At 72.5% G+C, this 56,556-nt stretch carries 52 protein-coding genes and 2 pseudogenes (1 of these 54 only partly in view); 16 read left to right on the forward strand and 38 right to left on the reverse strand.

Translation table 11 applies throughout. From position 1 onward, the window contains the following. From JFN87_RS01430 to rimP, 4 genes are all read right to left on the reverse strand, one after another. Positions 1-356, reverse strand: a 356-nt coding sequence (locus JFN87_RS01430) for a translation initiation factor IF-2 N-terminal domain-containing protein (protein ID WP_209337948.1), incomplete at its 3' end; no start/stop codon positions are given. A 147-nt stretch (positions 357-503) separates the two neighbouring features. After that, positions 504-800, reverse strand: coding sequence for a YlxR family protein (locus JFN87_RS01435; RefSeq protein WP_209337949.1), 297 nt, complete (start codon positions 798-800; stop codon positions 504-506). A gap of 83 nt (positions 801-883) precedes the next feature. Next, positions 884-1,912, reverse strand: a complete 1,029-nt coding sequence (gene nusA / locus JFN87_RS01440; RefSeq protein ID WP_209337950.1) for a transcription termination factor NusA — start codon at positions 1,910-1,912, stop codon at positions 884-886. 2 nt (positions 1,913-1,914) lie between these two features. Next, on the reverse strand, positions 1,915-2,412 hold the full coding sequence (rimP, locus tag JFN87_RS01445; protein ID WP_209337951.1) for a ribosome maturation factor RimP: 498 nt from the start codon (positions 2,410-2,412) through the stop codon (positions 1,915-1,917). A 207-nt stretch (positions 2,413-2,619) separates the two neighbouring features. On the opposite strand from rimP, the gene JFN87_RS01450 reads away from it, so the two are divergent. From JFN87_RS01450 to JFN87_RS01460, 3 genes are all read left to right on the forward strand, one after another. Continuing rightward, the gene (locus JFN87_RS01450; protein ID WP_209337952.1) at positions 2,620-3,204 is read left to right on the forward strand and encodes a hypothetical protein; all 585 of its coding nucleotides are present in this window, start codon (positions 2,620-2,622) and stop codon (positions 3,202-3,204) included. Further along, complete coding sequence (locus tag JFN87_RS01455) at positions 3,201-3,629, forward strand: DUF4439 domain-containing protein (RefSeq protein WP_209337953.1); 429 nt, start codon at positions 3,201-3,203, stop codon at positions 3,627-3,629. The genes JFN87_RS01450 and JFN87_RS01455 overlap by 4 nt, the downstream gene beginning before the upstream one ends. Positions 3,630-3,834: 205 nt before the next feature. Beyond that, positions 3,835-4,752: an aminoglycoside phosphotransferase family protein gene (locus JFN87_RS01460; RefSeq protein WP_209337954.1), complete on the forward strand. Its 918-nt coding sequence runs from the start codon at positions 3,835-3,837 to the stop codon at positions 4,750-4,752. Positions 4,753-4,881: 129 nt separating this feature from the next. Here the strand turns inward: JFN87_RS01460 and JFN87_RS01465 are convergent, their stop codons facing one another. The 9 genes from JFN87_RS01465 to JFN87_RS01505 all read right to left on the reverse strand — a co-directional run bounded on the left by JFN87_RS01465 (position 4,882) and on the right by JFN87_RS01505 (position 14,891). Then, positions 4,882-6,579, reverse strand: a complete 1,698-nt coding sequence (locus JFN87_RS01465; protein ID WP_209337955.1) for a proline--tRNA ligase — start codon at positions 6,577-6,579, stop codon at positions 4,882-4,884. A gap of 92 nt (positions 6,580-6,671) precedes the next feature. Beyond that, positions 6,672-7,262: a GNAT family N-acetyltransferase gene (locus JFN87_RS01470; RefSeq protein WP_209337956.1), complete on the reverse strand. Its 591-nt coding sequence runs from the start codon at positions 7,260-7,262 to the stop codon at positions 6,672-6,674. Between the two features lie 15 nt (positions 7,263-7,277). Continuing rightward, positions 7,278-8,123 (reverse strand): GNAT family N-acetyltransferase, encoded by an 846-nt coding sequence (locus tag JFN87_RS01475; protein WP_209337957.1) that lies wholly within the window; start codon positions 8,121-8,123, stop codon positions 7,278-7,280. 198 nt (positions 8,124-8,321) lie between these two features. Further along, positions 8,322-9,476 (reverse strand): flavodoxin-dependent (E)-4-hydroxy-3-methylbut-2-enyl-diphosphate synthase, encoded by a 1,155-nt coding sequence (gene ispG / locus JFN87_RS01480; RefSeq protein ID WP_209337958.1) that lies wholly within the window; start codon positions 9,474-9,476, stop codon positions 8,322-8,324. 192 nt (positions 9,477-9,668) lie between these two features. Further along, positions 9,669-10,970, reverse strand: a complete 1,302-nt coding sequence (locus tag JFN87_RS01485) for a M50 family metallopeptidase (RefSeq protein ID WP_209337959.1) — start codon at positions 10,968-10,970, stop codon at positions 9,669-9,671. Next, positions 10,967-12,229, reverse strand: a complete 1,263-nt coding sequence (gene dxr / locus JFN87_RS01490) for a 1-deoxy-D-xylulose-5-phosphate reductoisomerase (protein ID WP_209337960.1) — start codon at positions 12,227-12,229, stop codon at positions 10,967-10,969. Before dxr ends, JFN87_RS01485 begins: the two co-directional genes overlap by 4 nt. A gap of 86 nt (positions 12,230-12,315) precedes the next feature. Then, positions 12,316-12,558 (reverse strand): nucleotidyltransferase domain-containing protein, encoded by a 243-nt coding sequence (locus JFN87_RS01495; RefSeq protein WP_209337961.1) that lies wholly within the window; start codon positions 12,556-12,558, stop codon positions 12,316-12,318. Positions 12,559-12,619: 61 nt separating this feature from the next. Continuing rightward, a complete protein-coding gene (locus JFN87_RS01500; protein WP_209337962.1) occupies positions 12,620-14,068 on the reverse strand; it encodes an aldehyde dehydrogenase family protein in 1,449 nt (482 codons plus the stop codon). A 130-nt stretch (positions 14,069-14,198) separates the two neighbouring features. Beyond that, positions 14,199-14,891, reverse strand: a complete 693-nt coding sequence (locus tag JFN87_RS01505; RefSeq protein WP_307865252.1) for a TetR/AcrR family transcriptional regulator — start codon at positions 14,889-14,891, stop codon at positions 14,199-14,201. A gap of 96 nt (positions 14,892-14,987) precedes the next feature. Between JFN87_RS01505 and JFN87_RS01510 the strand changes: the two genes are divergently transcribed. Further along, positions 14,988-16,238: a cytochrome P450 family protein gene (locus JFN87_RS01510; RefSeq protein WP_307865253.1), complete on the forward strand. Its 1,251-nt coding sequence runs from the start codon at positions 14,988-14,990 to the stop codon at positions 16,236-16,238. A 72-nt stretch (positions 16,239-16,310) separates the two neighbouring features. Here JFN87_RS01510 and JFN87_RS01515 read toward each other — a convergent pair whose 3' ends face one another. The 3 genes from JFN87_RS01515 to gabT all read right to left on the reverse strand — a co-directional run bounded on the left by JFN87_RS01515 (position 16,311) and on the right by gabT (position 20,319). After that, positions 16,311-17,945, reverse strand: a complete 1,635-nt coding sequence (locus JFN87_RS01515) for a PucR family transcriptional regulator (protein ID WP_209337964.1) — start codon at positions 17,943-17,945, stop codon at positions 16,311-16,313. A gap of 84 nt (positions 17,946-18,029) precedes the next feature. After that, positions 18,030-18,584, reverse strand: a complete 555-nt coding sequence (locus tag JFN87_RS34235) for a phosphatase PAP2 family protein (RefSeq protein WP_307865254.1) — start codon at positions 18,582-18,584, stop codon at positions 18,030-18,032. Positions 18,585-18,984: 400 nt separating this feature from the next. Then, positions 18,985-20,319 carry a 4-aminobutyrate--2-oxoglutarate transaminase gene (gene gabT, locus JFN87_RS01525; RefSeq protein WP_209337966.1) on the reverse strand — a complete coding sequence of 445 codons (1,335 nt, stop codon included), beginning with the start codon at positions 20,317-20,319 and terminating at the stop codon, positions 18,985-18,987. A 309-nt stretch (positions 20,320-20,628) separates the two neighbouring features. Between gabT and JFN87_RS01530 the strand changes: the two genes are divergently transcribed. After that, entirely contained in the window at positions 20,629-22,794 is a 2,166-nt protein-coding gene (locus JFN87_RS01530; RefSeq protein ID WP_209337967.1) for a type IV secretory system conjugative DNA transfer family protein, read from the forward strand. Positions 22,795-22,852: 58 nt separating this feature from the next. Here the strand turns inward: JFN87_RS01530 and JFN87_RS01535 are convergent. From JFN87_RS01535 to JFN87_RS01570, 8 genes and pseudogenes are all read right to left on the reverse strand, one after another. Further along, positions 22,853-23,875, reverse strand: a pseudogene (locus JFN87_RS01535) (chitinase); the annotation flags it as partial. Between the two features lie 294 nt (positions 23,876-24,169). Beyond that, a complete protein-coding gene (locus JFN87_RS01540; RefSeq protein WP_245178570.1) occupies positions 24,170-24,724 on the reverse strand; it encodes a hypothetical protein in 555 nt (184 codons plus the stop codon). A 150-nt stretch (positions 24,725-24,874) separates the two neighbouring features. Further along, the gene (locus JFN87_RS01545; RefSeq protein ID WP_245178571.1) at positions 24,875-26,320 is read right to left on the reverse strand and encodes an NAD(P)/FAD-dependent oxidoreductase; all 1,446 of its coding nucleotides are present in this window, start codon (positions 26,318-26,320) and stop codon (positions 24,875-24,877) included. Positions 26,321-26,351: 31 nt separating this feature from the next. Then, a complete protein-coding gene (locus JFN87_RS01550; protein ID WP_209337968.1) occupies positions 26,352-27,158 on the reverse strand; it encodes an ABC transporter permease in 807 nt (268 codons plus the stop codon). After that, positions 27,158-28,093: an ABC transporter permease gene (locus tag JFN87_RS01555; protein ID WP_209337969.1), complete on the reverse strand. Its 936-nt coding sequence runs from the start codon at positions 28,091-28,093 to the stop codon at positions 27,158-27,160. Before JFN87_RS01555 ends, JFN87_RS01550 begins: the two co-directional genes overlap by 1 nt. After that, entirely contained in the window at positions 28,090-29,247 is a 1,158-nt protein-coding gene (locus JFN87_RS01560) for an ABC transporter ATP-binding protein (protein WP_209337970.1), read from the reverse strand. The genes JFN87_RS01555 and JFN87_RS01560 overlap by 4 nt, the downstream gene beginning before the upstream one ends. A gap of 46 nt (positions 29,248-29,293) precedes the next feature. Continuing rightward, on the reverse strand, positions 29,294-30,544 hold the full coding sequence (locus JFN87_RS01565; protein ID WP_209338070.1) for an ABC transporter substrate-binding protein: 1,251 nt from the start codon (positions 30,542-30,544) through the stop codon (positions 29,294-29,296). Positions 30,545-30,570: 26 nt separating this feature from the next. Then, positions 30,571-32,088, reverse strand: a complete 1,518-nt coding sequence (locus tag JFN87_RS01570) for a gamma-aminobutyraldehyde dehydrogenase (RefSeq protein WP_209337971.1) — start codon at positions 32,086-32,088, stop codon at positions 30,571-30,573. A 194-nt stretch (positions 32,089-32,282) separates the two neighbouring features. On the opposite strand from JFN87_RS01570, the gene ybiA reads away from it, so the two are divergent. Beyond that, positions 32,283-32,852: a riboflavin biosynthesis intermediates N-glycosidase gene (gene ybiA, locus JFN87_RS01575; protein ID WP_209338071.1), complete on the forward strand. Its 570-nt coding sequence runs from the start codon at positions 32,283-32,285 to the stop codon at positions 32,850-32,852. A gap of 48 nt (positions 32,853-32,900) precedes the next feature. Here the strand turns inward: ybiA and JFN87_RS01580 are convergent, their stop codons facing one another. Continuing rightward, a complete protein-coding gene (locus JFN87_RS01580; RefSeq protein WP_209337972.1) occupies positions 32,901-33,644 on the reverse strand; it encodes a DUF4190 domain-containing protein in 744 nt (247 codons plus the stop codon). Positions 33,645-34,013: 369 nt separating this feature from the next. Here JFN87_RS01580 and JFN87_RS01585 point away from each other — a divergent pair, with 369 nt between their 5' ends. From JFN87_RS01585 to JFN87_RS01595, 3 genes are read left to right on the forward strand one after another with little or no spacing between them, the layout of a single operon-like run. Continuing rightward, positions 34,014-35,039 (forward strand): adenosine deaminase, encoded by a 1,026-nt coding sequence (locus JFN87_RS01585; RefSeq protein ID WP_209337973.1) that lies wholly within the window; start codon positions 34,014-34,016, stop codon positions 35,037-35,039. Continuing rightward, complete coding sequence (locus JFN87_RS01590) at positions 35,036-35,758, forward strand: glycerophosphodiester phosphodiesterase (protein WP_209337974.1); 723 nt, start codon at positions 35,036-35,038, stop codon at positions 35,756-35,758. The genes JFN87_RS01585 and JFN87_RS01590 overlap by 4 nt, the downstream gene beginning before the upstream one ends. Positions 35,759-35,766: 8 nt before the next feature. Then, the gene (locus tag JFN87_RS01595; RefSeq protein ID WP_209338072.1) at positions 35,767-36,585 is read left to right on the forward strand and encodes an SAM-dependent methyltransferase; all 819 of its coding nucleotides are present in this window, start codon (positions 35,767-35,769) and stop codon (positions 36,583-36,585) included. A gap of 79 nt (positions 36,586-36,664) precedes the next feature. Here the strand turns inward: JFN87_RS01595 and JFN87_RS01600 are convergent, their stop codons facing one another. Further along, positions 36,665-38,104 carry a gamma-aminobutyraldehyde dehydrogenase gene (locus tag JFN87_RS01600; RefSeq protein ID WP_209337975.1) on the reverse strand — a complete coding sequence of 480 codons (1,440 nt, stop codon included), beginning with the start codon at positions 38,102-38,104 and terminating at the stop codon, positions 36,665-36,667. Between the two features lie 181 nt (positions 38,105-38,285). Here JFN87_RS01600 and JFN87_RS01605 point away from each other — a divergent pair, with 181 nt between their 5' ends. The 6 genes from JFN87_RS01605 (at position 38,286) to JFN87_RS01630 (ending at position 43,944) form a co-directional block, all read left to right on the forward strand. Then, positions 38,286-38,777, forward strand: a complete 492-nt coding sequence (locus JFN87_RS01605; RefSeq protein WP_209337976.1) for an Lrp/AsnC family transcriptional regulator — start codon at positions 38,286-38,288, stop codon at positions 38,775-38,777. Next, positions 38,762-40,141 carry an aspartate aminotransferase family protein gene (locus JFN87_RS01610; protein ID WP_209337977.1) on the forward strand — a complete coding sequence of 460 codons (1,380 nt, stop codon included), beginning with the start codon at positions 38,762-38,764 and terminating at the stop codon, positions 40,139-40,141. The genes JFN87_RS01605 and JFN87_RS01610 overlap by 16 nt, the downstream gene beginning before the upstream one ends. 228 nt (positions 40,142-40,369) lie before the next feature. Further along, positions 40,370-41,095: an ABC transporter ATP-binding protein gene (locus tag JFN87_RS01615; RefSeq protein ID WP_209337978.1), complete on the forward strand. Its 726-nt coding sequence runs from the start codon at positions 40,370-40,372 to the stop codon at positions 41,093-41,095. Next, positions 41,077-42,219: a hypothetical protein gene (locus JFN87_RS01620; protein WP_209337979.1), complete on the forward strand. Its 1,143-nt coding sequence runs from the start codon at positions 41,077-41,079 to the stop codon at positions 42,217-42,219. The genes JFN87_RS01615 and JFN87_RS01620 overlap by 19 nt, the downstream gene beginning before the upstream one ends. 52 nt (positions 42,220-42,271) lie before the next feature. Continuing rightward, on the forward strand, positions 42,272-43,432 hold the full coding sequence (locus JFN87_RS01625) for an LOG family protein (RefSeq protein WP_307865255.1): 1,161 nt from the start codon (positions 42,272-42,274) through the stop codon (positions 43,430-43,432). Next, positions 43,432-43,944 (forward strand): GNAT family N-acetyltransferase, encoded by a 513-nt coding sequence (locus tag JFN87_RS01630; RefSeq protein ID WP_209337980.1) that lies wholly within the window; start codon positions 43,432-43,434, stop codon positions 43,942-43,944. Before JFN87_RS01625 ends, JFN87_RS01630 begins: the two co-directional genes overlap by 1 nt. On the opposite strand, the gene JFN87_RS01635 is transcribed toward JFN87_RS01630, so the two are convergent. The 9 genes from JFN87_RS01635 to rpsB all read right to left on the reverse strand — a co-directional run bounded on the left by JFN87_RS01635 (position 43,919) and on the right by rpsB (position 54,084). Next, positions 43,919-45,025: an ABC transporter ATP-binding protein gene (locus JFN87_RS01635; protein WP_209337981.1), complete on the reverse strand. Its 1,107-nt coding sequence runs from the start codon at positions 45,023-45,025 to the stop codon at positions 43,919-43,921. The two genes, JFN87_RS01630 and JFN87_RS01635, sit on opposite strands and share 26 nt — an antisense overlap. Then, positions 45,025-46,635 (reverse strand): ABC transporter permease, encoded by a 1,611-nt coding sequence (locus JFN87_RS01640; RefSeq protein WP_209338074.1) that lies wholly within the window; start codon positions 46,633-46,635, stop codon positions 45,025-45,027. The genes JFN87_RS01635 and JFN87_RS01640 overlap by 1 nt, the downstream gene beginning before the upstream one ends. Before the next feature lie 89 nt (positions 46,636-46,724). After that, the gene (locus tag JFN87_RS01645; RefSeq protein ID WP_209337982.1) at positions 46,725-47,834 is read right to left on the reverse strand and encodes a thiamine ABC transporter substrate-binding protein; all 1,110 of its coding nucleotides are present in this window, start codon (positions 47,832-47,834) and stop codon (positions 46,725-46,727) included. Between the two features lie 337 nt (positions 47,835-48,171). Further along, complete coding sequence (gene rlmN / locus JFN87_RS01650; RefSeq protein ID WP_209337983.1) at positions 48,172-49,284, reverse strand: dual-specificity RNA methyltransferase RlmN; 1,113 nt, start codon at positions 49,282-49,284, stop codon at positions 48,172-48,174. A gap of 193 nt (positions 49,285-49,477) precedes the next feature. Further along, positions 49,478-50,572 carry a phosphatidate cytidylyltransferase gene (locus JFN87_RS01655; RefSeq protein ID WP_209337984.1) on the reverse strand — a complete coding sequence of 365 codons (1,095 nt, stop codon included), beginning with the start codon at positions 50,570-50,572 and terminating at the stop codon, positions 49,478-49,480. Further along, a complete protein-coding gene (gene frr, locus JFN87_RS01660; protein WP_209337985.1) occupies positions 50,572-51,129 on the reverse strand; it encodes a ribosome recycling factor in 558 nt (185 codons plus the stop codon). Before frr ends, JFN87_RS01655 begins: the two co-directional genes overlap by 1 nt. 85 nt (positions 51,130-51,214) lie before the next feature. Further along, entirely contained in the window at positions 51,215-51,994 is a 780-nt protein-coding gene (gene pyrH, locus JFN87_RS01665; protein ID WP_209337986.1) for a UMP kinase, read from the reverse strand. Between the two features lie 188 nt (positions 51,995-52,182). Next, complete coding sequence (gene tsf, locus JFN87_RS01670; protein ID WP_209337987.1) at positions 52,183-53,025, reverse strand: translation elongation factor Ts; 843 nt, start codon at positions 53,023-53,025, stop codon at positions 52,183-52,185. An 84-nt stretch (positions 53,026-53,109) separates the two neighbouring features. Continuing rightward, positions 53,110-54,084, reverse strand: coding sequence for a 30S ribosomal protein S2 (rpsB, locus tag JFN87_RS01675; RefSeq protein WP_209337988.1), 975 nt, complete (start codon positions 54,082-54,084; stop codon positions 53,110-53,112). A gap of 273 nt (positions 54,085-54,357) precedes the next feature. Here rpsB and JFN87_RS01680 point away from each other — a divergent pair. Then, a pseudogene (locus tag JFN87_RS01680) lies at positions 54,358-54,816 on the forward strand (peptidoglycan DD-metalloendopeptidase family protein); the annotation flags it as partial. Between the two features lie 122 nt (positions 54,817-54,938). Here the strand turns inward: JFN87_RS01680 and JFN87_RS01685 are convergent. From JFN87_RS01685 to dprA, 3 genes are all read right to left on the reverse strand, one after another. After that, entirely contained in the window at positions 54,939-55,502 is a 564-nt protein-coding gene (locus JFN87_RS01685) for a TetR/AcrR family transcriptional regulator (protein ID WP_209338075.1), read from the reverse strand. Positions 55,503-55,535: 33 nt separating this feature from the next. Then, complete coding sequence (gene whiG, locus JFN87_RS01690; protein WP_209337989.1) at positions 55,536-56,375, reverse strand: RNA polymerase sigma factor WhiG; 840 nt, start codon at positions 56,373-56,375, stop codon at positions 55,536-55,538. A gap of 167 nt (positions 56,376-56,542) precedes the next feature. Continuing rightward, positions 56,543-56,556: the end of a DNA-processing protein DprA gene (gene dprA, locus JFN87_RS01695; protein ID WP_209337990.1), read on the reverse strand. It continues 1,153 nt past the right edge of the window; only the last 14 of its 1,167 coding nucleotides appear in the window; its start codon lies beyond the right edge, outside the window; the stop codon is at positions 56,543-56,545.

The following is a 56,556-nucleotide window of genomic DNA, read 5'->3' on the forward strand; positions in this document are numbered from 1 at the left end:
GGGGTGCTGGTGCGGGGCGCCTCCGCGGCGGCCGGCTTGGGGGCCGGCGCACCGGGCTTCGGGGCAGCGGGACGCTCCCCCGGGGCCTTGGCGGCGCGGGAGGTGCCGCCGGCCGGTGACGGCGCGGCGGGACGTGCGGGCGAGGCCTTGCGGGGGGCGGGCTTGGCGGCGGACTTGCCACCGTTGCCACTGCCCGCGGGGCCCTGCAACGCGTCGGTCAGCTTGCGTACTACGGGCGCCTCGATCGTCGACGACGCCGAACGGACGAATTCACCGAGTTCTTGGAGCTTGGCCATGACGACCTTGCTCTCCACGCCGAACTCCTTGGCGAGTTCGTATACCCGGACCTTAGCCACTTCGCTCCTTTTAGGTCCGGGTTACCGCCGGACCGTCGCTACTTCATGGGCGTACTCATCGCGTACTCATCGAGTGCTCATCGCAATCTCGACCTACTTCCGACTCGCGAGGTACCTGAACCGCACGGGGTTCCGTGCCGTACTCCTTCATTCCTGCGGCGCCTTCCCTGCCGTGATCGCGTCGACGGCCGCGCGCAGTCGCGCGGTGTCGAGCGGTCCCTGGGTCCGGAAGGCCCGTGGCAGGGCCCGGCGGCGAACCGCCAGATCCAGACAGCCCACGGCGGGGTGCACGTACGCACCCCGGCCGGGCAGCGTACCGCTTCGATCAGGGACACAGTGTCCCCCGACCACCACGATGCGCAGCAGATCCTTCTTGGCCGCTCGCTCCCGGCACCCCACGCAGGTTCGCTCAGGGCAGGCTCGGGCGCTCGTCCGGCCAGACATCAACAAGTCTACCTCTCCACACCGATCTCATCCCTGCGGGGCAAGATTCCGGACGGCCGGTCGCCAGGGTCGGCCGAAAGCCGTCAGTCCCGGTCGGCGGGCACCTCGTCGTGCGGCGCGCCGGCCTCGCCCGGCTGCTCCGTGTCGGGGCGGATGTCGATGCGCCAGCCGGTGAGCCGGGCGGCCAGGCGGGCGTTCTGCCCCTCCTTGCCGATCGCCAGCGACAGCTGGTAGTCGGGCACGGTCACCCGGGCGCTGCGCGCGGCGAGGTCGACGATCTCCACCTTGGTCACCCGCGCGGGGGACAGCGCGTTCGCCACCATCTCGGCCGGGTCGTCCGACCAGTCCACGATGTCGATCTTCTCGCCGTGCAGCTCGGCCATCACGTTGCGCACCCGCGCACCCATGGGGCCGATGCACGCGCCCTTCGCGTTCAGGCCCGACCGCATCGACCGCACCGCGATCTTGGAGCGGTGACCGGCCTCGCGGGCGATCGCGGTGATGTCGACGGACCCGTCGGCGATCTCCGGCACCTCGAGCGCGAACAGCTTCTTGACCAGGTTGGGGTGCGTCCTGGAGAGCGTCACGGAGGGGCCGCGCACGCCCTTGGCGACGCGCACCACGTACGTGCGCAGGCGCAGGCCGTGGGTGTACTCCTCGTCCGGCACCTGCTCCTGGACGGGGAGGATGGCCTCCAGCTTGTCGTCCAGCTTGACCAGGACGTTCTTCGGGTCCTTGCCCTGCTGGACCTGGCCGGCGACGACGTCTCCCTCGCGGCGCGCGTACTCGCCGAAGGTCACGTCGTTCTCCGCGTCCTTCAGCCGCTGCTGGATGACCTGGCGCGCGGTGGTGGCGGCGATCCTGCCGAAGTCGGACGGGGTGTCGTCGAACTCCTTGGGCTCCTGCCTCTCCTCCAGGTCCGCCGGGTCCTCCGTGGCCCACACGGTGACGTGGCCGGATTCCCTGCTGAGCTCGGCACGCGCGTGCCTGCGGCTTCCCTCGGTGCGGTGGTACGCGATGAGGAGGGCCGACTCGATCGCCTCGACCAGCAGCTCGAAGGGGATCTCCTTCTCATGTGCCAAGCCCCTCAGGAGCTTCACATCGATGTCCACGGCTACGCCTCCTCTTTGCTCTTGTCCTTGCGGTTGAACTCGACCTCGACGCGCGCCTTCGCGATCTCGGAAAACCCGAGGCGGCGCGCGGTGGGCTTGCGGCCCTTCACGCCCGGCACCTCGACGTCGAGTCCTTCGTCGTCCACCGAGAGGATCCTGGCCACGACCTCGCCGCCCTCGTGGAGCCTGATCCTGGCGAGCCTGCCGACGGCGCGCGCGTAGTGGCGGCGCTCGGTCAGCGGGCGCTCGGCGCCCGGGGAGGTCACTTCGAGCTGGTACTGCTCGTCGCCCATGGCGTCCGTCTCGTCGAGCTCCGCGGAAACGGTGCGGGTCAGCTCGGCGACGGTGTCCAAGTCCACGCCCTCCTCGGCGTCGACCACGACCCGCAGCACGCGGTACCTGCCCGCTCTCGTGAGCTCGACCTCTTCCAGATCGAGGCCCTGCGCGCCGGCGAGCGGTTCCAGCAGCCCGCGCAGCCTGTCGCTCTGGGTGGTGCTCATCCGGGTGACTCCTCGGCCGCGTGTGCTGTTGTCGTGACGTCGTCCGGCCGGAACGGTGCCGACCTGCCAGTCCCAAAGGGTATCCGGTCCGCAGGGGTGTTGCCGCCCACCGGCCGGGTACCGCGGGTACGCTCGCCAGCGAAGATCACCGCACAGCTCTGCCCGGCGGCCTGAGCAGCAGTGCGAGCAACGTCCGAGGAGGCGCACGTGGGGCGAGACGGGACGACGCGCAGACGCGCCCTCACGGGCGCAGGGGCGACCGCGGCGGCCGCCCTGCTGGCGGGCTGCACCTCCTCGGGCGGGGGCGAGCCTTCGGCGGACGCACGGCGGGAACGGGTGTCGGCGGCGGCGCTCCGCGCGCTGCGCACCCGCACGGCGGCCACGAGCACGACCCTGCTCGGCCGGTACGACGCCGTCATCGCCCGCCATCCCGAGCAGCGGGCGCGGCTGGCGCCGCTGCGGTCCGCGGTGGCCGAGCACGTGAAGGCGCTCGCCCCGGCGGGCGCCGCGCCCAGCGCGTCGGCGTCGGTGCCGGCGTCCGCGTCCTCGTCGGCCTCCGCGCCGGCGTCGGCGTCCTCGGGGCCCGCCGCGGAGGCGGGCTCCCGCGGCGGCGCGGTCCCCGCGGACGCGGCCGAGGCCGTGAGGTCGCTCGTCTCCGCGGAGCGGAACTCGGGCAAGGCGCAGACCGCCGCCCTGATGGACGCGCCCCCGGAGCTGGCGCGGCTGCTCGCCTCGGTCGCGGCCGCCAACGCGGTCCATGCCTACCTGCTGTCGAGGGGAGCCTCCTCATGACGAAGGACAAGGGGCTGCTCGACGCCACCCAGGCGGCGCTCGCGGCCGAGCACGCGGCGGTGTACGGGTACGGCGTGGTCGGCGGGCGCGTCGGCAGCGCAGGGCGCGCCGAGGCGAACGCGGCGTACACCGCGCACCTGGCGAGGCGTGACGCGCTGCGGCGGGCCGTCCGCGCCCTCGGCGGCACGCCGAAGGCGGCGGCCGCCGCGTACGACCTGCCGTTCCCGGTGACGGACCCGGACTCGGCCGGGCGGCTCGCGGCGCAGCTCGAGGACAAGGTCGCGGACGTCTACTCGGACCTGGTGCGTGCGGCCACGGGCGACGCGCGGGGCGACGCGGCGGCGGCGCTGAGCGACGCGGCGGTGCGGGCGGCCCGCTGGCGGGGGTCCGGCGTAGCCTTTCCTGGGCTCGCCGAGCGGGCCTGAGGAGCTGTTGTCTCGCCCGGTGTGGGATCAGGTCGAGGGGGCTGGTGCTGTCAGATCCAAGGCGGAGGAGGGAGTCGACGCGGAGCGTCGGCGACCGACGACAACGCCGGAGATGGCTGTGCCAGGCGACTCGGGCCCCGCAGGGGGCAAGACAACAGCTCCTAAAGGCGCGGAGGACCGCACGGCGGAAGGACTGCAAGGACGTATGGCTTTCGAACCGCCTCGGCGGCTGGCGCGCGCGCTCGGCGAGGAGAACGCCGCCCCCGGGGCGGGCGCGTGGCTCGCCCGGCTGCCCGAGATCGTGGCGGACGTGGTGGCGCGGCGGGGGCTCGACGTCGAGCGGGTGGTGGCGCCCGGCGGCCGGAACAGCCTGGTGCTGCTGGTGCGCACGGACGGCGCGGCGGCACCGGCCGCGCTGAAGGTCGCGCCGCCGTTCGCCGAGCCGGCCGCCGAGCGGGCGGCGCTCGCCCACTGGAAGGGCTGGGGCGCGGTCGAGACGTACGAGACGGGCGCCGATGACGTCGACGGCGGCGACGGCGACGGCGCGCTGCTGCTCGAACGGCTGCGCCCGGAGGTCTCGCTGCGCTCACTGCCGGACGCGAAGGCTCTGCTCGAGGCCGCGGGCACGATCCGCAGGCTGTGGGTCCAGCCGCCGGCGGGCCACGCGTTCGAGACCGTCGAGGATCGCACGGGCCGCGAGGCGCGGGCGATGCAGGGCGGGGACGGTCCCGAGGCGCTGGTGGACGCGGCGCTGCGGGCGCGCGAGGCGATGCTCGCGACGGCGGACGAGTCCCTGCTGCTGCACGGCGCCTTCCGGCAGGGGAAGGTCCTGGCGGGCGAGCGGTCCCCATGGCTGGCGGTGGGCCCCGAGCCGGTCGTGGGCGAGCGCGCGTACGACCTGGCGCGGCTGGCCCGCGACCGCGTCGAGGACCTGATCGCCTCGGACACGGGCGCGTCGACCGCGAGGCGACGCATGCGGCGGCTGGCCGACTCGCTCGACGTGGACGGGGACAGGCTGCGGTCGTGGACGCTGTTCCGCGCGGTCGAGTCCGGCACCCGCGCGGCACGCGCGGGCCGGGACTCGACGGCGGAGGTACTGCTGGAGTACGCGAGCTGGCTGTAGTCCGTGCCACGCGGCCGTCCCGGGCCCCCCACGGCACCGGGAAGCCCCTGGGAGCAGGGCGCTGAACGCGCACGGCGGCGACGCGTCCCGGGCTCGCGTGCGGCAGCGACGCGCAGACGCCGGGCGACCCTACGCCGTGAGGGCCCTCACGGCGTCCGTGAGGGAGAGCTCCTCGCGCTTGCCGGTGCGGCGGTCCTTCAGTTCCACCACGTCCTCGGCCGCGCGGCGGCCCGCCACCAGGATCGTCGGCACGCCGATCAGCTCCGCGTCCGTGAACTTCACGCCGGGTGACACGCCCGGGCGCTCGTCGACGAGTACGCGCAGGCCCGCTGCCGCGAGCTGCTCGGCCGCCCGCAGGGCCAGCTCCGTCTGGGCCGTCTTGCCCGCCGCGACCACGTGGACGTCCGCGGGGGCGATCTCGCGCGGCCAGCACAGGCCCTGGCCGTCCGCGGTCTGCTCGGCGAGCGCGGCGACGACGCGGGAGATGCCGAGGCCGTAGGAGCCCATGGTGACCCGAGCCGGCTTGCCGTCACGGCCGAGGACGTCGAGCTGGAAGACGTCCGCGTACTTGCGGCCGAGCTGGAAGATGTGGCCGACCTCGATCGCGCGGTCGAGCCTGAGGCCCGCGCCGCACGCCGGGCACGGGTCGCCCTCCTCGACCACGACGACGTCCAGGTAGTCGTCCACCTCGAAGTCCCGCCCCGCGACGACGCCGCGCGCGTGCGTGTCCGGCTTGTTGGCGCCCGTCACCCACGCCGTGCCGGGCGCGACGCGCGGGTCCGCGATGTAGCGGATGTCCAGGCCCTGCGGGCCGACGTAACCGCGTACCAGGTCGGGCCTGCCCTCGAAGTCCTGCGCCGTGACCAGTTCGACCTCCGCGGGCGCCAGGTGCTCCCCCAGCTTGCCGAGGTCCACCTCGCGGTCGCCTGGCACGCCCACGGCGACGATCTCGCCGTCCACCTTGACCAGCAGGTTCTTCAGCGTCGCCGAGGCCGGGACGCCGAGGTGCGCGGCGAGCGCCTCGATCGTCGGCGTGTCCGGGGTGTCGAGCTCCTCGACGGGTCCTGGCGCTGCGGCCGCGGGGACCGCAGCCTTGAACGCGACCGCCTCGGTGTTCGCCGCGTACTCGCAGGCCGGGCAGTCCGCGAAGGTGTCCTCCCCGGCCGCGGCGGGCGCGAGGAACTCCTCCGACGCCGACCCGCCCATCGCGCCCGACACCGCCGAGACGATCCGGTAGTCGACGCCGAGGCGCGCGAAGATCGCCCGGTACGCCTCTCGGTGCAGGGCGTACGACTCGGCGAGGCCCTCGTCCGTCGTGTCGAACGAGTACGAGTCCTTCATCAGGAACTCGCGTCCGCGCAGGACGCCGGAGCGGGGGCGTGCCTCGTCGCGGTACTTGGTCTGGATCTGGTAGAGGATCACCGGCAGGTCCTTGTAGGACGTGCACTGGTCCTTGACGACCTGGGTGAAGATCTCCTCGTGCGTCGGCGCGAGCAGGTAGTCGGCGCCCTTGCGGTCCTTGAGCCGGAAGAGCAGGTCGCCGTACTCCTCGTACCGGCCGCTCTCCTCGTAGGCGTCCTTGGGCAGCAGCGCGGGCAGCAGGACCTCCTGCGCGCCGAACGCGTCCATCTCCTCGCGCACCACGCGCGCGACGTTGTCCAGGACCTTCTTGCCGAGCGGCAGCCACGTCCAGATGCCGGCCGACGTGCGCCGCACGTATCCGGCGCGCACGAGGAGCTGGTGGCTGAGCGTCTCCGCGTCCGCCGGCTCCTCGCGCAGTGTCTTGGCCATGAGACGGGACATGCGCTGGATCCGGGTCCGTGACATGGGGTGCACTCCTGCGTTGCGTCGGTTGCCTCGGTCGCCTGCGGCGGGGCCGGGCGTGTGGCAGGAGGGTAACCGGGGGCCGCCGCCCGGCGTTAATCCGTCGCGGGCGCCGGGGAGGGCCTGTGCGGCAGGGGCAGGGGCGCGCCCATCACCGCGTACGGCCGGGGGGCGCTGGGGAAGTGCACCTGGCGGGCGAGGTCGCGGTAGCCGAGCGAGCGGTAGAGGCGGCGCGCGGGGCTCTCGACGTCGATGGCGGAGAGGATGGAACGCGGCTGGGAGACGCCGTCGGTGATCGTGGTGATCAGTTCCCTGCCGATGCCCTGCGCCTGGAACGAGGGGTGGACGTGCAGTTCGGTGATGACGAACACGTCGTCGAGCCAGCCGTTGGCGTCCTGCCTGCGCAGGTAGGGCTCCACGACGGTGGACCACCAGTGGGCGCGGTCGTTGGGCAGCCCGTACACGAAGCCGACGAGCCGGCCCTCGGGCGTGGTCGCGCCGAAGGAGCGGCAGCCCGGGTACATGAGGTGGCGCAGCACGATGTGGTGCCGCACCCCGATCTCCTCCTCGCTGAGCCCGAAGGCGAGCGCCTGCACGGCGAGCGCGTCGTCCACGCGCGCGACGAGGTCGATGGGACCCACCTGTACGTCCGGGGTCCTGGGGGCGTTCCCTGGGGTGATCGGCATGGCCGAACCCTACTTTCAGAACAGGACACTCATGAAGGCGCCCACCTCACGAAATCCCACCCGCCGGTAGGAGGCCCTGGCGGCGGTGTTGAAGTCGTTGACGTAGAGGCTGACGACGGGTGAGACGTCGGCCAGCGCGTAGCGCACGACGGCCGCCATTCCGGTCTCGGACAGGCCCTTTCCCCGGTGGGCGGGATCGACCCAGACGCCCTGGATCTGGCACGCACGCGGGGTGGCGGCGCCGATCTCGGCCTTGAAGACCACCCGGCCGTCCTCGATCCGGGCGAAGGCCCGCCCCGAGCCGACGAGTTCCGCGACGCGCGCCTGGTAGAGGAGGCCGCCGTCACCGGCCAGCGGGGAGACGCCGACCTCCTCGGTGAACATGGCGACGCAGGCCGGCATGATCGTTTCTATCTCGCTCTTGCCGAGCCTGCGCACGTACGGGTCGGGCTCGATCTCGGCGGACGGCCGGTCGGTGACCATCAGCGGCTGGTGGGCGCGGACCTCCCTGGCCGGGCCCCAGGAAGGCTCGAGCAGCCGCCACAGGTGCGCGGTCGGCTCGGCGGGCCCGACGATGGAGGAGCAGCGGCGGCCGGCCCTGCGGGCGCGGTCGGCGAAGGCGCGCACGGCCTCGGGGGTGGCGCGGATGGGCACGAGGTTGGCGCCCGAGTAGCACAGGGAACGCAGCCGGCCGTCCGTGTACCAGCCCCACATCTCGCCGCCGAGGCGCCACGGGTCGAGCCCGGCGACCTGCACGCGGGATGCCACGAACGCGTTCTCGACGGGATCGCTCTCCAGGATCGCGAGGGCGTCGCCGAGTTCGCTGGGGTCGAGGACCCGGGTGGTGGTCTGCGTCAACACGTGGGGGCCTCACCGTACGGTCTGCTTGTCTGCGCACTGTAACCCGCCGGTCCCCGTCCGCGCCTCCCGCGGCCGCTCCCCGGCCCCGGGCGCCCGTCAGGGGCCGCACGCGCCGACGAGTCCCGTGCCGCCCACCCTCGCGGGTGGCGCACGGGACTCGTCCTGGCGGTGGTGGCCGCCCGCCCGGGGCGGACCGGGTCAGCCGACGGAGACCTCGGGCTCGCCCGAGGCGATGCCGTCCTTCTCCATCTGCTCGGCCATCTTCATGGCCTCGTCGATGAGCGTCTCGACGATCTTGGACTCGGGCACGGTCTTGATGACCTCGCCCTTGACGAAGATCTGGCCCTTGCCGTTGCCCGAGGCGACGCCGAGGTCGGCCTCCCGGGCCTCGCCCGGGCCGTTGACGACACAGCCCATGACGGCGACGCGCAGCGGCACCTCCATGCCGTCGAGGCCGGCCGTCACCTCGTCGGCGAGCTTGTACACGTCGACCTGGGCGCGGCCGCAGGACGGGCAGGAGACGATCTCCAGGCGGCGCTGGCGCAGGCCGAGCGACTCCAGGATCTGCTGGCCGACCTTGACCTCCTCCACCGGCGGGGCGGAGAGGGAGACGCGGATGGTGTCGCCGATGCCCTCGCTGAGCAGCGCGCCGAAGGCGACGGCGGACTTGATGGTGCCCTGGAAGGCGGGGCCCGCCTCCGTCACGCCGAGGTGCAGGGGGTAGTCGCACTTCTGGGCCAGCAGCCGGTAGGCGTTGACCATGACGACGGGGTCGTTGTGCTTGACGGAGATCTTGATGTCGCGGAAGTCGTGCTCCTCGAAGAGGGACGCCTCCCACAGCGCGGACTCGACGAGCGCCTCGGGCGTGGCCTTGCCGTACTTCTCCAGCAGGCGCCTGTCGAGGGAGCCCGCGTTGACGCCGATGCGGATCGGCGTGCCGGCGTCCTTCGCGGCCTTGGAGATCTCCCTGACCTTGTCGTCGAACTGCTTGATGTTGCCGGGGTTGACGCGGACGGCCGCGCAGCCGGCGTCGATCGCGGCGAACACGTACTTGGGCTGGAAGTGGATGTCGGCGATGACCGGGATCTGCGACTTCTTCGCGATCGCGGGGAGCGCGTCCGCGTCGTCCTGCGTCGGGCACGCGACCCGCACGATCTGGCAGCCGGACGCCGTCAGCTCCGCGATCTGCTGGAGCGTGGCACCGATGTCCGACGTGCGCGTCGTCGTCATCGACTGGACGGAGACCGGCGCGTCGCCACCGACGGGAACCGAACCGACGTGGATCTGACGGCTGACCCTGCGGTCGGCGAGCTTGGCAGGAACGGACGGCATTCCGAGCGAAATCGCAGTCATCTGCTGTTGCAACCCCAAGTGTGGATCCTGGTCCCGAGATCGGCGGGCTCCGGCAATCGAGATTACGCCACCGTCCGCCGGGCGGTCACACCCGCCGGGCCTTGTCCACTCAAAAGTAAGCAGCCGGACACCAGAGGTGTCCGGCTGCCCTCACCGGGGAAGGGGCGGCATCTTCTCGGGCCGCCGCGTCCGTCAGGTGATCTTGACGGGGTTCACCACGTCGGCGATCAGGACGAGCGCCGTGAAGCAGACGAAGACGCCCGCCACCACGTACGCCACGGGCATCAGCTTCGCGACGTCGAAGGGGCCCGGGTCCGGCCGCGAGAACACGCGTGCGAGGTTGCGCCGCAGGGCCTCCCAGAGGGCGCCCGCGATGTGCCCGCCGTCCAGCGGGAGCAGCGGGACCATGTTGAACAGGAACAGCGAGAGGTTGAACCCGGCGAGCAGGAACAGCATCATCGCGATCTGGCTCTCGGCGGGCACATGCAGCGTCATCACCTCGCCGCCGATTCTCGCGGCGCCGACCACGCCGACCGGTGAGTCCGCGGCGCGCTGCTTGCCCTCGAAGGCCGCGCCCCACAGGCCCGGGATCTTGGACGGCAGGTCCACGAGCCGGCTGACGCTGTCGCTGACCATCCCGCCCATGCGGTCGACGGACTCGCCGAAGGAGAGCGGCACGATCTTCGTCTGGGCCGCGAACCCCAGGTAGCCGGCGGGCACGAACTTGCCCGGGACCACGTCGCCGTTCGAGTCCTTCTTGGCCACGGTGTTCTCCAGCAGGTTCGCGTGGAGCACCTGCTGGTGGCCGTCGCGCCGCACGGTGATCGTGGCGGGGCCGATGGTCTTGCGGATCCGGTCGGACAGGGTGTCCCAGTCGTCCACCTTGCGGCCGTCGAAGGCGACGATCTTGTCGCCCTTGTGCAGTCCGGCCTTGGCCGCCGGGGACTCCGGGTCGCCCGGCTTGCACGTCTGGCGCTTCGCGCTCTGCGAGATCACGCACTGCTGCACGCCGCCGACCTCGGTGGTCTGCGTCTGGAAGCCGTACGTCATCGCGACGCCGAAGAAGATCACGACGGCCAGGACGAGGTTCATGAACGGGCCGGCGAACATCACGATCACGCGCTTCCACGGCTTGCGCGTGTAGAACAGGCGCTCCTCGTCGCCCTCCTGCATCTCCTCGAAGGCCGCGGAGCGCGCGTCCTCGATCATGCTGCGCCACGGCGAGGTGGAGCGCGACGACATCCTGCCGTCGGGTCCCGGCGGGAACATCCCGATCATGCGGATGTAGCCGCCCATCGGGATGGCCTTGAAGCCGTACTCGGTGTCGCCCTTCTTCCGCGAGAAGATCGTCGGCCCGAAGCCGACCATGTACTGCGGCACGCGGATGCCGAACATCTTCGCGGTCGACAGGTGGCCGAACTCGTGGAACGCGATGGAGAACAGCAGCCCGGCGGCGAAGATGACTATGCCGATGACCGTCAACAGAATCGTCATGCGCGAGCCTCCGCCGTGGCCTTCCGTGCGAGTTCCCCGGCCCGGGCGCGCGCCCAGGCCTCTGCTTCGAGGACGTCCGCGACGGTGAGCCGGGTTCCCCCGTCCGGCTCGCCGTGTTCCGCGACGACCTCGGTGACGGTGTCCATGATGCCGTTGAACGGCAGCCGGCCGCTCAGGAACGCCTCCACGCACTCCTCGTTCGCGGCGTTGAAGACCGCGGGCGCGGTGGAGCCCAGGGCGCCGACGTGCCGGGCGAGCCCCACGGACGGGAAGACCTCCGTGTCGAGCGGGTGGAACTCCCACGTCGACGCCGTGGTCCAGTCGAACGCGGGCGCGGCGTCCGGCACGCGCCGCGGCCAGCCGAGGCCGACGGCGATGGGGCCGCGCATGTCGGGCGGCGTGGCCTGGGCGAGCGTCGAGCCGTCCGTGAACTCCACCATCGAATGAACGTACGACTGCGGGTGGACGACGACCTCGATGCGCTCGAACGGGATATCGTACAGCAGGTGGGCCTCGATCACTTCGAGGCCCTTGTTGACGAGCGTCGCCGAGTTCACGGTGATCACCGGGCCCATCGCCCAGGTGGGGTGGGCGAGCGCATCCTTCGGTGTCACCTCGGCGAGTTCGGCGCGCGTGCGCCCGCGGAACGGGCCGCCCGAGGCGGTGACGACGAGCTTGCGCACATCGGCCCTGGTGCCGCAGGCGACCGCCTGGAAGAGCGCCGCGTGCTCCGAGTCGACGGGGATGATCTGCCCCGGCGCGGCCAGCTCCTTGACCAGCGGGCCGCCGACGATGAGCGATTCCTTGTTGGCGAGCGCGAGGGTGCGCCCCGCCTTCAGCGCAGCGAGCGTGGGGGCGAGGCCGATGGAGCCGGTGATGCCGTTGAGCACCGTGTGGCACGCGGAGGCGGCCAGGTCACTGGCCGCGTCGGGGCCCGCGAGGATCTCGGGGAGCGCCTCGCCCGGCCCGTACTCGGCCCCCAGCGCCTCCTTGAGCGCGGGCACGGCGTCCTCGCGCGCCACGGCGACAGCCGCGACCCGCAGCCGCCTGGCCTGCTCGGCGAGCAGGGCCACCCGGCCGCCCGCGGCGGACAGCGCGGTGACACGGAACCGGTCGGGGTTGCGCAGGACCAGGTCGATGGCCTGGGTGCCGATGGAGCCCGTGGAGCCGAGGACGACGACGTCCCGGCGGCCTTCGGCCGGATCGAAGGCGATGTGCGGGTCCGCGAGGGGGGCTGGGCTGTCGCTCATGGCACCCATTCTTGCCCCATCCGCTGTGCGCCGGGACAGCGGATGGGGGCGCGCCACCCGATCCGGGTGACGCGCGGGCGTCGCGCGGGCCGTGATCAGTACGGCGTCGCGACGCCGAAGCGCTCCCTGAGCAGCGACATGTCGTGCCGGTCGCGGTCGGCGGGCTCGTACCCCTGGTGGAAGTACACCTGCTGCGCGGCGGACACGCACGGCACGGCCGCGCCGGCGACGGTGCCCGACGTGTCCAGCGGGTGGAGGTCGATCTCCCTGCCGCCCGGCCCTGAGAGGTCCCGGTGCGGCCTCGTCTGCTCGCCGGCCAGGACGTCCGCGGCGGACATCGTCGCGACACACCCCTATCCCGCCGGGGCGCCGCGCGCCCCGGCGTCCCGCGCGCCTCGCCTAGAGCGCGAGGCCCGTCAGCACCATGACGCGCTCGTACGTGTAGTCGTCCATGGCGTACCGCACGCCCTCGCGCCCGACGCCCGACATCTTGGCGCCGCCGTACGGCATCTGGTCGGCGCGGTACGACGGGACGTCGCCGACGATCACGCCGCCGACCTCCAGCGCGCGGTGCGCGCGGAACGCCGCCTGCACGTCGTGCGTGAAGACGCCGGCCTGGAGCCCGTACCTGGACGCGTTGACCGCGGCGAACGCGGCCTCCTCACCGTCCACCCTGTGCAGGGTGAGGACCGGCCCGAAGACCTCCTCGCGGGCGAGCCTCGTGTCCTCCGGCACGTCGGCGAGGACGGTGGGCGCGTACGAGGCGCCGTCCCGCTTGCCGCCTGCGAGCAGCCGCGCGCCCGCGCGGACGGCCTCGTCCGTCCACTCCTCCACGCGCTTGGCGGCGTCCTCGCTGATCAGGGGGCCGACGTCGGTGGCCTCGTCCGCCGGGTCGCCGGTCACCTGCGCGCCGACCGCAGCGACGACCTTCTCGGCCAGGCGGTCGTAGACGGCGGCGTCCGCGATGACGCGCTGCACCGACACGCAGGACTGGCCGCCCTGGTAGTTGGAGAACGCCGCGATGCGCGAGGCCGCCCAGTCGAGGTCCTCGTCGGACGCGTAGTCGCCGAGCACGACGGCCGCGCCGTTGCCGCCCAGCTCCAGGGTGCAGTGCTTGCGCGGCACCGAGTCCATGATCGAGTAGCCGACGGTGTCGGACCCCGTGAAGGAGATCACGGGCAGCCGCTCGTCCTTGACGAGGGACGGCATGCGGTCGTTCGGCACGGTGAGGACCGACCAGGACCCGGCGGGCAGGTCGGTCTCGGCCAGCAGCTCACCGATGAGGAGCGCCGAGAGCGGGGTGGCGGGCGCGGGCTTGAGGATGATCGGAACGCCGGCCGCGATGGCGGGCGCGACCTTGTGCGCGCAGAGGTTCAGCGGGAAGTTGAACGGCGCTATGCCGAGGACGGCGCCCTTGGGGAAGCGGCGCGTCAGCGCGAGGCGGCCGGTGCCGCCCGCGTCGGTGTCGAGGCGCTGCGCCTCGCCCCCGTTGAAGCGGCGGGCCTCCTCCGAGGCGAAGCGGAAGACGGACACGGCGCGGCCGACCTCGCCGCGCGCCCACTTCATGGGCTTGCCGTTCTCGTCGGAGATCAGCCGGGCGGCCTCGTCGGCCCGCTCGCCGATGCGCCGCGCGACGTGGTCGAGCGCGGCGGCGCGCACGTGCGCGGGGGTCACGGCGAACGTGTCGACGGCGGCGTGCGCGGCGGCGACGGCCTCCTCCGTCTGCGCGTCGGTCGGCACGGAGACGGTGCCGACGGGCCGGCCGTCCCAGGGGGAGGTGACGTCGAACGTGGACTCACCGGTGGCCCGGCGGCCCGCAAGCCAGAAGGCGTGGGTGGAGGTCGTCATGGGGTCCCGGCCCTTCCGAGTGCTGGTGGGAACTGGCGGGCGACGACTGCCGCGTCCGCCTGGACCACACGGTAGGCGGCGCGCCCGCCGCGGGGTGTTGGCCGCGGCGTACTGGTGGGGGCGCGCCTTGCTACGGAATGGCACGCCGCTCAACGGACTGGCGCGGTCCTGGGCCTTTCGGGGTGGTTCTCGGGGTGACATGGAGCGCCGCCAGCGCGTCCGTCAGGCGCGGCCCGTCGTACGGCGCGCCGGGCAGCCCGCCGCCGTCCCGGCCCGCCGCCGCGCGGAGGCCGTCGACGAACAGCGCGAGGAACCGGCGCCACGAGCCGGGGAGCGCGGCCTCGGCGGCGGGTACCGCGCGGCCCAGCGCGGCCAGGCCGAACAGCACGTCCTCGACGGACACGTCCCCGCGCACCAGGCCGCGCTCCCGGCACCGGGCGAGCAGGATGCCGATCGTCTCGGCGTTGTGCGCGTGCAGCCGTTCGAGCGCGGGTACGCCGGCGAGGCGCGTCGTCATCAGGTCCGTGACGCCGCGGTCGACCGCGAGGCCCGCGAACACGTGCTCCAGGTAGCCGGTCAGGCCCGCCATCGGGTCCTCGGCCGCGCGCGCGGACTCGCCCAGCTCGGCCGTGGCCGCGAGGCCGTCCCTGAAGACCTCCTCGATGAGCGACGACCGGTCGGGGAAGCGCCGGTAGAGCGTCGCGTTCCCGACGCCGGCCCTGCGCGCGATGACGTCGAGGGGGGCCTCGACCCCCAGCTCCGCGTAGACCTCGCGGGCCGCGGCCAGTACCCGTTCCCTGCTGCGCTGCGCGTCCTGTCTCACCGCCGCACAGTACCTCAAACGGGGGGTGCTCCCCGTTTCTGCTAGCGTGGGACACCGAAACGGGGAGCACTCCCCGTTAAGTCTCCTGGAGGCGCCGTGTCCACCGAATCCCCCTCCTCCCCCGCCGGCAGCCACGCGCTCGTCGACATGATCGACGACCCCGCGGCCTTCGTCGCCGACCCGCACGCCCGGTACGCGCGACTGCGCGCCGGGGGCGCCGTCCGCCGCGTCCGGCTCCCTGACGGAGCGGTCTCCTGGCTCGTGCTCGGCCACGACGCCGTGCGCGCCGCGCTGGCCGACCCGCGGCTGTGCAACGACATCCGCGTGTCCGCCACCCGCGACGACGACGGCGGCTTCGCCGTCGGCCGGAACATGCTCCAGGCCGACCCGCCCGACCACACCAGGCTGCGGCGCCTTGTGGCGCGCGAGTTCACCGCCCGCAGGGTGGAGGCGCTGCGCCCGCGCGTGGAGCGCATCACGCACGAGCTGCTCGACGCGATGGCCCCGCACGGCCGGGCCGACCTCGTCGAGGCGCTGTCGTACCCGCTGCCGATCACCGTGATCTGCGAGCTGCTGGGCGTGCCGGAGGCCGACCGCCCGCGGTTCGCACGCTGGTCGGCGGAGGTCGTCGCGGCGACGGACCCGGTCGCCGCGGGCGCCGCGCAGGGCGAGATGGCGGCCTACCTTGCCGCGCTGATCGAGGCCAAGCGCGGCGATCCGGCCGCCGCCGACCTGCTGGCGGCGCTCGCCAGGACACCCGGGCAAGGCGAGCAGAACGGGGTTCGGACGGACGAAGAGGAAGCCCTGTCCGGCGAGGAACTCGTGGGCATGGCCTTCCTGCTGCTGGTGGCCGGTCACGAGACCACGGCCAACCTCATCTCCTCGTCCGTCCTCCTTCTGCTGCGCAACCCGGACCAGCTCGCCGTCCTGCGCGCAGACTTCTCGCTGCTAGAAGCGGCCGTCGAGGAGAGCCTGCGCCAGGAGCCGCCCACGCTGGCCGCGAACTTCCGCTACGCGTCGCAGGACGTCGATCTCGGGGGCGTGACGATACGGGCCGGCGACACCGTGATCGTGTCCCTCGCCGCCGCCAACCGCGACCCGGCGAGGTTCGGCGATCCGGACCGCTTCGACATCCGCCGCGACCCGGCGGAGATGCGCGGCCACCTGTCGTTCGGGCACGGCATCCACCACTGCCTCGGCGCCCCGCTCGCGCGGCTCGAGGCGCCGATCGCCCTGCGCGCCCTGCTGGAGCGCTGCCCGGGCCTGGCGCTGGACGAGGAGACGGGAACGGCGGCCTGGCGCCCGAGCCTGCTGCACGGGCTGGCGACGCTGCCCGTCCGCTGGTAGCCGCGGCGCCTCGTCGCGGCGCGTCCTGCTGTGCCATGCCGAGCTGTGCCGCGCCGCGCCGTGTCGTTCCGTTCAGGCGGTACCGCACTCCGGGCTCAGCGCCGGGGCCGGCCGGGCCACCGTGGCCTTGAGGGCGAGCCACAGCTCCATGCGGACGTCAGGATCGTCCAGCGACCGGCCGAGGATCTCCTCGACCCGGCGCATCCGGTAGCGCAGCGTGTGCCGGTGCACGCCCAGGTCGGCGGCGGCCGCGTCCCACTGGCCGTGGCGCGACAGCCAGGCGCGCAGCGACTCGACGAGGTCCCCGCGGCCCTTCGCGTCGTGCTCGCGCAGCGCGCGCAGCATGCCGTCCGCGAAGGCGCGCACCGCCTCGTCGGCCAGGAGCGGCAGCAGCGAGCCGTGCGCCAGCTCCTCGTGCTCGACCAGCGCGCGGCCGCGCCGCCGCGCGACGGACAGCGCCTGCTCGGCCTGGCGGTAGGCGGTGCCCGTCGCGATCGGGCCGGTGGGCGCCGAGAGCCCGGTGACCACGCCGGCCTCCTCGGCCTGGCGGTCCGCGTACGCGGCGCAGACCGCCACGGCGGCCCCGCCGTCGACGGCGATCACGACGAGGCGGCCCTCGCCGTCGGGCAGGACGAGGACGGGCTCGCCGGCCTGCGCGGCGGTCGCCTCCAGCGTCTCGGCAAGCAGTTCGAGCGGCGCGTCGGCCGCCGGGTCGCCGCCCTGCGCCCCGGCCGCCGACCCGGCCGGCTGCTCCTCCTCGGCGACGAGCAGCCGGAACGGCGCGTCGAGCAACGCCCCGTACAGGTCCCCCGCGACGGTGCGCGCGTGGTCGGGCTGCCCGGCGAGCAGCATCCGCAGGACGGCGGCGCCGAGGCGCTGCTCGGCGGCGCGCAGGGAGCGCGAGCGCTCGGTGGTGAGGGTCAGCAGGGCGATCGCCGAGTGCACGGCGTACCGCGCGGCGGTGCCGGGCGCGCCCGCCGTGCCCACGGCGAGCACGCCGCCCGATCTGCGCCCCGTGCCGAGTGTCTGCAACTCGACGCGGTCGCCGGTGCTCTCGGTCTCGGCGGCGGGGTCGCCGACAACGGAACTGGTGTGCGGCCGCCGCTGAGCGAGGCGTGCGGCCGCCTCGCCGAGGCGGGCGGCGCGACGGGCGGCCCACGGGGGCTGCGCGGCGACGACGCCGCCCGAGGGCTCGTAGAGCGCCGCCCAGCCGTCGACATGGGCGGCGAGCCGCGCGAGCAGGGCGGCGGGCCCCTCGGCGAGAGCCGCGCGCGTCAGGTCGCGCTGCGCCTCGAACCCGTCCGTGACGGCCCGGTACTGGTCGGCGGCGACGGCCTCGGACACGGCCTTGCCGATGGCGATGAACGGCGTGCGCCGCGGCACCTCGATCAACGGCAGCCCCTCGGCACGCGCCGCGTCCACGAGCGCCTCGGGCACCTCGTCGTAGTTGACCCCGACGCCGAACCCCACCCCGGCGATCCCGGCCGCGGCGAGCCGCCGCACGTACCGGCCCATGGCGGCGGGGTCGGCCGCGGCGAGATTGGTGGCGGTGACCAGCAGCAGCTCGCCGCCCTCCATGTACGGCACGGGATCGACCAGCTCACTGGCGTGCACCCACCGCACCGGCATGTCGAGCCGATCCTCCCCGGCGCGCACGGTGAGCTTGAGCGCCGAGTGCTGAACGAGCGAGGCGAGCGTGGGCGGCATGCACGAATGCTACGTCGCGTACGAAGGGGGTGACGCTTTTGGGCCGTGATGTACGAACGCCCGCGGCAGGCGCGTGCCCCGCGGTCAGTCCTCCGCGCCCGGCCGCTCGTCCACACCCGGCTCCAGTCGGCCTCCCGGCTCCAGCCGGCGCAGCACGGCCGCCAGCGCCAGCAGGAGCACCCCGCACAGGGCACCGCTGGCGACGACGTCCAGCGGCCAGTGGTAGCCGCGCAGCACGAGGCCGACGGCGGTCGCCGTGGTGAGCACGGCCGCGGCCGGAGCCGTGACGCGCCGCGTCACGTACGGCCCCAGGACGAGGGCCGCCGTGCCGTACGCGACCATCGCCGTGGCGGTGTGACCTGACGGGTAGTAGCCGGTGGCGTCCGTGAGCGGGCCCGGCCGGTCCGTCCAGATCTTCAGCGGGACGACGAGGAGGGGCACCACGATCATCGTCGCCGCGGCCGCCCACACACTCGCGCGAGCACCGCGCCAGAGCGCGTAGGCGAGGGCGAGCGCGAGTACCGGCAGCGCGACGGGCATGGAGCCGAGGTCGGAGAGTGCTCCGTCGAGTGCCCTGGGACCGTGTCCGACCAGCGCGCGGTCGAGGCTCCTGTCGGCGTCAAGCAGCGGCCCAGCCACGAGAACCTGCCAGGTGGCCAGCGCGAACGCGAGGACGAAGAGCGCCCCGGCGCCGAGTCGCAGCCGCCGGGCGGAGGAAGCGGTCCCGGGATCGGGAACGCACGAAAGCGGCCGTCCCGGAACAGGGGGGGTGGTTCCGGGACGGCCGTCGGGGCCGGCTCGCCGCTCGCTCCGGGGGGTTTGGAGCGGGCGGCCATCCGACCGGTGAGGAGATCCGGGACCCGCGGCCCCGGTGGCGTGCGCGGAGGCACGCCCGGAACGGAGCTGGGGACGCTCCGAGCCGGAGTCGCCCGCGGTCTCCCGCGAGCGGGGTGTTTCTCTCATCTGCGAAAACAGTACGCCGCCCGCGTCACGGGCGACAGCCGCAACCCCATCCCGCCATCGGCCTCCCACACCTTCTTCACAGCGCGGCGAGCGACTGCTCGATGATGTCGAGCCCCTCTCCGAGCAGGTCCTCGCCGATGACGAGCGGGGGCAGGAAGCGCAGGACATTGCCGTACGTGCCGCACGTCAGCACCAGCAGGCCCTCCTGGTGGCACGCCTTGGCGAGGGCGGCCGCCGTCTCCGTGGCCGGCTCCTTGGTGGCCCGGTCCTTCACCAGCTCAATAGCGATCATCGCGCCACGGCCTCGTACATCGCCGATCACGTCGTACTTCTCACGCATCGCCGAGAGCCGGTCCTTCATGACCTCCTCGATCCGCCTGGCCTTCGCGGGCAGGTCGAGTTCTTTCATCGTCTCGATGGCACCGAGAGCGGCGGCGCAGGCGACCGGGTTGCCGCCGTACGTGCCGCCGAGGCCGCTCGGGTGCGCCGAATCCATGATCTCCGCGCGGCCCGTGACGGCGGCCAGCGGCAGGCCGCCCGCGATGCCCTTCGCGGTGGTGATCAGGTCGGGCACGATGCCCTCGTCCTCGCACGCGAACCACTGACCGGTGCGGCAGAAGCCGGACTGGATCTCGTCCGCGACGAACACGATGCCGTTCTCACGGGCGAAGCGCGCGAGCGCGGGCAGGAAGCCCTTGGCGGGCTCGATGAAGCCGCCCTCGCCGAGTACGGGCTCGACGATGATCGCCGCCACGTTCTGCGCGCCGACCTGCTTGGAGATCTGGTCGATGGCCTGCGCGGACGCCTCGGGACCGCAGTTCTCCGCGCCGGTGGGCCAGCGGTACGGGTACGCCATGGGCACCCGGTAGACCTCGGGCGCGAACGGGCCGAAGCCGTTCTTGTACGGCATGTTCTTCGCGGTCAGGGCCATCGTGAGGTTCGTACGGCCGTGGTAGGCGTGGTCGAAGACCACGACGGCCTGCCGGCCCGTGTGGGAGCGGGCGATCTTGACCGCGTTCTCGACCGCCTCGGCACCGGAGTTGAACAGCGCCGACTTCTTGGCGTGGTCGCCGGGGGTGAGCGCCGCCAGCTCCTCGCAGACCGCCACGTACTCCTCGTACGGCGTGACCATGAAGCAGGTGTGGGTGAAGTCGGCCAGCTGCGCGGAGGCGCGGCGCACGACGGCCTCGGCGCTCGATCCGACGGTCGTGACGGCGATGCCGGAACCGAAGTCGATCAGCCGGTTGCCGTCCACGTCCTCGAGCACCCCGCCGCCCGCACGCTCGGCGAAGACCGGCATGGTCGACCCCACGCCGGCCGCGACCGTGGCGGTGCGCCGGGCCTGCAGCTCCAGCGACTTCGGTCCGGGAATCGCGGTGACGACGCGGCGCTCCTGGGGAATTTCTGTCATGGGGGGCTCCTGGGGGTCTGTCCCGACGCCGCGTGGCGCTGGTCCGGGGTCGTGAGCTGAGCAGATCCGGTGTCTTTCCCGGCAGGCTAGGCGCGGCCCCGCCGGGTGGGCATGCTCCGTTCGGTAGTGCTGGACGCGTGTCGTTGTCCGCCGTGGCCATGGCGCGGGGTGCGGGTCGCGGCGCCTTCTGGCGCGTCCGCGGCGCGGGTACGGACACCCCGGACGCACGGAACGCTGAACTACCCGGGCGCGGGCACTAGATTGACGCTTGCACAGAACGGTCCTGGCTGGTCAGAGGGCAGGGTGAGTATGGATTCCGACGGCACGCACGACCCACGCGGCACTCGTGCCACACCGCTACCGCGGCCCGCGACCCCGCCACCCATGCCCGCGGCCCCGCCGCGCGCGCCGGCCGCGTCCTCGCCCGGCGCGGCGTACGGGCCTTCCTGCGAGGCACCCGGTGTGCCGCCGGCCCCGGACCACGCGCCGGCCACAGGACCCGCGTTGCGCGACTGGCTGCACACGCCGCGACGGGCGGACGGGCCGGGGACGTGGCAGTACGGGCACCGGCCGCGCCCGGCAGTCGCGCCGGACGTGACGCCGATGCGGCAACTGGCGGTGGGGGCGGTCATCTCGCTGCTCGCCACGCTGCTGCTGTGGTCTCTCGTCTCCAACGGCTATTTGGGCAGCTTCTGGATCTGGCCGCTTCTCGTACTCACGCCGGACTCGTGGCCAAAGACGCCTACCGGCAACACCGCCGTGCACGTGTACAACGTGTTCCTGCTGCTGATCATGGCAGCCGTCTTCGGGCGGCTCGGCCGCTGGCCCGAGCTGCTGCGCCGGGTCTTCGGCCGCCGTACGCCGCCTCCCAGCGAAAACGTTCCCGCCGACGCCCCTCCGGCATCGGAGAACGACCTCGCCGAATGGCCCGAGCTGCGTGCCGCCGGGCAGGGTGATCTTGCGGGCCGGCTCGCCGCCGAAGTGCGCGAGGGCAGGATGAACGATGTCGACTACACCAGGATCGGACGCGCGTGGCGCTCCGTGCGTGTCGACCCCTCACGGCTCGCCGCGTTCGCGGAGACCGTGCGCAGGGACGGCTCGGCCGCCTGCCTCCACCCGTCGGGCAGCAGGGATCTGCCCGTGCGGGCCGCCCGGCACGACCTGCTCGTCCACCAGGTGCGGATCGGCACCGTCCAGGACGGTGAGCGCAACCCTTACGCCAGGCGTGGCACCGGTCTCGCGCTCGATCCGCGGCTGCTCGGCACCTCCCTGCTGGCCGTCGGCCCGCCCGGCGCCGGCAAGACGCACACTCTGATCAGGCCGGTGGTCGAGTCGCTCGCCCTCCAGGCGCTCGCCGGGCAGGCCGCCGTCGTCGCGGTGTGCGCGGCCGGGACGCAGCTGGGCCCCGACGAGGCGTATGACGTCGTCGTCAGGGTCGGCGATCCGCGGTCCGTCCACGACCTCGACCTGTACGGCGGGACGACCGACCCGGACGAGGCCGCGGCCCTGCTCGCCGAGGGGCTTGTCGGCGATCTGCCGGACACCGACAGCAGGCGTGCCGCGACCGCCCTCGCACAGCTGCTCGGGCCGTTCTCCACCGCGTACCGGCGTCTGCCGACGGTGCCGGAGCTGCGGGAACTCCTCGACGGCACACCCGAGGCCCTTGCCGCGCTGCGCGGCTCCCTCGATGCCGGGGGCCATCGGGCGATGCGCCGCGAACTCGACGCCCGCGAGCGCCAGTCGGCCGCGCCCGGCGACACCGGCAGGGCGCTCGCCGATCGGGTCGCGCTGCTTGACCGGCCCGCGTTCTCGGGGTTCTTCGACACCACGGGCAGGACCAGACCGTTCTCGCTGCGCACCCTGGAACATCCCCTGCGGGTGCGTATCGAGCTGCCGGAGCGCGGCCACGGCGAGGCGTCCAGGATGCTGGCCCGGCTCGTACTCGCGCAGTTCACCGCGAACGCGGCGGTGCGCGCGGACCGCTCGCTGTTCGCGTGCCTCGTGCTGGACGACGCCACGCGCACCCTCACCGCCGAGACGTTGCGCGGCGTCCAGCGGCTGCGGTCGGTGAACGCGGGCGCCGTGCTGACGCTGCGGACCCTGGACGACGTGCCGGAGGCCCTCCAGCCGGCGCTGCTGGGAGCCGTAGGCTGCCGGATGGCGTTCGCCGGGGTGACGACCTGGGACGGCAAGCGGTTCGCCGAGGCGTGGGGCACCGAGTGGGTGGAGACCAAGGTGGTCACGCAGCGCACGGTCTTCGCCGACCAGCCGCTGACCCGCGCGATCCACTCGTTCCGCAAGCTGGTGACCGGCAAGGCCGTCACGACGGACGCGGTGACCGTGCGCCAGGTCGAGCGCGAGCGCTGGTCGGCCTCGGACCTCGCGCACACCGTTCCCGCGGGGCATGCGGTGCTCTCCCTGCGGACGGTCGCGGGTGACCACGTCCCACCGCTGTTGGTCGACCTGCGCGGATGAGGTGCGCGTCAGGCCGGCGCACCCGGAGGGCCGTCGGCCGGTCCCAACGCGCCCGCCGTCAGCCGAAGTACGTGTCGAACGTCTTCGCGAACTCCCCTCCCGCGAAGGCGTCCCAGTTGATCGACCATGCCATCAGGCCCCGCAGCGCGGGCCAGGTGCCGTGGGGTGTGTACGTGCCGCAGTCCGTGTTCCTGGTCAGGCAGTCGAGCGTCTGGGTCATGGCCGCGGGGGCGATGTAGCCGCCGCCCGCGTTGACCGAGGCGGGGAGGCCTATGGCCACCTGGTCGGGGCGCAGGGGCGGGAACATGCGGGTGGTGTCGCCGGCCACGGAGAAGCCGGCGAGGAGCATGTCCGTCATCGCGATGGGGAAGTCGGCGCCGCCCATGGTGTGGTACTGGCCGTCGAGGCCCATGATCGGCCCCGAGTTGTAGTCCTGGACGGTGAGCAGGGAGAGGTCGTCACGCAGGGCGTAGAGGACCGGGAGGTAGGCGCCGGCGCGTGGGTCCTCGGTGCCGGAGGCGCCCGGGCCGTAGAACTGGTGGCCGAGCTGGACGAAGAACGTCTCCGGGGCCATGGTCAGCGTGAAGCCCGCGCCGTACTTCGCCTTGAGCGTCTTCAGCGCGGCGATCAGGTTGACGATGGACGGCGTGGTCGGGGCGCGGAAGTCGGTGTCGCCCTTGTCGAGGGCGAGGGAGTCGTTCTCGAAGTCGATGTCGACGCCGTCGAGTCCGTAGGTGTCGATGATGTGCGAGACGGACGCGACGAAGGTGTCGCGCGCGGCCGCCGTGGTCAGCTGGACCTTGCCGTTCGCGCCGCCGATGGAGACGAGCACCTTCTTGCCCTCGGCCTGCTTGGCCTTGACGGCCGCCTTGAAGGCGTCGGCGGACTCGACGTTCGGGCACTCGCTCGCCGGGCAGAGGGTGAAGTCGATCTGCCCCGAGGTGGGTGACGTGGGTTCGGCGAAGGCGAGGTCGATGACGTCCCAGGAGTCGGGCACGTCCGCCAGCGGTATGTAGCCGGATCCGTTGGCGAAGCTCGCGTGCATGTAGCCGACCAGGGCGTGGCCGGGCAGTGCGGTGGAGGTGGTCGCGCGGGGCGCCGGGGGCTGCGCCGCCCGGGCCGTCCCCGACGCGGCGTCCAGGCCGCCTGCCGCGAGGACGGCCGCAGCGAAGGCGGCCACGAGGCCGGTGAGGGGTGAGCGCCGCTCGGTGGGGTCCACAGTGCCTCCGTGGGGGAGAGATGAGGGGGCGTCGGACACATGCACGCACGCACGCGTGGGGGCGTGGTGCGTGGTGCGTGTTGCGTGTTGCGTGTTGCGTGTTGCGTGTTGCGTGGCATGGTCTCGTCATGAACATGGTCCAGACCAATTCCGCTGTCAAGACCTCTCGCACCCCGGGTCCGCCCCGCGTTCGCCGTCCGCCCCGTGCTCACCGTTCGCCCCGCGCCCCCTCTCCCCCAGCGTCGCCGCGGCCTCGTGCAGCGCCAGTTCCAGGACCGCGGGGTCCGTCAGCGCGCCGGAGCCGTCCGGCGGGACGAGCCACCGCAGGCCGTGGGCGCGCCCGGCGGGGTGCGGTACGACGATCCAGGTGCCGCGCCCCGCGCCGCGCACCCCCGTGCCAAGCCAGCGCCCGGCGGTCCCCGCCGGCACGAAGAACCCCATGCGCTCCTCGCCGGTGTCGGCGAGCACCGGGCCGGGGCGCTCCACCAGCCGGATCAGGACGTCGAGTGCAGGCCCGCCGAGGGATGCGGGCAGGGTCAGCACGTCCCACCGCCGCCCGGCGGGCAGCAGGAGCGTGCTGCCCGGGTCGCGCTCCCACTGCCGTCGGCATGCTCCGGGATCGGGGGCCACGGCGACGAGCCAGTCCACCGCGTCCCGCGCGCCCCCGCCTCCGCCTACGCTCCCGCCGCCCCCAGGCCTCGTGCCGGCCATCTGCCACGTCTCCCCTCGCGTCGACGGGCACCGCGCGGGCGCCGCGCGGTGCCGGACTTTGCGTCCACAAGGGGAGAGCGGTCGGGAAGCCCGCTATGACGCGGGTTGCGGCGCCTCACGAGCCGAAGAATATGTGATCTGCGTCACACGTCAGCTGTCGAAGCCGAGACCGAGCCTGTCCATCGTCCGCAGCCAGAGATTGCGCCTGCCGCCGTCCGCGTCCGCACGGGCGAGCGACCACTTCGTCAGGCCGATTCCGGCCCATGCCACCGGCTCGGGCGGGAACGGCAGCGGCTTGCGGCGCACCATCTCCAGCCGCGTGCGGTGCGTGGCCCGTCCGGACAGCAGGTCGAGCATCACGTCCGCGCCGAAGCGCGTCGCGCCGACGCCGAGGCCGGTGAACCCCGCCGCGTACGCGACGCGTCCCTCGTGCGCCGTGCCGAAGAACGGGGCGAACCGCGTGCAGGTGTCGATGGCGCCGCCCCACGCGTGGCTGAAGCGCACGCCCTCCAGCTGCGGGAAGCAGCGGAAGAAGTGGGTCGCGAGCCGCAGGTACGTCTCGGGGCGCTGGTCGCGCGCCGCGTCGAGCCTGCCGCCGAAGGGGTAGACGGCGTCGTAGCCGCCCCACAGGACGCGGTTGTCGGCGGTGAGGCGGAAGTAGTGGAACTGGTTGGCGCTGTCGCCGAGGCCCTGCCGGTTGCGCCAGCCGATCGACGCAAGTTCCGCGGGTGTGAGCGGCCGCGTCGTCAGCGCGTAGTCGTAGACCGGCACGGTGTAGGGGCGCACGCGGCGCAGCAGCGACGGGAACACGTTGGTGCCGAGCGCGACCTGCCTCGCCAGGACGCGGCCGTACGGGGTGCGGACCGCCATGCCGGGCCCTGAGCGGGCCAGCGCCGTGCCGGGGGTGTTCTCGTGGATGCGGACGCCGAGGTCGAGGCACGCGCGCTTGAGTCCCCAGGCGAGCGCGGCGGGGTTGACGAGCGCCACGCCGCGCCGGTCGAGCAGCCCGCCGAGGAACGTCGGCGAGTCGACCTCGGCGCGCAGGGCGTCGCGGTCGAGGAGCTCGAGTCCCGTGATGCCGGCACGGTCCGCCTGGGCCTTGAGCTCGCGGAGTTCGGCGAGTTGGTGCGGTTGCGTGGCGACGTCGATCTCGCCGGTGCGCTCGAAGCCGCAGTCGATGGCGTAGCGGGCGACGGCGTCCTCGATGGCGTCGAGGTTCCCCGCGCCGAGCTCCTCCAGGGTGCGCAGTTCGCCGGGCCAGCGCGCGAGCCCGTTGGGCAGGCCGTGGGTGAGCGAGGCCGCGCAGAACCCGCCGTTGCGTCCGGAGGCCGCCCATGCCACCTCGCGCCCCTCGATCAGGACGACGTCGCGCGCGGGGTCGCGCTCCTTGGCGAGCAGCGCGGTCCACAGGCCGCTGTAGCCGCCACCGACGACGAGCAGGTCGCAGCGGTCCTCGCCGGTCAGGGCGGGCAGCGCCGCGGGCCTCGCCGGGTCGTCGAGCCAGAACGGCACGGGCTTGAGGTCCCCGAGCGACGCGGCGGCGGCGCGGGTGGCCGCGTGCGCGGCCGTGGCGGTTCCCATGGCTGCTGTGGCCATGTCTCACAACTCCTTCGAAACCCGTCAGGGCTCAGGACGTCGCGGCCGACTTGCCGCGCCTGCTGCTGACGGCCTGTCCCACGACGACGATCAGTACGGCGATGAGGAACATCGCCGTGCCGACCACATTGATCTGGACCGGCGTGCCGCGCTGCGCCGATCCCCAGACGAACATGGGGAAGGTCACCGTGGAGCCGGCGTTGAAGTTGGTGATGATGAAGTCGTCGAACGAGAGCGCGAACGACAGCAGCGCCCCCGCGACGATGCCGGGCGCCGCTATCGGCAGCGTGACCCGGACGAAGGTCTGCACGGGTCCCGCGTACAGGTCGCGCGCGGCCTCTTCGAGGCGCGGGTCCATGGACAGCACGCGCGCCTTGACGGCGACCACCACGAAGCTCAGGCAGAACATGATGTGGGCGATGAGGATGGTCCAGAAGCCGAGCTGGGCGCCGAGGTTGAGGAACAGCGTCAGCAGCGAGGCGGCCATCACGACCTCGGGCATGGCCATCGGCAGGAAGATCAGCGAGTTGACCGGACCGCGCCCGTGGAAACGGTACCTGACCAGCGCGAACGCGATCATGGTGCCGAGGATCGTGGCGGCGATCGTCGCGTAGACGGCGATCTGCAGGGACAGCCCGAGCGAGCCGCACAGCCCCGCGGCGCCGCAGGGCGACTTCCACGCGTCGAGCGAGAAGTGGTTCCAGGAGTAGTTGAACCGCCCGGTCGGCTTGTTGAACGAGAACACCATCACGACGACGTTCGGAAGGATCATGTACGCGAGCGTGACGAGGCCCGCGATCACCACCAGGTGGCGCCGGATCCAGCGCGATGCGGCCATCAGAGCAGTTCCTCCGTTCCTGCACGGCGGATGTAGAAGGTGACCACGAACAGCACGACGGCCATGAGGATGAACGACAGCGCGGCCGCGGTCGGATAGTCGAGCACGGTGAGGAACTGCGACTGGATGACACTGCCGATCATCTTGGTGTCGGCGGACCCGAGCAACTGGGCGTTGACGTAGTCGCCGCTCGACGGGATGAAGGTGAGCAGCGTCCCGGAGACCACACCGGGCAGCGACATCGGGAAGGTCACCTTGCGGAAGGTGGTCCACGGGGTCGCGTACAGGTCGCCCGCGGCCTCGTGGAGCCGGTGGTCGATACGTTCGAGCGAGGTGTAGAGCGGCAGGATCATGAACGGCAGGAAGTTGTACGTGAGTCCTGTGACGACCGCGAGGGGTGTGGCGAGCACGCGGTGGCCGCTGGTCCAGCCGAGTGCGGCCGTGATGTCGAGGATGTGCGCCGAGCTGAGGAAGCCGACCACCGGGCCGCCGTCGGCGAGGATCGTCTTCCAGGCCAGCGTGCGGATGAGGAAGCTGGTGAAGAACGGCGCGATGACGAGCACGAGCAGCAGGTTGCGGTGGCGGCCCGCCCTGAAGGCGATGAGGTAGGCGAGCGGGTAGCCGACGACGAGGCAGAGCAGCGTGGCGACGGCGGCGTACAGCAGCGAGCGCAGGAACTGCGGGTAGTACTGCTGCAGCGCGTCCCAGTACGTCTGGAAGTGCCAGGTGACCTGGAAGCCGTTCTCCAGCGACCCGGTCTGCACGGAGGTGGACGCCTGGTAGACGAGCGGCACGAGGAAGAAGACGATCAGCCACAGGATGCCGGGCAGCAGCAGCCAGTACGGCACGAGCCGCCCGCGGCGAAAGGCGCGGCGGCGGGGCGGTTCGCCGCCCGTGACCGGCGGGGCGTCCGGGGGCGCGGTGGTGGCCGTCATGACGCCGCCTCCTCGCCCGCGGCGATGTCCTGGTCGGCGCCGAGCCCGAACGTGTGCTGCGGGTTCCAGTGCAGGACGACGTCGGCGCCGGGCGCGAGGCGCCCGTCCCGCTCGATGTTCTGCGCGTACACCTCTAGGCGCGGGCAGACCGCGCTGTCGACGACGTACTGCGTGGAGACGCCGATGAAGCTGGTGCCGGCGATGCGCCCCGGGACCCTGTTGCGGCCCTCGGGGATCGTGCCGGCGTCGTCGGCGTGGGATATGGCCATCTTCTCGGGGCGCACGCCGACGAGCACCTTGCGGCCGTTGCCGGTCGGTGCCGAGCAGCGCGCGGCGGGGAGCGTGAGCTTGCAGCCGCCGCTGCCCGAGACGGTGATCGCGTCGCCGTCCCGGCCGACGACCTCCGTCTCTATGAGGTTCGACGTGCCGAGGAAGTTGGCCACGAACGTCGTGCCCGGGTTCTCGTACAGGTCGCCGGGGGTGCCGAGCTGCTCGACGCGGCCCGCGCTCATCACGGCGATGGAGTCGGCCATGGTCATGGCCTCCTCCTGGTCGTGGGTGACATGGATGAAGGTGACGCCGACCTCCGTCTGGATGCGCTTGAGTTCGAGCTGCATCTGGCGGCGCAGCTTGAGGTCGAGCGCGCCGAGCGGCTCGTCGAGGAGCAGCACCTGCGGGCGGTTGATCAGGGCGCGGGCGACGGCGACGCGCTGCTGCTGGCCGCCGGAGAGCTGCTGCGGCTTGCGGCGCGCGTAGTCGCCGAGCTGGACGAGGTCGAGCATCTCCCCGACCTGCTTCTTGACGGACTTGATGCCGCGGCGCCGCAGGCCGAAGGCGACGTTCTCGTAGATGTCCAGGTGCGGGAAGAGCGCGTAGCTCTGGAAGACGGTGTTGACGGGGCGTTTGTACGGCGGCAGGCCGGTCACGTCCCTGTCGCCGAGCAGCACGGTGCCCGTGGTGGGCTCCTCCAGGCCGGCGATCATGCGCAGGGTGGTGGTCTTGCCGCAGCCGGACGCGCCGAGCAGGGCGAAGAAGGAACCCTGCTGCACGGTGAGGTCGAGCGGCTGGACGGCCTGGAACGAGCCGTACTTCTTGCTGATGCCGGTGAGGCGGACGTCGCCGCCGCCCTGACCGGTGGACGCGGTCTCTGTCATCGGTAACGGTCCCGGGGGCTAGGAGTTTGGGCGGTCTTGGGAGCGCCTAGGCGCCGATGAGGCGGGAGAACTTCTGCTCCAGTGCCGTGTCTTCCTTGTTGCTCAGGGAGCGGAAGTTGTGCGAGGCGGCCTGCATCTTCGCGTCGGGAATGATCAGGACGTTGTTCGCCGCGTCCTTGTCGAGCTTCGCGAGTTCGGGCTTCACGTTGTCGCAGGGGCACACGTAGTTGATGTACTCGGCGAGCTTCGCGGCGGCGGGCGGCTCGTAGTAGTAGTCCATCAGGCGCTCGGCGTTGGAGCGGTGCCTGGACTTGGCCGGGACCATCATGTTGTCGCTGGAGATCATGTAGCCGGTCTTGGGGATGGCGTACCTGACCGCCGGGTTCTCGGCCTGGAGCTGGACGATGTCGCCTGCCCAGGCGAGGCAGGCGGCTATGTCGCCCTTGTCGAGGTCGGAGGTGTAGTCGTTGCCCGCGAAGCGCCTGATCTGGTGGGAGTCCACGCCCTTTTGGAGGCGGGCCACGGCCGCGTCGTAGTCGTCGGTGGTGAACGTCTCGGGGGCCTTGCCCATGTCGAGCAGCGTCATGCCCATGGTGTCGCGCATCTCGGTGAGGAAGGCGACGCGCCCCTTGAGCTTCGGGTCGTCGAGCAGCTGCGAGACGGAGTCGACCTTGCGGCCGCCGGTGGCCTTGACGTTGTACGCGATGACGGTGGGTATGCCGGCCCAGGGGTAGGAGTGGGCGCGGCCCGGGTCCCAGTCGGGGGCGCGGAACGGGTCGATGAGGTTGGCGTAGGCGTGCGGCATGAGGGACGCGTCGAGGGTCTGCGCCCAGCCGAGGCCGATGATGCGGCCCACGAGCCAGTCGGTGAGCACGATGATGTCGCGGCCGATGTCCTGCCCGGCGGCGAGCTGCGGCTGGATCTTGCCGAAGAACTCGTTGTTGTCGTTGATGTCGGTCTTGTACGTCACCTTGATGCCGGTGCGCCGGGTGAACTCCTCCAGCGTCGGGTAGTGCTTCCCGTCGTCGGTGACGTCCATGTACTCGGTCCAGTTGGAGAAGACGAGCTCCTTCTCCTTCGCCGAGTAGTCGGGGTCGCCGCCGCTGCCCTTGGCGTCCTTCTTCGCCGCGGGTATGCCGCAGCCGGTGAGCGCGGCGAAGCCGCCGAACGTGAGCGCGCCGACGCCGCCCGCGCGCAGCAGCGAACGGCGGGTCAGGGCACCCCTGCCGGTGGTGAGGTGGCGCTGGATGGCCGCCAGCTGGACGGACGACAGGCTCTCTGGTGCGTCGTGTGCCATGGACTTCGCCCTCTCGGGTGTGTGTGTCACGTCCGGTCCCCGAAGATCGTGCGGTGCCAGTCCTTCCTCGGCACCGCGGTGTTGTCGTACATGACGTGCTTGACCTGCGTGTACTCCTCGAACGAGTACGCCGACATGTCCTTGCCCCACCCGCTGTGCTTGTAGCCGCCGTGGGGCATCTCGCTGATGATCGGGATGTGGTCGTTGATCCACACGCAGCCGGCCCTGATCTCGCGGGTGGCGCGTCCCGTGCGGTAGACGTCACGGCTCCAGGCGGACGCGGCGAGCCCGTAGGGGGTGTCGTTGGCGAGCGCGATGCCCTCGTCGTCGGTGTCGAAGGGGACGGCGACGAGCACGGGCCCGAAGATCTCGGACTGGACGGCCTCGCTGTCCTGCGCGGCGTCCGCGATGAGGGTGGGCCGGTAGTAGGCGCCGGCGGCGAGTGCGCCGCCGGGCGCCTCGCCCCCGGTGACGATCCGTGCGCGGCCGCGGGCGCGGTCCACGAATCCGGCGACGCGGTCGCGCTGGGCGTGGCTGACGAGGGGCCCGAGGTCGGTGCCGGCCGCGAACGGGTCGCCGACGCGCACGGTCTCCATCAGCGCGGCGACGTCCGCGACGAACGCGTCGTACAGCGGGCGCTGCACGTAGGCGCGTGTGGCGGCCGTACAGTCCTGGCCGGTGTTGATGAGCGCGCCGGCGACGGCGCCGTGCACGGCGGCCTCCAGGTCGGCGTCGTCGAAGACCACGAACGGGGCCTTGCCGCCGAGTTCGAGGTGGAGGCGGGTGACGCCCGCGGTGGCGATCGCAGCGACGCGCCTGCCGACGGCGGTGGAGCCGGTGAACGACGTCATCGCCACGTCCGGGTGGCCGACGAGGTGCTCGCCCGCCTCGGCTCCCGCGCCGCTGACGATGTTGATCACGCCGTCGGGGATCCCTGCCTCCTGTGCGGCCTGGGCGAACATCAGGGAGGTGAGGGGCGTGATCTCGGCGGGCTTCAGCACGATGGTGTTGCCCGCCGCGACGGCCGGGAGGATCTTCCAAGCGGCCATCTGGAGGGGGTAGTTCCAGGGGGCGATGGAGCCCACGACGCCGATGGGTTCCCTGCGGACGTACGAGGTGTGGTCCGCGCTGTACTCGCCGGCCGAGACGCCCTGGAGGTGGCGGGCGGCGCCCGCGAAGAACGCGGCGTTGTCGACCGTGCCGGGCACGTCGAAGCCTGCGGACAGCTTGAGGGGCTTGCCGCACTGGAGCGACTCGGCGTGCGCGAAGTCGTCGGCGCGCGCCGCGAGCACGGTGGCGAGGCGGTGCAGCGCGTCGGAGCGCTCGCCCGGGGTGGCCGATGACCAGCCGGGGAAGGCGGCGCGGGCGGCGGCGACGGCCGCGTCCACGTCGGCGGTGGAGGCGAGCTCGTAGGTGAGGACGGTCTCGCCGGTGGCCGGATCCACCACGTCCTGGGTGCGTCCCGAGGTGCCGTGCACGAGGCGTCCGCCGATGAACTGCGCGCCGTCCGTGAAGCGTTGCTCCGCCTGGAAGCGGTCACCCATGACGTTCTCCGTTGTCCGAGCGTCGATTGAGTGACGATCCTGGCAGAGCATCGCCCATGCAACAAGGGATTCCGTTGTTTCCTTTTGGTCACGCAACGGAATCGGTCGATGACGCAACCTGCCGGCGCCCGGCGCGTGCGCGCGCGGCACACGCGACTCGCGGCCCTGGCAGACTCGCCCCTGTGGACGAGGGCATGAGCGGCGACCTGGGGGGACCGGCGCGTGTGCGCGATCTCGTCGAGCGCGCACAGCGGGGCGAGCGGATCGGGTTCCTGCACTTCTGGGGGCATTCGGCCCGCCGCGACGGCAGGCTCTCGGCGAGTTGCCTCAGCCAGTGGTGGCCGTCCCCGTTCACGGTCGACGGCGTCGAGTACAGGACGGCCGAGCACTGGATGATGGCGGGCAAGGCGCGCCTGTTCGGGGACGCGGAGGCCGAGCGCGCGGCGCTGGCCGCGGGCCATCCGTCCCGGGCCAAGAACGCCGGGCGGCTGGTGCGCGGCTTCGACGAGGACGTCTGGCGGCGGGAACGGTTCGCCCTGGTGGTGGCCGGCAGCCTGCACAAGTTCGGCGGCGATGCCGCCCTGCGCGGCTTCCTGCTCGCGACGGGCGAGCGCGTCCTGGTGGAGGCGAGCCCGCTGGACCACGTGTGGGGCATCGGTCTCGCCGCGGACGACGAGCGCGCCGGGGACCCCGCGCGGTGGCGGGGCGAGAACCTCCTGGGCTTCGCCCTGATGGAGGCCCGCGGCCGGCTCGCCCTGACCTGAGGCGGCGGCGGGCGCCCGGGCGGCGAGGATGCCGCCCGGGCGGGCGGGTCAGCGGGCCGGGTGGTCCACGACGAGCGACGTGGCGAAGGGGTCGCCGTCCTGCAGCGGCGTGTTGTCGTGCGAATCCCGGACGCCGAGGACGATGGCGACCACGATGAACGCGATCACCAGCAGGCCGATGACCGCGCCGATCCAGCCGAGGATGAGACCCGCGGTCGCCGCGCCCCGGTTGGTCGCCTGGCCGTTGTCCGCCTTCCTGCGGCCCTTGATGCCGAAGATGATCGCGAGGATGCCCGCGATCAGGCCGACGACCCCGTACATGCAGAAGCCGACGACCGAGATGATGCCGAGCACCATGGCCGCCGTGCCCATGCCGTTCGACGGCATCGGCTGCACGCCCCAGTGGCTGCCCGGGTAGGGGGCGGGACCACCGGAGTACGGGCCCGGGCCGGCCGGGTAGGAGCCGGAGCCCCCGGGGTACTGCGGGTAGCCGTAGGCCGAGGGCTGCTGGCTGCCGTACGCGGGCCCCGGGGCGGGACCCGTTCCCTGCGGCGCGGAGCCCGGGGCCGTGTTCGGGTAACCGTACGGGCCCGGCGCGGGAGGCGGCGGGGGCACGGCGGGCCCGCCGCCGTCGGGGGCGGGGGCCGCCATCGTCGGCTGTTCGTGCACCGAGCCGCCGGAAGGAGGACCGGCCGGCCCTCCGGGCTTGTCGAGCGAGGGCCGCCGCTCCGGCGGCGCCCATGGATCCCGCGGCTGCTCCCCGCCTGCCTGCGGCCCGTTCTGATCTGGCATCGCGCTCCCCCATCGTGTGAGCAGTCATGCTACAAGCGCCCTGACGCCCCCGATCTCCGAGGCCCTCGGCCGCGCAACGCATACGGCCTGGTGCGCGATGGCGAGCGGGCTCGCGACGCCCTGCGGTCCGCCTCCGGCGTTGTCTCCCCCAGCCTTCGGCCGGGGGTACCTCCAGTCCCCGACGTCCACCAGCCTGCGGCCGGGAGGTACCCCCACCGCGTCGAGTCCCTCCTCCGCCTTGGATTCGAAGCCGCAGGACGCCGCTCGCTGATCCACTCTCCACCGGGCACCAGACCGTTACGATGTTCCGTCGATGCCGGGCCTGGGCCGCGTCCCGCTCCGGCCCGACCGGTTTCGCTGGAGGACCCCATGACCGACCTGCACCCGTTCATCGCCGGGCTGCCCAAGGCGGAGCTGCACGTGCACCACGTCGGCTCCGCCTCCCCCCGCATCGTCGCCGAACTCGCCGGGCGGCACGCCGACTCGAAGGTGCCGACCGATCAGGAGGCGCTCGCCGACTACTTCACGTTCACCGACTTCGCGCACTTCATCGAGGTGTACCTGTCGGTGGTCGACCTGATCCGCACGCCCGAGGACGTCCGTCTGCTGACGTTCGAGATCGCGCGGGACATGGCGCGGCAGAACATCCGCTACGCCGAGCTGACGGTCACCCCGTTCAGCTCGACCAGCCGCGGCATCCCCGAAGTGGCGTTCATGGAGGCCATAGAGGACGCCCGCAAGGCAGCGGAGGCCGAACTCGGCGTCGTCCTGCGGTGGATCTTCGACATCCCGGGCGAGGCGGGGCTGCCGTCCGCCGAGGAGACGGCGCGGCTCGCGGTGGACCTGCGCCCCGAGGGGCTGGTCGGCTTCGGGCTCGGGGGGCCGGAGATCGGCGTGCCGCGCCCGCAGTTCAAGCCGTACTTCGACCGCGCGATCGCCGCGGGCCTGCACTCCGTGCCGCACGCCGGGGAGACGACGGGGCCCGGGACCGTGTGGGACGCGCTGCGGGAGCTGCGCGCGGAGCGCATCGGGCACGGCACCAGCTCCGTCCAGGACCCCGCGCTGCTCGCGCACCTGGCGGAGCACCGCATTCCGCTGGAGGTGTGCCCCACCTCCAACATCGCGACCCGCGCGGTCGCCCGCCTCGACGAGCATCCCCTGGCGCGGATGGTGGAGGCCGGGGTGCTGGTCACCGTGGGCAGCGACGACCCGCCGATGTTCGGCACCGACCTCAACCAGGAGTACGGGGTCGCCGCCCGGCTGCTCGGCCTGGACGAGCGTGGCGTGGCCGCACTGGCGAAGAACGGCGTCGAGGCGTCCTTCCTCGACGATGCGGGCAAGAAGACGCTCGCCGGTGAGATCGACGCCTACACCGACGCGTGGCTCGCCCGGTGAGCCGCCGTGGCTTCGTCGCCGTGGCGCACCGCGGCGACCCGTACCGGCTGCGGGAGAACACCGTCGCCTCGATCCGGTCCGCCGCCGCGCGCGGGGCCGACGCGGTCGAGACGGACGTCAGGCTCACCCGTGACGGGGTGCCCGTGCTGCTGCACGACGCCTCGCTCGAACGCCTCTGGGGCGACCCGCGCCCGCTCGCCGACGTCACGGCGCGCGAGCTCACCGAGGTGACGTCGGGAGGCGTGCCGCTCCTGCGCGACGCGCTGCGGGCGACGGAGTGCCGGCTGCAGCTGGACCTGCCGGGTGCGACGCCCGAGGCGGTGCGCGCCATGGTGGGGGTCGTGCGGGAGTGCGGCGCGAGCGAGCGGGTGTACTGGACGGGCGCGCCGTCCACGATGCTCGCGGTGCGCGCGGCGGAGCCGGGTGCCGAGATCGCGATGACGTGGGGGACGGTGGCTCCCCCACTGCCCTCGCTGCTCGCGGCCGTGCGGCCGCGTTGGGTCAACTACCGCTTCGGCCTGGCCACCGCGGAGGTGATCGCGCGCGGCCACCGCGACGGGCTGCTGGTGTCGGCCTGGACCGTCGACACGGGGTGGCGGATGCGGCGCCTGATCCGCGCGGGCATCGACGCGCTGACGACCAACAGGATCGACGTGCTCGCGCGGTTGGTGGCAGGCTCGCGTGGCGTGCCGGCGCACAACGGGGAGGAGCGGACGTGACGGAGAACGTGACGCGCGAGGACGGGCCGGGCCGCGGGGCGGCGCCGTCGGAGGTCGTGACGGACAGGGCGCACAACGCGCGCGTGTGGAACTACTGGCTGGGTGGCGAGGACAACTACCTGGTGGACCGGGCGGTCGGCGACCAGGTCACCGCCATGTACCCGAGCATCGGCGAGGTCGCGCGCGCCGACCGCGCGTTCCTCGGCCGCTCGGTCGCGTACCTCGCGGGCGAGGCGGGGATGCGGCAGTTCCTGGACATCGGCACAGGGCTGCCCACCGCCGAGAACACCCACGAGGTCGCGCAGGCCGTCGCGCCCGACGCGCGGATCGTGTACGTCGACAACGACCCGACGGTGCTCGCGCACGCGCGTGCGCTGCTGACGAGCAGCCCCTGGGGCCAGACGGAGTACCTCGACGCGGACGTGCGCGATCCCGGGACGATCCTCGGCAGCCTCGGCAGGACGCTGGACCTGGAGCGGCCCGTCGCGGTGATACTGCTCGGCATCCTCAACTTCGTGCCCGATACGGACGAGGCGCGGTCCATCGTCCGCCGCCTGCTCGACGCGGTGGCGCCCGGGAGCCACCTGGTGCTGACGCATCCGACGCTGGAGCTCGGCGGTTCGGGCAACGAGGAGGCCATGCGGTTCTGGAACGAGAACGCGACCCCGCCGATCACCGCGAGGACCGGGGCCGAGATCGCCTCCTTCGCGGAGGGCCTCGACGTCCTGGAGCCCGGCATCGTCTCCTGCTCGCGCTGGCGCGTAGCGCCGGGCGAGGACCCGGGGCCCGAGGTGGCCCAGTTCGGCCTGGTCGCGCGCAAGCCGTAAGGGGCGGCAAGGGCCGCGCCGGCAAGCGCGGGCGCCCGTGGGGGCCGCCGCCCGCCCGGGCGGCGGCCCCCACGGCGGCTCAGTCCTCCAGCGCCGTCATCACGTGCTTGACGCGCGTGTAGTCGTCGAAGCCGTACGCCGACAGGTCCTTGCCGTAGCCGGACTTCTTGAAGCCGCCGTGCGGCATCTCCGCGACCAGCGGGATGTGCGTGTTGATCCACACGCAGCCGAAGTCGAGGGACTTCGACAGGCGCATGGCGCGCGCGTGGTCCTTCGTCCACACGGACGAGGCGAGCGCGTACTCGACGTCGTTCGCGTAGGTCAGCGCCTGGGCCTCGTCCGTGAAGGACTGGACGGTGATGACCGGGCCGAACACCTCGTTCTGGATGATCTCGTCGTCCTGCTTGAGGCCCGAGACGACGGTCGGCGCGTAGAAGTAGCCCTTGTCGCCGACGCGGTGGCCGCCGGTGACGACCTTCGCGTGTGCGGGCAGCCGGTCGATGAAGCCGGAGACACGCTCCAGCTGATTGGCGTTGTTGAGCGGCCCGTACAGCACGTCCTCGTCGTCCGCCGCGCCCGTCTTGGTGCCGTCGGCGGCCTTGGCCAGTTCCGCGACGAACTCGTCGTGGATCGACTCGTGGACGAGGACGCGCGTGGCCGCCGTGCAGTCCTGGCCCGCGTTGAAGTAGCCGGCCACCGAGATGCCCTCGACGGCCTTGGGGATGTCGACGTCGCCGAAGACGATGACGGGCGCCTTGCCGCCGAGTTCGAGGTGGACGCGCTTGACGTCCTTGGCCGCCGACCCGGCGACCTCCATGCCGGCGCGGACTGAGCCGGTGATGGACGCCATCGCGGGCGTCGGGTGCTCGACCATGGCGCGGCCGGTGTCGCGGTCGCCGCAGATGACGTTGAAGACGCCCTTGGGCGCCACCGACCCGATGATCTCGGCCATCAGCACGGTGGACGCGGGCGTCGTGTCGGACGGCTTCAGCACGACGGTGTTGCCCGCGGCGAGCGCGGGGGCGAACTTCCACACGCCCATCATCATCGGGTAGTTCCACGGGGCGACCTGCGCGCAGACGCCGACCGGCTCGCGCCGTACGAACGAGGTGAGGCCGTCCATGTACTCGCCGGCCGAGCGTCCCTCCAGCATCCGCGCCGCGCCCGCGAAGAAGCGGATCTGGTCCACCATCGGCGGGATCTCCTCGGTGCGCGTGAGGCCGAGGGGTTTGCCGGTGTTCTCCGACTCGGTCGCGATGAGTTCCTCGGCGCGCTCCTCGAAGGCGTCCGCGATCTTGAGGATGACCTTCTGGCGCTCGGCGGGCGTGGTGTCGCGCCAGGCGGGGAACGCGGCGGCGGCAGCCTGCATCGCCGCGTCGACGTCGGCGGGGCCCGACAGCGGCGCCGTGGCGTAGACCTCCCCCGTGGCCGGGTTCACCACGTCGGTGGTGCGCCCGTCGGCTGCGTCCCGGAACTCGCCGTTGATGTAGTTGCGCAGACGGCGCGGCTCGGTGGTCACTGCCACCCCTCCTGTCGGTCGGTTGTCCGGTGTGTGAGACGCCCAGCCTAGTCAGGTACCCGACGCTTTCGACAGGCCCGACGCCCCGTAACTTCGGATTCGGTTTATTTCAGGTCTCAGGACAACGAATTTCATCGATACGGGGTTGCGTGACAGACGAGTACCAAGGCACAGTGAGGGCGTGGCCAGTCGCAGCGCAGAGATCAGGAACGGGAACGGCTCGACCCACGGGATCGACGCCGTCTCCCTCGCCATCATCGAACAGCTCCAGGAGGACGGACGGCGCCCGTACTCGGCGATCGGCAAGGCGGTCGGGCTGTCCGAGGCGGCCGTGCGCCAGCGCGTGCAGAAGCTGCTCGACCAGGGCGTGATGCAGATCGTCGCCGTCACGGACCCGCTCACCGTCGGGTTCAGGCGGCAGGCGATGGTCGGGATCAATGTCGAGGGCGACGTGGACGGCGTCGCCGAGGCGCTGACCGCCATGGACGAGTGCGAGTACGTGGTCATGACCGCCGGCTCGTTCGACCTGATGGTGGAGATCGTCTGCGAGGACGACGACCACCTGCTCGAAGTGATCACGAAACGGATCCGCACGCTCCCCGGCGTGCGCTCCACCGAGAGCTTCGTCTACCTCAAGCTCAAGAAGCAGACCTACATGTGGGGAACCCGATAGCCGTGAGCAAGGACCTCTCCAAGACCGCGTACGACCACCTGTGGATGCACTTCACCCGCATGTCGTCGTACGAGAACGCACCCGTGCCCACCATCGTGCGTGGCGAGGGCACCCACATCTACGACGCCGACGGCAAGCGCTACCTGGACGGCCTGTCCGGCCTGTTCGTGGTCAACGCAGGTCACGGGCGGCACGAGCTGGCCGAGACCGCGTACAAGCAGGCGCAGGAGCTGGCCTTCTTCCCCGTGTGGTCGTACGCGCATCCCAAGGCGGTCGAGCTGGCCGAGCGGCTCGCACACTACGCGCCGGGCGACCTGAACAAGGTGTTCTTCACGACGGGTGGCGGCGAGGCCGTCGAGACGGCCTGGAAGCTCGCCAAGCAGTACTTCAAGCTGACCGGCAAGCCGACGAAGTACAAGGTCATCTCGCGTGCGGTCGCCTATCACGGCACCCCGCAGGGCGCGCTGTCCATCACGGGCCTTCCCGACCTGAAGGCGCCGTTCGAGCCGCTGGTCCCCGGCGCGCACAAGGTGGCCAACACCAACATCTACCGCGCGCCGATCCACGGCGACGACCCCGAGGCGTTCGGGCGCTGGGCCGCCGACCAGATCGAGCAGCAGATCCTGTTCGAGGGGGCCGACACGGTCGCCGCCGTGTTCCTGGAGCCGGTGCAGAACGCGGGCGGCTGCTTCCCGCCGCCGCCGGGATACTTCCAGCGGGTGCGGGAGATCTGCGACAAGTACGACGTGCTGCTCGTCTCCGACGAGGTCATCTGCGCCTTCGGCCGGATCGGCACGATGTTCGCGTGCGACAAATTCGGCTACGTGCCGGACATGATCACCTGCGCCAAGGGCATGACGTCCGGCTACTCGCCGATCGGCGCGTGCATCGTCTCCGACCGCCTGGCGGAGCCGTTCTACGAGGGCGACAACACGTTCCTGCACGGCTACACCTTCGGCGGCCACCCGGTCTCCGCCGCGGTCGGCCTCGCCAACCTCGACATCTTCGAGCGCGAGGGCCTCAACCAGCACGTGCTGGACAACGAGTCCGCGTTCTTCGCCACGCTGAGCAAACTCCACGACCTGCCGATCGTGGGCGATGTCCGCGGCAACGGCTTCTTCTACGGCATCGAGCTCGTGAAGGACAAGGCCACCAAGGAGACGTTCACCGACGAGGAGACCGAGCGGGTCCTCTACGGGTTCCTCTCGCACGCGCTCTACGACAACGGCCTGTACTGCCGTGCCGACGACCGCGGCGACCCGGTCGTCCAGCTGGCGCCGCCGCTGATCTCCGACCAGTCGACGTTCGACGAGATCGAGTCCATCCTGCGCACGGTCCTCACGGAGGCATGGACGAAGCTCTGAGCAAGACGCCGGCTTCCGACGTGCGCCCGCCGCTTCTGACGGGCGTGCCGCCGCTTCCGACGCGCGTGCCCGCCGCCCGGGTGCCCCCGATCGAGTGAGACAGGGGCACCCGCGCCGCGTACTGCCCACCCGCCTCGCGGTCGCTGCCTACCGTGCCAGTGACCATCTGATCCGAAGTCCGCGGCCCGGCCAAGGGCGGACCGTACGAGCAGAACCGAGGTGTACGCCATGGTGGCTCCGCCGGACGACGACGTGCTGTGGGCGCGTTCCGTGCACTGCTCACTCGAAGGCTCCCCCGCCCTTTCCGGGGTCTCGCTCGGGGTGCGCGAGGGCCACGTCCTCGCCGTGCGCGGGCCGCGAGCCTGCGGCAAGACGACCCTGCTGCGGTGCCTGTCCGGCCAGTTGGTGCCGCAGGAGGGCGAGGTGTGGTTCGACGGCCACCCCGTGCACACCCTGAGCAGGGCGCAGCGCGAGAGGCTGCGCGCCGAGAGGTTCGCGTGGATCGGCCCCGAGCCCTCCCTCGTGCCCGAGCTGAACGGCTGGGAGAACGCGGCGCTCCCGCTGCTCCTGCGCGGCACCTCGCAGCGCGCCGCCAAGGCCGCCGCGATGGAGTGGCTCGAACGCCTCGACGTCGCCGACTGCGCCGGCAGGAAGCCCGCGGCGCTGCCCAGGCACCGGCGCCAGCGCATCGCGGTGGCGCGCGCGCTGACGGCCCGTCCCACCGTGCTGTTCGCCGACGAGCCGACCGCGTCGCTGCACGCGTCCGACCGCGCGCAGGTGCTGCGCACGCTGACGACCGCGGCGCGCTCGCACGGCGTCACCGTCGTACTCGCCACGCTGGACGAGGACGCGGCGGCGCTCGCCGACCACTGCCTGCCCCTGGTCGACGGCCGCCGCGCCGACGCCGCCACCCCAGAGGCGGAAGGGCAAGAAGCGTGCTCGCTCTCCGTCTAGCCCGCGGCTCACGCCTCCTCGTCCAGCTGCGCCGCCTGCTGGTGGCGGCCGCTTCCGCAGGCGTCGGCTTCCTGCTGCTGTGCACGCTGATGTGGGCGGTCGGCCACCCCGAGGGCGCGCTGCTGCGCCTGCTGTGGTGCGCCGTGCCGGCCGCCGCCGCGGTGCAGCTCGCGGTGGCCGTCGCGCGGACGGACCCGGGCACGCGGCCGCGCCCGGGGCTCTCGGCGATCGGCCTTGGCCCGGTCAGGCTCACCGCGTACGCCACCGTGACGACGGCGGCCTCCTGCGTGCTCGGCTCGCTCTTCGCGCTGCTCGCCTTCTGGCACCTGCGCGGCGACGGCTCCGGCCTGCCGCTCGACGGCGCGTCACGGCGGCTGCTCGCGGGCAACGGCACGGTGCCGGCCGGCGCGGTGGTGCTGCTGCTCGCCGCCGTGCCCGTGCTGGCGTCGGCCGCGGTGGCCTGCGCGCTCAGGCCGTCCGTGCGGGAGCGCGCAGCCGCGAAGCCAGGCACGACGTCCGCGCCCGCGGGACTCCCATGGGGCGTGGCCCTGACCGCCGCGGGCCTCGCCGTGGAGACGTACGCGAGCGGCGGCGGCGACCGCACGCCGCTGCCGCTGCCCGGACGCTTCGAGGGCAGCCCCGCCGGGGTGCTCGGCGGGTGGGCGCTGACGGCGGTGGGCCTGGCGCTCGCCGGGCCCGGCATCAGCCACCTGTGCGGCTGGCTGCTGCAGAGCGCGCGGCCCGGCGCGGTACGGCTGCTCGCGGGGCGTGCGCTGATGAGCCAGGCACGCTCCATCGGCCGCCCGCTCGGCGTGCTGTGCGCGGTGGTGTCCGGCACGTTCGCGGCGGCCGCCCTGTACGGGCCGGGCGACCGGCGACCGTACGGCGTCCTCACCGGGCTCGGCGCCGTCCTCGTCATCGGCTGCGCGCTGGCCAGCGTGCTGACGGCCGCGGCTGAGGCGGTCCACTCCCGCGAGGAGACGAACAGCGCGCTGGGCGAGGCGGGCACGCCGGCTGCGGTCCTGCGCGCGGCGGCGGGCGTGCGCGTGCTGGCGCTCGCCGCCGTCTTCGCGCCGCTGACCTGGATCGTCGCGGAGCTCGCCGCGGCGCCGCTCGGCCGCTGACGGGAGGCGGCGCTCCCGCCGCGAGCGCCGTGAGGGGCACTAGCATGGCGCCGTGCCGATACCGCAGCAGAGACACGAGCCGGGCGGGGACAGCGCGGGCGAGCTCCCGCAGGACCGCGAGATCGAGACGCTGGAGGAGTTCGACCTCAGGGCGGAGGGGGGCGCGCTCGGCGGGTACCGCGTCCAGTCCGTCGACCTGACGGGCCGTACCGGCCGGCTGCTCGCGTCGGACACCGCGGGCGCGGTCTTCCTCGGGTGCCCGATGGAGCCGGAGGCGCTGGCGAAGGTGCGCGCCGACGGCGCCATGGTCTTCCCGCCCGTGCCCAACCTGCCGTTCGACCCCTACCGCGGCCTGCTGTATACCCCCGACCAGCTCTTCGACGGCCTCGCGTCGGACGGTTACGAGGCGACGCCCGACGCGCGCGCGTACGCCTGGTTCCAGCGCACCAAGGACGACGGCGACGTCTTCGCGTCGATGCTGCGCGCCGTCCACGACGACGCGGTCTCCGACGCCCTCGACGAACTCCTGGCCGGCGCGCCGGTCGTGGGCGTGATGGGCGGCCACGCGATGGCGCGCGGCACCGACGCGTACGCGGGCGCCGCCCGGCTCGGCCGCTCCCTCGCACGAACCGGGCTCACCGTCGCCACCGGCGGCGGCCCCGGCGCGATGGAGGCGGCGAACCTCGGCGCCTACCTGTCGTCCTTCGACGACGCCGTGCTGGCCGACGCCCTGGAACTGCTCGGCAAGACGCCCTCGTTCCGCCCTTCGGTCACCGACTGGGCGCGCGCCGCCTTCGAGGTGCGGGAGCGCGCGCCGGGCGGCGCCCGATCGGTGGGCATCCCGACCTGGTTCTACGGGCACGAGCCGCCGAACCCGTTCGCCAGCCACATCGCCAAGTACTTCGCCAACGCGCTGCGCGAGGACGGGCTGCTGGCGCGCTGCACGGCGGGCGTGGTCTTCCTGCCGGGCGCCGCGGGCACCGTGCAGGAGATCTTCGACAACGCGACGCCCAACTACTACGCCTCGCGCGGCGAACCGACCCCGATGGTGCTGGTCGACCGCGAGCACTGGACCAGGGACCTGCCGGCCTGGCCACTGCTGACCGCGCTCGCCGGAGAGCGGTCCATGGCGGACCGGATCGCGCTCGTCGACACGGTCGACGAGGCCCCGGCGGCACTCGCGGCGCTCGCGGGACGGACGGCCGGGGCCTGATGGCCGCGACGGGGGGCGCCGCGGGGGACGACGTCACGACGCGGCGGCTCGTACTGCACCCGCTGAGCACCGACGAGGCCGAGCGTGTCGTGTCCTGCGCGCCGGGGCCCGGCGACCGCTGGGCGCCCGGCTACCCGGACGCGTTCGACGTGAAGGGCGTCAGCTCGTACCTCGCGACGTGCTCGATCAGCGGCGACCCGGCGCCGTTCGGTACGTACGAGATCAGGCGCCGCTCGGACGGGTGTGCCATCGGCGGCCTCGGCTTCGACGGTCCGCCCGACGCGCGGGACACCGTGACGGTCGGCTACAGCCTGATCGCCTCGCAGCACGGCAACGGCTACGCGCGCGAGGCGCTGCGCGGGCTGCTCGACCGGCTGCGTGCGCTCGGCGTGCGGGGGGTCAACGGCGACGCCGACCATGCCAACGTCGCGTCCCAGCGGGTGATGGCGTCCGCGGGGATGCGTCTCGTGGCGCAGGACGAGCGGGTCAAGTACTACGCGATCCGTCTCTGAGGCCCGCGTCCGCGTTCGTTTTCGCCGTCGCGTTCGTTTTCGCGCCTGTGCCGGACTCCGCCAGGACGACCACGTCGTCCTGGCTGAACGTGACGCCGACGGTGTCGCCCTCACGCGGCGCCTCGGCCGGAGCGCACTCCGCGTCGAGCGGGGGACCACCGCCCTCGGGGCGCAGGCGCACGACGACGCGGCTGCCGCGGAACGTGCGGGTTTCGACCTCGCAGCGCAGCCCGTCGTCCGGCGCGGCCATGCGCACCCCGGCGGGCCGCACCAGCAGCGTCCGCCCGCCCTGCGGTGAACCGGGCTCCATCGGCAGCTTCCCCCAGGGCGTGTCGGCGCTCTCGCCGCCGACGGTCGCGGGAACGACGTTGTCGAAGCCGAGGAAGCGCGCGACGAACGCGGAGGCCGGGCGCTGCCACACGCCGAGCGGCGTGCCGGTCTGCGCCACGCGGCCGTCCCCCATGACGACCACCCGGTCGGCGAGCGCGAAGGCCTCGCCCTGGTCGTGCGTGACGGCGAGCACCGTCGTGCCGAGGCGGCCGAACAGGCCGCGCAACTCGACGACGAGGCGTTCGCGCAGGCCGCGGTCGAGCTGGCCGAGCGGCTCGTCCAGCATCAGCAGCCGCGGCCTGGGCGCCAGCGCCCTGGCCAGCGCGACGCGCTGCTGCTCGCCGCCCGACAGCGTGGACACGGCACGCCCACCGGCGCCCGGCAGGCCCACCAGTTCGAGCAACTCCTCGACCCGGGTGCGCTGTTCGGCGCGCGACGCGCCGTGCATGCGCAGCCCGAAGGCGACATTGCCCGCCACGTCACGCTGCGGGAACAGCTGGTGGTCCTGGAACATCAGCCCGACGCCCCTGCGGTGCACGGGCACGGCCGCCTGGTCGGCGCCGTCGAGCAGCACCCGACCGCCGCCAGGGGCCTGGAGCCCGGCGATCACGCGCAGCATGGTGGACTTGCCGCTGCCGCTCGGCCCGAGCACGCTGACGATCTCGTGCTCGGCGACGTCGAGCCGTACCGCGTCGAGCGCGGCGCGCGCGCCGAACCGTACGGTGACGTCCTCCAGGGTCAGCAGCGCCATCAGAACTCTCCCGAGCGGTCGGTGCGGATGCGTTCGAGCAGCAGCAGCGAGAGCGCGCACACGATCATCAGGACCGTGGAGAGCGCCATCGCCTCGCCGTACGTGAGGTCGCCGGGGCGCGAGAGCAGCCGGGCGACCGCCACGGGCAGGGTCGGGTTGCCGGGCCGCGCGATGAAGACCGTCGCGCCGAACTCGCCGAGCGAGACGGCGAACGCGAATCCGGCGGCGACCAGCAGGGCGCGCCGCACCAGCGCCAGGTCGACCTCGCGGAAGACCCGCAGCGGCGAAGCACCGAGCACGGCGGCCGCCTCGCGCAGCCTGCCGTCCACGGCGCGCAGCACGGGGAGCATCGTCCGCACGACGAAGGGCACGCCGACGAGCGCCTGCGCGAGCGGCACGAGGATCCACGAGGAGCGCAGGTCGAGCGGCGGCTTGTCGAGTGTGATGAGGAAGCCGAAGCCGACGGTGACGGCGGACACGCCGAGCGGCAGCATCAGCAGGGCGTCGAACCCGCGCGCGAACCGTCCGGCGCGCCGGGTCAGCGCGGCCGCCGCGAGCCCTCCGACCACCAGCGCGATCGCCGCGGCGACGACGGCGTAGCGCACGGAGTTCCAGACGGCTTCCAGGGGCGCCACCAGGAAGGTGCCGCTCGCGTCGACCGAGGTCAGCGCCCTGTAGTAGGCGAAGCCGTGCCCGCCGGGTGTGTCGAGCGAGCGCTCGACGAGCACCCCGAGCGGCAGGAACAGCAGCAGCGCGACGCTCGCGAGGACCCCGCCGAGCAGCGCCCACTGCCCGGCGCCGCGCGGCCGGCGCGCGGTCGTGGACGGGTCGACGAGGCGCAGCGCGCTCTCCCTGCGCCGCACCGTCCAGGCGTGCACGCCGAGCACGGCGCCGACGGCGACGAGTTGCACGAGCGTCAGGATCGCGGCGGTCGGCAGCTGGAGCAGTTCGGCCGTCTGCCGGTAGATCTCCACTTCGAGCGTGGAGAAGCCGGGCCCGCCGAGGATCTGGATGACGCCGAAGGACGTGAAGGTGAACAGGAACACCATCAGCGCCGCGGCGGCGACGGCGGGCGCGAGCGCCGGCAGGGTCACCCTGCGCCAGGCGGCGAGCCGGCTCGCGCCGAGCACGCGCGCCGCCTCCTCCTGGCGCGGGTCGAGCTGGGCCCACAGACCGCCGACGGTCCGCACCACGACCGCGTAGTTGAAGAAGACGTGCGCGAGCAGGATCGCCCAGACCGTGGTGTCGAGGCGCACGCCCCAGAGCTGGTCGAGCAGCCCGCCCCTGCCGAGCAGCGCGAGGAACGCCGTGCCCGCCACGACGGTCGGGAGCACGAACGGCACGGTGACCGCGGCGCGCAGCACCTGCTTGCCGGGGAAGGAGAACCGCGCGAACACGTAGGCGCCCGGCAGCGCGATCAGCAGCGTGAGCCCCGTCGAGGCGAGTGCCTGCCACAGCGTGAACCACAGGACGTGCAGGATGCCGGGCCTGCCCAGCACCTGGGTGACCTCTCCCAGCTGCCAGCCGTCGGCGGTCCTGAGGCCGCGTCCGACGATCGAGACGACCGGGTAGGCGAAGAACACCGCGAAGAACGCGAGGGGCAGCGCCATCAGGGCGAGCCGTACCGCGGCGGGGCGCACGGCCCGGCGGCGCCCCGTGGCCGGGGGTCCCGGCGAGGCGCCGGGTCCCTCGGCGCCCTTCACTTCACCAGGAGCGAGGACCACGTCTGGATCCACTGGTCGCGGTGCGCGGCGATCCGGGGCGGCGCCATGGACTCGCCGTCCGTGATCTTCGCGCCGAACTTCGTGAAGACCTCGGGCTCCTTGGCGCCCTTGACCACGGGGTCGACGAACATCTGCAGCGGCATGTCCTCCTGGAACCGCTTGCTGATCATGAAGTCGATCAGTGCCTTGCCGCCCGCGGTGTTCTTCGCGCCGTCCAGCAGCCCCGCGAACTCGATCTGGCGGAAGCAGGTGCCGGTGGCGACGCCGGTGGGCGCCTGCGCCGGGCTCTTCGGCCGCGGCTTGGCGTACAGCACCTCGGACGGCGGGCTGGACGCGTACGAGACGACGAGGGGCCGCGTCGCCTTGGCCTTCTTGCCGCCGGCGGACCCGGAGAAGTCCTGGTCGTAGGCCTGTTCCCAGCTGTCCACCACCTGCACGCCGTTGGCCTTGAGCTTCTTCCAGTAGTCCTGCCAGCCGGAGTCGCCGTAGCGGGCGATCGTGCCGAGCAGGAAGCCGAGGCCGGGCGAGGAGGTCGCGACGTTCTCCGTCACCAGCATGTTCTTGTACTGGGGCTTGACGAGGTCCGCGAAGGTGTTCGGCGGCGCGAGCTTGTGCCGTGCGAAGTACGCGCGGTCGTAGTTGACGCAGAGGTAGCCGCTGTCGATGGGCGTGACGCGGTGCTTGGCCTTGTCGAGCCGGGTGGACGGGTCGACGCGGTCGATGCCCTTGGCGGTGTACGGGGTGAACAGGCCGTTGTCGAGCGCCCTGCTGAGCAGCGTGTTGTCGACGCCGAAGAAGACGTCGCCCTGCGGGGCGCCCTTGGTGAGGATGGCCTTGTTGACGGCCTCGCCGGCGTCACCGCTCTTGAGGACCTTGACCTTGTAGCCCGTCTCCTTGGTGAACTCCTTCAGGACGGCGGACGAGGCGGCGAACGAGTCGTGGCTCACCAGCGTGACCGTTGTGGCCTTCGCGGCTCCCGCGTCGCCTCCGCCGCCCTGCCCGTCCTGCCCTCCGCAGGCGGCGAGGGCGGTGGCACCGACCGCGGCGGCGAGCGCGGCCGCCGCGAGCTTCCTGGTGGTGGGCACTTGTTTTCCTCCTGGGACGTCCAGTCCAGGAAGAGACGCGGCCCTGCCCCCGGTCCGCGTGGGCGGGCCGGGGCAGGGCGCAACAGCATGAGGTGAAGACCGGACTTCCTACCCAGAATGACCTGGGCGAGGTTCAGAGGGTCTGCGGCCTGGGCCCGGGTCTCGCGTCCCGGGCCGCTGCCGCACTCTCAGCGCTGTGGCGCTCCCCTGTCGGGTGTATGCGGTATGGGTTGTATGCGTTGTGTCAGCCACCAGGGTACACACGGGCGCACGGGGCAGGTACGCGCGTGCGATGAGGGGGTGTCCCGCGATGTCCGGCAGGGCCCAGGCGCCGCCGTCAGCGTTCGGACGCCGCCAGCTGGCCGCACGCGCCGTCGATCTCCTGCCCGCGCGTGTCCCGCACGGTCACGGGCACGCCGTGGGCGGCGATCGCGTCCACGAAGGCACGCTCGTCCTCGGGGCGTGAGGCCGTCCACTTGGAGCCCGGCGTCGGGTTCAGCGGGATGAGGTTGACGTGCACCCGCCGGTTCTTGAGCAGGCGGCCGAGCCGGTCGCCGCGCCACGCCTGGTCGTTGACGTCGCGGATGAGCGCGTACTCGATCGAGACGCGGCGGCCCGACCTCTCCGCGTACTCCCAGGCCGCGTCCAGCACTTCGCGCACCTTCCAGCGCGTGTTGACGGGGACGAGCGTGTCGCGCAGCTCGTCGTCCGGCGCGTGCAGGGACACCGCGAGGCGGCACTTGAACCCCTCGTCGGCGAAGCGCAGCATCGCGGGCACGAGGCCCACCGTCGACACCGTGATCCCGCGCTGCGAGAGGCCGAGGCCGTCGGGCTCCGGGTCGGTGAGCCTGCGGATGGCGCCGACCACCCGGTTGTAGTTGGCGAGCGGCTCGCCCATGCCCATGAAGACGATGTTGGACAGCCGTGCGGGGCCGCCGGCGACCTCGCCGTCGCGCAGGGCGCGCATGCCGTCGACGATCTGGTGCACGATCTCGGCCGTCGAGAGGTTGCGGTCGAGGCCGTTTTGGCCCGTGGCGCAGAAGGGGCAGTTCATGCCGCAGCCGGCCTGCGAGGAGATGCACATGGTGACCCGGTCCGGGTAGCGCATCAGCACGGACTCGACGAGGGTGCCGTCGTGCAGGCGCCAGAGCGTCTTCCGCGTCGTGTCGTCGTCGCAGGAGATGTGGCGCACGACGGACATGAGGTCGGGCAGGAGCGCGTCCGCGAGCCGCTGCCTCGACCCGGCGGGGATGTCGGTCCACTGCTCGGGCGCGTGCGCGTACCGCGCGAAGTAGTGCTGGGAGAGCTGCTTGGCCCGGAACGGCTTCTCCCCCGCCGCCGCCACGGCCTCGCGGCGCTCGGCGGGCGTGAGGTCGGCGAGGTGCCGCGGCGGGCGCTTCGCGCCGCGGGGGGCGGCGAAGGTCAGTTCCCCCGGCTTCGGCGCGGGCATGAGCGACAACTCCTCGGTACGTACGGCGGTGGTCCCGCGACTCGGCAGCGCGGCCCCGGGCGTCTCACGGGGCGGCGACAGGTCCGGGCCGGGTTCGGGACGGGGGCGGGACACAGATGGGCCCACCGCGTGCGGCGGCGGACCCATTCAGCGTACCCGCTCGGCCGGACGGGCGACGGGTCAGTGCGAACCGTCAGTGCGAGCCGACGAACAGCACCAGCAGCAGCCAGACCACGGGCGCCGTCGGCAGGAGCGAGTCCAGCCGGTCCATGATGCCGCCGTGGCCGGGCAGCAGCGTGCCCATGTCCTTGATCCCGAGGTCCCGCTTGATCATCGACTCGCCGAGGTCGCCGAGCGTCGCGCTCACGGCCGCGCCGAGGCCCAGCAGCAGACCCTGCCACCACACCCCGTCGTCGACCAGGAACTGCATGCACAGCGCGCCTGCCACCATCGCGAACGTGACGGCGCCGACGAGGCCCTCCCGGGTCTTTCCCGGGCTGATGCGCGGCGCGAGCTTGTGGCGGCCGAACCGCCAGCCGACCGCGTACGCGCCCGTGTCGCTGATCACGGTGAGGATGACGAAAGTCAGCACCCGCCAGGGGCCGTCGTGCGGGGTGAGCATCAGCGCGACGAAGGTGGCCAGGAATGGCACGTAGAACACGGCGAAGACGCCCGCCGTGACGTCCCGCAGGTAGCCGTCGGGTGGCTGCGTCATCCGCCACACCAGCACGGCGAGCGCGGTCAGCGCCATCGCGAGCCAGGCGCCCTCCGTCCCCCAGACGTAGCCGGCGACGACCATCATGGCGCCGCCGACGGCGAGCGGGACGATCGGCGCCTTGATGCCCTTCTTCTCGTCGAGCCTGCTGGTCAGCTCCCACAGGCCGACGACCACTGCGGCCGCGATCACCCCGACGAACACGGCCTTGACGATGAACAGCGACGCCACGACCACGGCACCGAGACCGACCCCGACCCCTATCGCCGCGCGCAGGTCGCGGCCCGCGCGCTTCTTCTGCGGGGGCTGGTCGGGTGCGGGATGCGGTGCCGGGTTCTGCGCCATGGGCTCCTGCGGCGTCTCGTCACGGAACAGCGGTCCGGCCCGGTGGGCCGCCCCGCGGCCGCCGCCGGGCAGCGGTCCGTCCGGTGCGGGTCCGTCGGGCACGATGGGCATGGGCCGAGTCTGCTGCGCCTCGGGCTCATCGCGGGCGGGACCCGCCGGACAAGCCCCCTGGTCGGAGGGGGCCCGGTGGCCGGCTGCCGGCGGGGCACCGCGGGAAGAGTCGTTCATCAGACCTCGAGCAGCTCGGCTTCCTTGTGCTTGAGCAGCTCGTCGACCTGCGCGACGTACTTCGCGGTGGTGTCGTCGAGCTCCTTCTCGGCCCGCCTGCCCTCGTCCTCGCCGACCTCGCCGTCCTTGACCAGCTTGTCGATGGTCTCCTTGGCCTTGCGGCGCACGGCGCGGATCGAGATCTTCGAGTCCTCGGCCTTGGTCTTGGCGACCTTGATGAACTCCTTGCGGCGCTCCTCGGTGAGCTCGGGGAACACCACCCGGATGATATTGCCGTCGTTGCTCGGGTTGACGCCGAGGTCGGAGTCGCGGATCGCCTGCTCGATGTTGCGCAGGGCGCTCTTGTCGAACGGCGTCACCACGGCCATCCGCGCCTCGGGCACCGAGAACGAGGCGAGCTGGTTGATCGGCGTCATGGCACCGTAGTAGTCGGCCACGATCTTGTTGAACATGGCCGGGTGCGCGCGCCCGGTGCGGATCGCGGCGAAGTCGTCTTTGGCGACCAGGACGGCCTTCTCCATCTTCTCCTCGGCTTCGAGGAGGGTCTCTTCGATCACCACTTGCTCCTGCGTGTTGTGAGGGCGGTCTGCACGGTGTACCACCGGCAGGGCTATGTCCGTACGGGGCCGCGGGGACCGGACCTCAGTCCCTGCCGCCGTGGTCGCTCACGAGAGTGCCGATCTTCTCACCCTTGACCGCTCGCGCGATATTGCCCTCGGCCAGCAGCTCGAAGACCAGGATCGGCAGCTTGTTGTCCTGGCACAGCGTGATCGCGGTCAGGTCGGCGACGCGCAGGTCGCGCGAGATGACATCGCCGAACCCGAGCGCGTCGAACTTCACGGCGCCCGGGTTGGTCTTGGGGTCGGAGTCGTAGACGCCGTCCACGCCGTTCTTGCCCATCAGCAGGGCTTCCGCGTGGATCTCGAGCGCGCGCTGCGCCGCGGTGGTGTCGGTGGAGAAGTACGGCATGCCCATGCCCGCGCCGAAGATGACGACGCGTCCCTTCTCCAGGTGGCGCACGGCGCGCAGCGGGATGTAAGGCTCCGCCACCTGTCCCATGGTGATCGCGGTCTGCACGCGGGTCTCGACGCCCTCCTTCTCCAGGAAGTCCTGGAGCGCCAGGCAGTTCATGACCGTGCCGAGCATGCCCATGTAGTCGGAGCGCGCCCGGTCCATGCCGCGCTGCTGCAACTCGGCGCCGCGGAAGAAGTTGCCGCCGCCGATGACGACAGCGATCTGCGCGCCGTCCCTGACGACGGCAGCGATCTCGCGCGCGATCGCGTGCACGATGTCGGGATCGACTCCGAGCGCTCCCCCTCCGGCGAACGCCTCACCGGAGAGCTTCAGCATGAAGCGCCTCGGGCGTGGGCCCTGGGCGTTCCGGTCGTCGGTGGAAGGGACGGCGTCCGCGTCTTTGCTCATGGGGTTCTCCTCGTACACATACGACGAAGGCCATTGCCGGTGGGTCGGGTGTCGTCCCTGGCGGCAATGGCCTCCTCGTCGATCTGCGGTCGTCCGGCAGGTACGCGGCCGACGACTGCATCAGACCCTAGCGGGGTCCGCCGTCCTCCGTGTACGACTCCGTCGGCGCGCTGGCGCCGGCGAAGCGGTCAGGCGCCGACGCGAATGCGCGCGAAGCGCTTCAGCGTGACACCGGCCTCGTCCAGGATCTTCTTGACGGACTTCTTGTTGTCCTTCGCGAACGGCTGGTCGAGGAGGGTGACCTCCTTGAAGAAGCCGTTGACCCGGCCTTCGACGATCTTCGGCAGGGCGGCCTCGGGCTTGCCCTCCTCGCGCGAAGTGGCCTCGGCGACGCGGCGCTCGTTCTCGACGACCTCGGCGGGGACGTCCTCACGCGTGAGGTACTTGGGCGCGAACGCGGCGATGTGCTGCGCGACGTCCTTCGCGACCTCGGCGTTCTCCTTGTCCAGCTCGACCAGGACGCCGACCTGCGGCGGGAGGTCGGGCATGGTGCGGTGCATGTAGGCGGCGACGAAGCCGCCGTCCGCGGGGAACTGCGCGAAGCGGTCGAGGACGATCTTCTCGCCGAGGTTGGCGTTGGCCTCGTCGACGTACGCCTGGACGGTCTTGCCGGCCTCGATCTCGGAGGCGAGCAGCGCCTGCAGGTCGGCGGGCCGGGTCTTGGCGACGTGCTCGGCGAGCGCGGCGGCGACGGACTGGAACTTGTCGCCCTTGGCGACGAAGTCCGTCTCGCACTTCAGCTCGAGCAGGACACCGGAGGCGCGGTCGTCCGCGATGAGGGAGACCACGGCGCCGTTCTCGGCGTTGCGGCTCTCGCGCTTGGCGACGCCCTTCTGGCCCTTGACGCGGAGCAGCTCGACGGCCTTGTCGACATTGCCGTCGGCCTCGTCCAGGGCCTTCTTGCAGTCCATCATGCCGGCGCCGGTGAGCTCGCGAAGCTTCTTGACGTCGGCGGCGGTGTAGTTCGCCATCTGTGTTTCTCTCTTAGGAGGTCGAAGATCTACGGGTGGACGGCGGGGGCCGGTGGGCCCCCGCCGTCACTGCGAACCGTGAGGTCAGGCCTGCTCGGCGGCGTCCGCGGCGGGGGCCTCCGTGGCGGGGGCCTCGGCGACCGGCGTCTCCGCGGCCGGGGCCTCCTCGGCCTGCTCAGCGTCGGCGACCTTGGCCGTCTCGGCGGAGGTCTGCACCTCGGCGGCGGCCTCGGCCGGCTTCTCCGCGGCGGCCTCGGCCGGCTTCTCGCCCTCGGAGTCGCCCTTCTTCTCCAGCAGGTCGCGCTCCCACTCGGCGAGCGGCTCGCCCGCGGCCTTCTCGCCCGGCTTCTGGTCGCCGGTCGCGACGCCGGAACGGGCGATGAGGCCCTCGGCGGCGGCGTCGGCGATCACGCGGGTGAGCAGGGTGACGGAGCGGATCGCGTCGTCGTTGCCCGGGATCTTGTAGTCGACCTCGTCGGGGTCGCAGTTGGTGTCCAGGATCGCGACCACCGGGATGTGGAGCTTGCGCGCCTCACCGACGGCGATGTGCTCCTTCTTGGTGTCGACGATCCAGACGGCGCTCGGCACCTTCTGCATCTCGCGGATGCCGCCGAGGGTCTTCTCCAGCTTGGCCTTCTCGCGCGAGAGGACCAGGAGCTCCTTCTTGGTGAGGCCGGAGGCGGCCACGTCCTCGAAGTCGATCTGCTCCAGCTCCTTGAGGCGCTGGAGGCGCTTGTAGACGGTGGAGAAGTTGGTCAGCATGCCGCCGAGCCAGCGCTGGTTGACGTAGGGCATGCCCACGCGCGTCGCCTGCTCGGCGATCGCCTCCTGCGCCTGCTTCTTGGTGCCGACGAACATGATGGAACCGCCGTGCGCGACGGTCTCCTTGACGAACTCGTAGGCGCGGTCGATGTACGACAGCGACTGGAGCAGGTCGATGATGTAGATGCCGTTGCGCTCGGTGAAGATGAAGCGCTTCATCTTCGGGTTCCAGCGGCGGGTCTGGTGACCGAAGTGGACGCCGCTCTCCAGCAGCTCCCGCATCGTGACGACGGCCATGGCCGTACTCCTAGGTACTCGGTTGTCGCGGCCGCCGGACGGCGGTCGCGCCTGACGCCCTGCGCGCCGTGCCACGAGGGACCGAGAGGCGCTGACGTCGGCAGTCGAACGACGACGTCGGGGCGTGCGAAGTCGACCCGGTGACCCGGGCCGCACAAGAAGTGTACGGGACCTTCGCACCCCTGGGTGACGGCGTTGTCCACAACCGGCGCCTTGTCCACAGATGCCGCTCGTGATCCCCGCGGACGTGCCCTGTCGCGGGAGGGTTGGCACATGGTCACCTTGCGTTGTGCGCTGCTCGCCTTGCGTTGTGTGCTGGTCGCCGCGGTGCTGTTGTGGTGCGCCGGGCCGTCGGCGGGCGGGTCCGCCGCGGCCGCTACCCGGCCCGGGCCGCGGGGCGTCGCCGCTGCGGCTCCCGCGGCCGGCCGTGCGTGGCCGGTGGGAGACCGGCCGGCGGTCGTGCGGGGCTGGCTGCCGCCCGTTTCCGTCTACGGGCGTGGCCACCGGGGCGTGGATCTCGCGACGGCACGCGGGGCGCCGGTGCGCGCCGCCGCCGGCGGGCGGGTGTCCTTCGCGGGGAAGGTGGCGGGGCGCGGGGTGGTGTCGATCGCGCTGTCCGGCACGGGGACACCGCCGCTGCGCACGACGTACGAGCCGGTGGTGCCGCTGGTGGCCAGGGGCGACGCGGTGCGCGCCGGCCAGGTGGTGGCGCGGGTCTCCGCGGGCCCGTACCACTGCGCGAGGGCCTGCCTGCACTGGGGGCTGCTGCGTGCGGGCGTCTATCTGGACCCGCTGTCGCTGCTGCCGCCCTGGCTGCGGCGCCGCGGCCCCTCGCGGCTGCTGCCGCTGTGGGGTCAGGCCGGGCCGGCGACGCCCCTGAGCGCCGTCGCTACCGCCGCGTCCGCGATCTCGCCGGGTTCCTCGGCCGCGCCGAGCTCGATGCGGCGCACGGCGGCGTCCACGATGCCCTGGAGGAGCATCGCGGCGAGGCGGGGGCTGCGGTGGCCGAGGTCGCCGAGCGCCGCCACGACCATGGCCACGAGGCCGCCGTGGGCGGCGCGGATCTTCTCGCGGGCGCCGTCGTCCAGCTCGCCGGCCGAGATGGCGACGACGGCGCGATGGCGCCGGTCGCCGACGAGCGCGAGCTGCGTGCGCACGTACGCCTCGATCCTGGCCTGCGGGGTGTCCGCGGCGGCCATCGCGGCGGACACCTCCTGCGCCCAGACGGGGAAGTCGACGGCGCACAGCTCCTCGACGACGGCGGCCCGTGAGCGGAAGTACTCGTAGACGGAGGACCGCGCGAGGCCCGTGCGCTCGGCGAGGGCGGGGAACGTCAGCGCCTCGGTGCCGCCTTCCGACAGGAGGGAGCGTGCGGCGTCGAGCAGGGCGCCGCGCTGCATGGTCCGGTGCTCGGCCACGGAGGCCGCTCGAATCCTTGGCACGGACCCACTCTACAAATCCGCCAATTTGGCCCGCAGCTGGAGGACCGACTTCGTGTGGATCTGGCTGACCCTGCTCTCGGTCACGCCGAGCACGTTGCCGATCTCGGCGAGGGTGAGGCCCTCGTAGTAGTAGAGCGTGACCACGGTCTTCTCCCGGTCGGGCAGGGTGTTGATGGCCCGGGCGAGCAGTCTTCGCTGCTCGCGGTCCTCGGCCACCTCGACGGGGTCGTCGGCGGCCGTGTCCTCCAGCGTGTCCATGAGGCTGAGCCGGTCGCCGCCCTCCCCGCCGACGTGCAGCAGCTCCTCCAGGGCCACGACGTTGGCCAGCGACAACTGGCTGAACACGGCGTGCAGTTCGTCAACGCCGATGCCCATCTCCGCGGCGACCTCGGCCTCCGAGGGCGTGCGCCGCAACTGGGCCTCGAGCGTCGCGTAGGCCCGCTCGGCCGCGCGGGCCTTCTGCCGAACGGAGCGGGGGATCCAGTCCAGGGCGCGCAGTTCGTCGATCATCGCGCCGCGGATGCGGGTGATGGCGTACGTCTCGAACTTGATGGCCCGCTCGATGTCGAACTTCTCGATGGCGTCGATGAGCCCGAAGACTCCGGAGGACACGAAGTCGGCCTGCTCGACGTTGGGCGGCAGCCCGACGCTGACGCGGCCCGCCACGTACTTCACCAGCGGCGAGTAGTGCAGGATCAGCTGCTCGCGCAGCCGTCCGTCGCCCGTCGCCTTGTAGGACCGCCACAGCTCGTCGAGCGACGAGGGTGCGGGCGGCCGGTCGGCGCTCCGGGCGGCGGGGGGCGCCGACCGGGCCGCGGTGCGGTCGGACCCGGAGGTGTGCTGGGGCATGCGGTGCCTTGAGCCGTTCTGCTGTGACGTGGGGATCTGGCTGAGCGTAGCGTGACCGTGCCGTCGCGGTGCGCGTGCGGAGCGGGGGACGGTACTGCCTTGACCGGTACGGCGGTCAGCGGCGTATGGACGTCATTCGCCTCACCCTGTCACCCGAATGCCCCAGGTCAAGCACCGCCTT

The organism is Streptomyces montanisoli (genome assembly GCF_017813245.1).
GTDB lineage: Bacteria > Actinomycetota > Actinomycetes > Streptomycetales > Streptomycetaceae > Streptomyces > Streptomyces montanisoli.

Excerpts from the sequence above, each read along its gene's own strand:
- rpsB (WP_209337988.1), bottom strand. The coding sequence starts at position 54,084 with ATGGCCGTCGTCACGATGCGGGAGCTGCTGGAGAGCGGCGTCCACTTC.
- gabT (WP_209337966.1), bottom strand. The coding sequence starts at position 20,319 with ATGACAGAAATTCCCCAGGAGCGCCGCGTCGTCACCGCGATTCCCGGA.
- JFN87_RS01435 (WP_209337949.1), bottom strand. The coding sequence starts at position 800 with ATGTCTGGCCGGACGAGCGCCCGAGCCTGCCCTGAGCGAACCTGCGTG.
- ybiA (WP_209338071.1), top strand. The coding sequence starts at position 32,283 with ATGAGCGGCGACCTGGGGGGACCGGCGCGTGTGCGCGATCTCGTCGAG.
- JFN87_RS01455 (WP_209337953.1), top strand. The coding sequence starts at position 3,201 with ATGACGAAGGACAAGGGGCTGCTCGACGCCACCCAGGCGGCGCTCGCG.
- JFN87_RS01585 (WP_209337973.1), top strand. The coding sequence starts at position 34,014 with ATGACCGACCTGCACCCGTTCATCGCCGGGCTGCCCAAGGCGGAGCTG.
- JFN87_RS01470 (WP_209337956.1), bottom strand. The coding sequence starts at position 7,262 with ATGCCGATCACCCCAGGGAACGCCCCCAGGACCCCGGACGTACAGGTG.
- JFN87_RS01635 (WP_209337981.1), bottom strand. The coding sequence starts at position 45,025 with ATGGCGCTGCTGACCCTGGAGGACGTCACCGTACGGTTCGGCGCGCGC.
- ispG (WP_209337958.1), bottom strand. The coding sequence starts at position 9,476 with ATGACTGCGATTTCGCTCGGAATGCCGTCCGTTCCTGCCAAGCTCGCC.
- dxr (WP_209337960.1), bottom strand. The coding sequence starts at position 12,229 with ATGGGTGCCATGAGCGACAGCCCAGCCCCCCTCGCGGACCCGCACATC.
- JFN87_RS01580 (WP_209337972.1), bottom strand. The coding sequence starts at position 33,644 with ATGCCAGATCAGAACGGGCCGCAGGCAGGCGGGGAGCAGCCGCGGGAT.
- JFN87_RS01655 (WP_209337984.1), bottom strand. The coding sequence starts at position 50,572 with ATGAACGACTCTTCCCGCGGTGCCCCGCCGGCAGCCGGCCACCGGGCC.
- whiG (WP_209337989.1), bottom strand. The coding sequence starts at position 56,375 with ATGCCCCAGCACACCTCCGGGTCCGACCGCACCGCGGCCCGGTCGGCG.
- JFN87_RS01500 (WP_209337962.1), bottom strand. The coding sequence starts at position 14,068 with ATGACGACCTCCACCCACGCCTTCTGGCTTGCGGGCCGCCGGGCCACC.
- JFN87_RS01565 (WP_209338070.1), bottom strand. The coding sequence starts at position 30,544 with ATGGCACACGACGCACCAGAGAGCCTGTCGTCCGTCCAGCTGGCGGCC.
- JFN87_RS01570 (WP_209337971.1), bottom strand. The coding sequence starts at position 32,088 with ATGGGTGACCGCTTCCAGGCGGAGCAACGCTTCACGGACGGCGCGCAG.
- JFN87_RS01615 (WP_209337978.1), top strand. The coding sequence starts at position 40,370 with ATGGTGGCTCCGCCGGACGACGACGTGCTGTGGGCGCGTTCCGTGCAC.
- JFN87_RS01540 (WP_245178570.1), bottom strand. The coding sequence starts at position 24,724 with ATGGCCGGCACGAGGCCTGGGGGCGGCGGGAGCGTAGGCGGAGGCGGG.
- JFN87_RS01460 (WP_209337954.1), top strand. The coding sequence starts at position 3,835 with ATGGCTTTCGAACCGCCTCGGCGGCTGGCGCGCGCGCTCGGCGAGGAG.
- JFN87_RS01515 (WP_209337964.1), bottom strand. The coding sequence starts at position 17,945 with ATGCCGCCCACGCTCGCCTCGCTCGTTCAGCACTCGGCGCTCAAGCTC.
- tsf (WP_209337987.1), bottom strand. The coding sequence starts at position 53,025 with ATGGCGAACTACACCGCCGCCGACGTCAAGAAGCTTCGCGAGCTCACC.
- JFN87_RS01550 (WP_209337968.1), bottom strand. The coding sequence starts at position 27,158 with ATGGCCGCATCGCGCTGGATCCGGCGCCACCTGGTGGTGATCGCGGGC.
- JFN87_RS01485 (WP_209337959.1), bottom strand. The coding sequence starts at position 10,970 with ATGACGATTCTGTTGACGGTCATCGGCATAGTCATCTTCGCCGCCGGG.
- rimP (WP_209337951.1), bottom strand. The coding sequence starts at position 2,412 with ATGAGCACCACCCAGAGCGACAGGCTGCGCGGGCTGCTGGAACCGCTC.
- JFN87_RS01545 (WP_245178571.1), bottom strand. The coding sequence starts at position 26,320 with ATGGCCACAGCAGCCATGGGAACCGCCACGGCCGCGCACGCGGCCACC.
- JFN87_RS01640 (WP_209338074.1), bottom strand. The coding sequence starts at position 46,635 with ATGGCGCTGCCCCTCGCGTTCTTCGCGGTGTTCTTCGCCTACCCGGTC.
- JFN87_RS01495 (WP_209337961.1), bottom strand. The coding sequence starts at position 12,558 with ATGTCCGCCGCGGACGTCCTGGCCGGCGAGCAGACGAGGCCGCACCGG.
- JFN87_RS01530 (WP_209337967.1), top strand. The coding sequence starts at position 20,629 with ATGGATTCCGACGGCACGCACGACCCACGCGGCACTCGTGCCACACCG.
- JFN87_RS01465 (WP_209337955.1), bottom strand. The coding sequence starts at position 6,579 with ATGTCACGGACCCGGATCCAGCGCATGTCCCGTCTCATGGCCAAGACA.
- rlmN (WP_209337983.1), bottom strand. The coding sequence starts at position 49,284 with ATGCCCGCGCCGAAGCCGGGGGAACTGACCTTCGCCGCCCCCCGCGGC.
- JFN87_RS01560 (WP_209337970.1), bottom strand. The coding sequence starts at position 29,247 with ATGACAGAGACCGCGTCCACCGGTCAGGGCGGCGGCGACGTCCGCCTC.
- pyrH (WP_209337986.1), bottom strand. The coding sequence starts at position 51,994 with ATGAGCAAAGACGCGGACGCCGTCCCTTCCACCGACGACCGGAACGCC.
- JFN87_RS01630 (WP_209337980.1), top strand. The coding sequence starts at position 43,432 with ATGGCCGCGACGGGGGGCGCCGCGGGGGACGACGTCACGACGCGGCGG.
- JFN87_RS01555 (WP_209337969.1), bottom strand. The coding sequence starts at position 28,093 with ATGACGGCCACCACCGCGCCCCCGGACGCCCCGCCGGTCACGGGCGGC.